Source organism: Saccharopolyspora spinosa NRRL 18395 (genome assembly GCF_000194155.1).
Taxonomy (GTDB): domain Bacteria; phylum Actinomycetota; class Actinomycetes; order Mycobacteriales; family Pseudonocardiaceae; genus Saccharopolyspora; species Saccharopolyspora spinosa.
In genome coordinates, this window is the sequence record NZ_GL877880.1 from 7030 (window position 1) to 61944 (window position 54915).

The 54915-nt window shown below is 68.1% G+C and carries 61 protein-coding genes, 1 tRNA gene and 3 pseudogenes (1 of these 65 only partly in view); 40 read left to right on the forward strand and 25 right to left on the reverse strand.

All coding sequences use genetic code 11. The annotated features are described in order from the left end of the window. The 6 genes from SSPN_RS55670 to SSPN_RS0130555 all read left to right on the forward strand — a co-directional run. Positions 1-440, forward strand: a 440-nt coding sequence (locus SSPN_RS55670) for a GGDEF domain-containing protein (protein ID WP_010312552.1), incomplete at its 5' end; no start/stop codon positions are given. A gap of 11 nt (positions 441-451) precedes the next feature. After that, entirely contained in the window at positions 452-637 is a 186-nt protein-coding gene (locus tag SSPN_RS46670; protein WP_010312554.1) for a hypothetical protein, read from the forward strand. Positions 638-651: 14 nt separating this feature from the next. Next, a complete protein-coding gene (locus SSPN_RS55675) occupies positions 652-1572 on the forward strand; it encodes a hypothetical protein (RefSeq protein ID WP_010312556.1) in 921 nt (306 codons plus the stop codon). A 119-nt stretch (positions 1573-1691) separates the two neighbouring features. Then, on the forward strand, positions 1692-3173 hold the full coding sequence (locus SSPN_RS0130545) for a replication initiator (RefSeq protein WP_044576165.1): 1482 nt from the start codon (positions 1692-1694) through the stop codon (positions 3171-3173). Between the two features lies 1 nt (position 3174). Further along, positions 3175-3354: a helix-turn-helix transcriptional regulator gene (locus SSPN_RS0130550; RefSeq protein WP_010312560.1), complete on the forward strand. Its 180-nt coding sequence runs from the start codon at positions 3175-3177 to the stop codon at positions 3352-3354. Further along, the gene (locus tag SSPN_RS0130555) at positions 3354-4532 is read left to right on the forward strand and encodes a tyrosine-type recombinase/integrase (RefSeq protein WP_010312562.1); all 1179 of its coding nucleotides are present in this window, start codon (positions 3354-3356) and stop codon (positions 4530-4532) included. Before SSPN_RS0130550 ends, SSPN_RS0130555 begins: the two co-directional genes overlap by 1 nt. Positions 4533-4605: 73 nt before the next feature. Here SSPN_RS0130555 and SSPN_RS0130560 read toward each other — a convergent pair. Next, a tRNA-Lys gene (locus SSPN_RS0130560) sits at positions 4606-4681 on the reverse strand. 246 nt (positions 4682-4927) lie between these two features. Between SSPN_RS0130560 and SSPN_RS49475 the strand changes: the two genes are divergently transcribed. After that, positions 4928-5668, forward strand: coding sequence for a DUF4232 domain-containing protein (locus SSPN_RS49475; RefSeq protein ID WP_010312564.1), 741 nt, complete (start codon positions 4928-4930; stop codon positions 5666-5668). Between the two features lie 167 nt (positions 5669-5835). Here SSPN_RS49475 and SSPN_RS0130570 read toward each other — a convergent pair whose 3' ends face one another. Then, entirely contained in the window at positions 5836-6027 is a 192-nt protein-coding gene (locus tag SSPN_RS0130570; RefSeq protein ID WP_010312566.1) for a DUF397 domain-containing protein, read from the reverse strand. Beyond that, on the reverse strand, positions 6002-6877 hold the full coding sequence (locus SSPN_RS0130575; RefSeq protein ID WP_063713974.1) for a helix-turn-helix domain-containing protein: 876 nt from the start codon (positions 6875-6877) through the stop codon (positions 6002-6004). Before SSPN_RS0130575 ends, SSPN_RS0130570 begins: the two co-directional genes overlap by 26 nt. A 149-nt stretch (positions 6878-7026) precedes the next feature. Here SSPN_RS0130575 and SSPN_RS46680 point away from each other — a divergent pair, with 149 nt between their 5' ends. After that, a complete protein-coding gene (locus tag SSPN_RS46680) occupies positions 7027-7263 on the forward strand; it encodes an HC3 family zinc finger protein (protein WP_237710849.1) in 237 nt (78 codons plus the stop codon). 658 nt (positions 7264-7921) lie between these two features. Then, on the forward strand, positions 7922-8575 hold the full coding sequence (locus SSPN_RS0130590) for a DUF4232 domain-containing protein (protein ID WP_010312572.1): 654 nt from the start codon (positions 7922-7924) through the stop codon (positions 8573-8575). 716 nt (positions 8576-9291) lie between these two features. Here SSPN_RS0130590 and SSPN_RS0130600 read toward each other — a convergent pair. Further along, the gene (locus SSPN_RS0130600) at positions 9292-10785 is read right to left on the reverse strand and encodes an MFS transporter (protein WP_010312574.1); all 1494 of its coding nucleotides are present in this window, start codon (positions 10783-10785) and stop codon (positions 9292-9294) included. Between the two features lie 66 nt (positions 10786-10851). Here SSPN_RS0130600 and SSPN_RS0130605 point away from each other — a divergent pair, with 66 nt between their 5' ends. From SSPN_RS0130605 to SSPN_RS46685, 3 genes and pseudogenes are all read left to right on the forward strand, one after another. Then, positions 10852-11406 carry a TetR/AcrR family transcriptional regulator gene (locus SSPN_RS0130605; RefSeq protein ID WP_010312575.1) on the forward strand — a complete coding sequence of 185 codons (555 nt, stop codon included), beginning with the start codon at positions 10852-10854 and terminating at the stop codon, positions 11404-11406. A gap of 385 nt (positions 11407-11791) precedes the next feature. After that, positions 11792-11962, forward strand: coding sequence for a hypothetical protein (locus tag SSPN_RS62310; RefSeq protein ID WP_010312576.1), 171 nt, complete (start codon positions 11792-11794; stop codon positions 11960-11962). 52 nt (positions 11963-12014) lie between these two features. Then, positions 12015-12314: pseudogene (locus SSPN_RS46685) on the forward strand (MerR family transcriptional regulator); the annotation flags it as partial. A 451-nt stretch (positions 12315-12765) separates the two neighbouring features. Here SSPN_RS46685 and SSPN_RS0130615 read toward each other — a convergent pair. The 6 genes from SSPN_RS0130615 to SSPN_RS0130640 form a co-directional block, all read right to left on the reverse strand. After that, positions 12766-13122, reverse strand: coding sequence for a hypothetical protein (locus SSPN_RS0130615; protein WP_010312578.1), 357 nt, complete (start codon positions 13120-13122; stop codon positions 12766-12768). 308 nt (positions 13123-13430) lie between these two features. Then, entirely contained in the window at positions 13431-14285 is an 855-nt protein-coding gene (locus tag SSPN_RS0130620) for an ABC transporter ATP-binding protein (RefSeq protein WP_010312579.1), read from the reverse strand. After that, complete coding sequence (locus tag SSPN_RS0130625) at positions 14282-14686, reverse strand: GntR family transcriptional regulator (RefSeq protein WP_101377153.1); 405 nt, start codon at positions 14684-14686, stop codon at positions 14282-14284. The genes SSPN_RS0130620 and SSPN_RS0130625 overlap by 4 nt, the downstream gene beginning before the upstream one ends. A gap of 52 nt (positions 14687-14738) precedes the next feature. Then, positions 14739-15716 (reverse strand): hypothetical protein, encoded by a 978-nt coding sequence (locus tag SSPN_RS0130630; RefSeq protein WP_010312582.1) that lies wholly within the window; start codon positions 15714-15716, stop codon positions 14739-14741. Continuing rightward, positions 15713-16597 carry an ATP-binding cassette domain-containing protein gene (locus tag SSPN_RS0130635; RefSeq protein WP_044576172.1) on the reverse strand — a complete coding sequence of 295 codons (885 nt, stop codon included), beginning with the start codon at positions 16595-16597 and terminating at the stop codon, positions 15713-15715. The genes SSPN_RS0130630 and SSPN_RS0130635 overlap by 4 nt, the downstream gene beginning before the upstream one ends. 157 nt (positions 16598-16754) lie before the next feature. Further along, positions 16755-17120 (reverse strand): hypothetical protein, encoded by a 366-nt coding sequence (locus SSPN_RS0130640; RefSeq protein ID WP_010312586.1) that lies wholly within the window; start codon positions 17118-17120, stop codon positions 16755-16757. Between the two features lie 131 nt (positions 17121-17251). On the opposite strand from SSPN_RS0130640, the gene SSPN_RS0130645 reads away from it, so the two are divergent. The 3 genes from SSPN_RS0130645 to SSPN_RS0130655 all read left to right on the forward strand — a co-directional run bounded on the left by SSPN_RS0130645 (position 17252) and on the right by SSPN_RS0130655 (position 19280). Continuing rightward, entirely contained in the window at positions 17252-17881 is a 630-nt protein-coding gene (locus SSPN_RS0130645; RefSeq protein ID WP_010312587.1) for a superoxide dismutase family protein, read from the forward strand. 98 nt (positions 17882-17979) lie between these two features. Continuing rightward, entirely contained in the window at positions 17980-18588 is a 609-nt protein-coding gene (locus tag SSPN_RS0130650) for a TetR/AcrR family transcriptional regulator (protein WP_010312588.1), read from the forward strand. Further along, the gene (locus tag SSPN_RS0130655; RefSeq protein WP_010312590.1) at positions 18585-19280 is read left to right on the forward strand and encodes a YqeB family protein; all 696 of its coding nucleotides are present in this window, start codon (positions 18585-18587) and stop codon (positions 19278-19280) included. The genes SSPN_RS0130650 and SSPN_RS0130655 overlap by 4 nt, the downstream gene beginning before the upstream one ends. Positions 19281-19294: 14 nt before the next feature. On the opposite strand, the gene SSPN_RS0130660 is transcribed toward SSPN_RS0130655, so the two are convergent. After that, entirely contained in the window at positions 19295-19510 is a 216-nt protein-coding gene (locus SSPN_RS0130660; protein ID WP_010312591.1) for a hypothetical protein, read from the reverse strand. 443 nt (positions 19511-19953) lie between these two features. On the opposite strand from SSPN_RS0130660, the gene dusB reads away from it, so the two are divergent. From dusB to SSPN_RS0130690, 6 genes are all read left to right on the forward strand, one after another. Beyond that, complete coding sequence (gene dusB / locus SSPN_RS0130665; protein ID WP_010312592.1) at positions 19954-21117, forward strand: tRNA dihydrouridine synthase DusB; 1164 nt, start codon at positions 19954-19956, stop codon at positions 21115-21117. Then, positions 21118-21582 carry a hypothetical protein gene (locus SSPN_RS0130670; RefSeq protein ID WP_010312593.1) on the forward strand — a complete coding sequence of 155 codons (465 nt, stop codon included), beginning with the start codon at positions 21118-21120 and terminating at the stop codon, positions 21580-21582. Positions 21583-21879: 297 nt separating this feature from the next. After that, entirely contained in the window at positions 21880-22752 is an 873-nt protein-coding gene (locus SSPN_RS0130675; protein ID WP_010312594.1) for a GGDEF domain-containing protein, read from the forward strand. Positions 22753-23782: 1030 nt separating this feature from the next. Continuing rightward, complete coding sequence (locus tag SSPN_RS46690; RefSeq protein ID WP_010312596.1) at positions 23783-25645, forward strand: LCP family protein; 1863 nt, start codon at positions 23783-23785, stop codon at positions 25643-25645. A gap of 96 nt (positions 25646-25741) precedes the next feature. Further along, positions 25742-26389 carry a phosphate signaling complex protein PhoU gene (gene phoU, locus SSPN_RS0130685; RefSeq protein ID WP_010312598.1) on the forward strand — a complete coding sequence of 216 codons (648 nt, stop codon included), beginning with the start codon at positions 25742-25744 and terminating at the stop codon, positions 26387-26389. 133 nt (positions 26390-26522) lie between these two features. Next, positions 26523-27380, forward strand: a complete 858-nt coding sequence (locus SSPN_RS0130690) for a helix-turn-helix domain-containing protein (protein ID WP_237710850.1) — start codon at positions 26523-26525, stop codon at positions 27378-27380. A gap of 240 nt (positions 27381-27620) precedes the next feature. Here SSPN_RS0130690 and pstB read toward each other — a convergent pair whose 3' ends face one another. From pstB to mshD, 5 genes and pseudogenes are all read right to left on the reverse strand, one after another. Further along, a complete protein-coding gene (gene pstB, locus SSPN_RS0130695) occupies positions 27621-28397 on the reverse strand; it encodes a phosphate ABC transporter ATP-binding protein PstB (RefSeq protein ID WP_010312602.1) in 777 nt (258 codons plus the stop codon). Positions 28398-28408: 11 nt separating this feature from the next. After that, positions 28409-29323, reverse strand: a complete 915-nt coding sequence (pstA, locus tag SSPN_RS0130700; RefSeq protein ID WP_010312604.1) for a phosphate ABC transporter permease PstA — start codon at positions 29321-29323, stop codon at positions 28409-28411. Continuing rightward, positions 29320-30283: pseudogene (gene pstC / locus SSPN_RS46695) on the reverse strand (phosphate ABC transporter permease subunit PstC). Before pstC ends, pstA begins: the two are co-directional and overlap by 4 nt. Positions 30284-30449: 166 nt before the next feature. Then, positions 30450-31565: a phosphate ABC transporter substrate-binding protein PstS gene (pstS, locus tag SSPN_RS0130710; protein WP_010312610.1), complete on the reverse strand. Its 1116-nt coding sequence runs from the start codon at positions 31563-31565 to the stop codon at positions 30450-30452. A 220-nt stretch (positions 31566-31785) separates the two neighbouring features. Further along, a complete protein-coding gene (gene mshD, locus SSPN_RS0130720) occupies positions 31786-32745 on the reverse strand; it encodes a mycothiol synthase (protein WP_010312612.1) in 960 nt (319 codons plus the stop codon). 129 nt (positions 32746-32874) lie between these two features. Here mshD and SSPN_RS0130725 point away from each other — a divergent pair, with 129 nt between their 5' ends. Continuing rightward, positions 32875-34104 carry an APC family permease gene (locus SSPN_RS0130725; RefSeq protein WP_010312613.1) on the forward strand — a complete coding sequence of 410 codons (1230 nt, stop codon included), beginning with the start codon at positions 32875-32877 and terminating at the stop codon, positions 34102-34104. Between the two features lie 233 nt (positions 34105-34337). Here SSPN_RS0130725 and SSPN_RS0130730 read toward each other — a convergent pair whose 3' ends face one another. Then, complete coding sequence (locus tag SSPN_RS0130730; protein WP_010312615.1) at positions 34338-35090, reverse strand: winged helix-turn-helix transcriptional regulator; 753 nt, start codon at positions 35088-35090, stop codon at positions 34338-34340. Positions 35091-35277: 187 nt separating this feature from the next. Here SSPN_RS0130730 and SSPN_RS0130735 point away from each other — a divergent pair, with 187 nt between their 5' ends. From SSPN_RS0130735 to SSPN_RS0130770, 10 genes and pseudogenes are all read left to right on the forward strand, one after another. Next, complete coding sequence (locus SSPN_RS0130735; RefSeq protein ID WP_029535886.1) at positions 35278-36036, forward strand: alpha/beta hydrolase; 759 nt, start codon at positions 35278-35280, stop codon at positions 36034-36036. A gap of 57 nt (positions 36037-36093) precedes the next feature. After that, positions 36094-36897, forward strand: coding sequence for an LmeA family phospholipid-binding protein (locus SSPN_RS0130740; RefSeq protein ID WP_010312619.1), 804 nt, complete (start codon positions 36094-36096; stop codon positions 36895-36897). Between the two features lie 7 nt (positions 36898-36904). Continuing rightward, complete coding sequence (locus tag SSPN_RS0130745; protein ID WP_010312620.1) at positions 36905-37345, forward strand: TlpA family protein disulfide reductase; 441 nt, start codon at positions 36905-36907, stop codon at positions 37343-37345. 209 nt (positions 37346-37554) lie between these two features. Further along, positions 37555-37629, forward strand: a complete 75-nt coding sequence (locus SSPN_RS63055; RefSeq protein WP_350945149.1) for a putative leader peptide — start codon at positions 37555-37557, stop codon at positions 37627-37629. A gap of 107 nt (positions 37630-37736) precedes the next feature. Further along, positions 37737-38186: a DUF4395 domain-containing protein gene (locus tag SSPN_RS0130750; protein ID WP_010312622.1), complete on the forward strand. Its 450-nt coding sequence runs from the start codon at positions 37737-37739 to the stop codon at positions 38184-38186. A 30-nt stretch (positions 38187-38216) separates the two neighbouring features. Further along, positions 38217-38930 (forward strand): annotated as a pseudogene (locus SSPN_RS46700) (sulfurtransferase); the annotation flags it as partial. Positions 38931-39062: 132 nt separating this feature from the next. Beyond that, positions 39063-39137: a putative leader peptide gene (locus tag SSPN_RS63060; RefSeq protein ID WP_350945149.1), complete on the forward strand. Its 75-nt coding sequence runs from the start codon at positions 39063-39065 to the stop codon at positions 39135-39137. Positions 39138-39244: 107 nt separating this feature from the next. Continuing rightward, positions 39245-39694 (forward strand): DUF4395 domain-containing protein, encoded by a 450-nt coding sequence (locus SSPN_RS0130760; protein ID WP_010312622.1) that lies wholly within the window; start codon positions 39245-39247, stop codon positions 39692-39694. Positions 39695-39724: 30 nt separating this feature from the next. Continuing rightward, positions 39725-40573, forward strand: a complete 849-nt coding sequence (locus SSPN_RS0130765) for a sulfurtransferase (protein ID WP_010312628.1) — start codon at positions 39725-39727, stop codon at positions 40571-40573. A 52-nt stretch (positions 40574-40625) separates the two neighbouring features. After that, entirely contained in the window at positions 40626-40925 is a 300-nt protein-coding gene (locus tag SSPN_RS0130770) for a DUF1416 domain-containing protein (RefSeq protein WP_010312629.1), read from the forward strand. A gap of 93 nt (positions 40926-41018) precedes the next feature. Here the strand turns inward: SSPN_RS0130770 and SSPN_RS0130775 are convergent, their stop codons facing one another. Continuing rightward, positions 41019-41825 (reverse strand): methyltransferase domain-containing protein, encoded by an 807-nt coding sequence (locus SSPN_RS0130775; RefSeq protein ID WP_010312631.1) that lies wholly within the window; start codon positions 41823-41825, stop codon positions 41019-41021. A gap of 186 nt (positions 41826-42011) precedes the next feature. Between SSPN_RS0130775 and SSPN_RS0130785 the strand changes: the two genes are divergently transcribed. Together SSPN_RS0130785 and SSPN_RS0130790 are read left to right on the forward strand one after the other, a co-directional pair. After that, on the forward strand, positions 42012-42653 hold the full coding sequence (locus SSPN_RS0130785) for a heme-binding beta-barrel domain-containing protein (RefSeq protein ID WP_010312635.1): 642 nt from the start codon (positions 42012-42014) through the stop codon (positions 42651-42653). A gap of 84 nt (positions 42654-42737) precedes the next feature. Then, positions 42738-43250, forward strand: a complete 513-nt coding sequence (locus SSPN_RS0130790; RefSeq protein WP_010312638.1) for a DinB family protein — start codon at positions 42738-42740, stop codon at positions 43248-43250. Positions 43251-43305: 55 nt separating this feature from the next. On the opposite strand, the gene SSPN_RS0130795 is transcribed toward SSPN_RS0130790, so the two are convergent. Continuing rightward, positions 43306-44154 carry an aminodeoxychorismate lyase gene (locus SSPN_RS0130795; protein WP_010312640.1) on the reverse strand — a complete coding sequence of 283 codons (849 nt, stop codon included), beginning with the start codon at positions 44152-44154 and terminating at the stop codon, positions 43306-43308. A gap of 123 nt (positions 44155-44277) precedes the next feature. Between SSPN_RS0130795 and SSPN_RS0130800 the strand changes: the two genes are divergently transcribed. The 3 genes from SSPN_RS0130800 to SSPN_RS0130810 all read left to right on the forward strand — a co-directional run bounded on the left by SSPN_RS0130800 (position 44278) and on the right by SSPN_RS0130810 (position 46574). Beyond that, positions 44278-44721: a Fur family transcriptional regulator gene (locus tag SSPN_RS0130800; RefSeq protein ID WP_010312641.1), complete on the forward strand. Its 444-nt coding sequence runs from the start codon at positions 44278-44280 to the stop codon at positions 44719-44721. Then, positions 44718-45860 carry a CAF17-like 4Fe-4S cluster assembly/insertion protein YgfZ gene (ygfZ, locus tag SSPN_RS0130805; protein ID WP_044576040.1) on the forward strand — a complete coding sequence of 381 codons (1143 nt, stop codon included), beginning with the start codon at positions 44718-44720 and terminating at the stop codon, positions 45858-45860. The genes SSPN_RS0130800 and ygfZ overlap by 4 nt, the downstream gene beginning before the upstream one ends. Positions 45861-46013: 153 nt before the next feature. Then, positions 46014-46574, forward strand: a complete 561-nt coding sequence (locus tag SSPN_RS0130810) for an RsiG family protein (RefSeq protein ID WP_010312645.1) — start codon at positions 46014-46016, stop codon at positions 46572-46574. Positions 46575-47121: 547 nt separating this feature from the next. On the opposite strand, the gene SSPN_RS0130815 is transcribed toward SSPN_RS0130810, so the two are convergent. After that, positions 47122-48009: a DUF8083 family protein gene (locus tag SSPN_RS0130815; protein WP_010312647.1), complete on the reverse strand. Its 888-nt coding sequence runs from the start codon at positions 48007-48009 to the stop codon at positions 47122-47124. Between the two features lie 237 nt (positions 48010-48246). On the opposite strand from SSPN_RS0130815, the gene SSPN_RS0130820 reads away from it, so the two are divergent. Beyond that, complete coding sequence (locus SSPN_RS0130820; protein ID WP_010312648.1) at positions 48247-48435, forward strand: DUF3073 domain-containing protein; 189 nt, start codon at positions 48247-48249, stop codon at positions 48433-48435. Positions 48436-49066: 631 nt separating this feature from the next. Here SSPN_RS0130820 and purM read toward each other — a convergent pair. From purM to SSPN_RS55690, 4 genes are all read right to left on the reverse strand, one after another. Continuing rightward, complete coding sequence (purM, locus tag SSPN_RS0130830) at positions 49067-50179, reverse strand: phosphoribosylformylglycinamidine cyclo-ligase (RefSeq protein WP_029535891.1); 1113 nt, start codon at positions 50177-50179, stop codon at positions 49067-49069. Positions 50180-50288: 109 nt separating this feature from the next. Then, on the reverse strand, positions 50289-51881 hold the full coding sequence (purF, locus tag SSPN_RS0130835; protein ID WP_010312652.1) for an amidophosphoribosyltransferase: 1593 nt from the start codon (positions 51879-51881) through the stop codon (positions 50289-50291). 392 nt (positions 51882-52273) lie between these two features. After that, entirely contained in the window at positions 52274-52660 is a 387-nt protein-coding gene (locus SSPN_RS0130840) for a VOC family protein (RefSeq protein WP_010312654.1), read from the reverse strand. 298 nt (positions 52661-52958) lie between these two features. After that, positions 52959-53234, reverse strand: a complete 276-nt coding sequence (locus SSPN_RS55690; RefSeq protein WP_143539430.1) for a hypothetical protein — start codon at positions 53232-53234, stop codon at positions 52959-52961. A 277-nt stretch (positions 53235-53511) separates the two neighbouring features. On the opposite strand from SSPN_RS55690, the gene SSPN_RS0130845 reads away from it, so the two are divergent. Both SSPN_RS0130845 and SSPN_RS0130850 read left to right on the forward strand, forming a co-directional pair. Beyond that, entirely contained in the window at positions 53512-54378 is an 867-nt protein-coding gene (locus tag SSPN_RS0130845) for a helix-turn-helix domain-containing protein (protein WP_010312656.1), read from the forward strand. 13 nt (positions 54379-54391) lie between these two features. After that, positions 54392-54595, forward strand: coding sequence for a DUF397 domain-containing protein (locus tag SSPN_RS0130850; protein WP_010312659.1), 204 nt, complete (start codon positions 54392-54394; stop codon positions 54593-54595). Positions 54596-54700: 105 nt separating this feature from the next. On the opposite strand, the gene SSPN_RS0130855 is transcribed toward SSPN_RS0130850, so the two are convergent. Then, positions 54701-54915 carry the final stretch of an enoyl-CoA hydratase/isomerase family protein gene (locus SSPN_RS0130855; RefSeq protein WP_010312661.1) on the reverse strand. 583 nt of this gene lie beyond the right edge of the window, so only the last 215 of its 798 coding nucleotides appear in the window; its start codon lies beyond the right edge, outside the window; its stop codon occupies positions 54701-54703.

Here is a 54915-nt window from a genome sequence, read left to right on the forward strand (position 1 = left end):
AACGGGCTCGACGGTCGCCAGGCCTGCTCGGGGTGGCGCTCGGTGACCTCAACGGGTTCAAAGTGCTCAATGACACCCACGGACACCGCTTTGGGGATCGGGTGCTGCTCGAAGTCGCGGCGGTACTGCGGCACTGGGCTCCTGAAGTGAACATGATCCCGTTCCGGCTGCACGGCGACGAGTTCGCGCTCCCGCTGCCGGATGTGGCCGGCCACCCCGAGGCCGACCGCGCCGTCCGCTGTGTACAGACCGCAGTGTCCCGGTTGACCGAAGTCGACGGCCAGCCGATCGAAGTCTCGATGGCACTGGGCGTGGTTACCGCACCGACCACCATCACAAACCCCCCCACCCCCCGGGCGATCGCCGATGACCGCATGTACGGCGACAAACACGCCACACGCACCCACCACACCAAGAACACGGTTTCCGTTTCACAGTAAGGAGTTTCGAAGTGCAGAGCATCAACATTCACCTCACCGGCCGCAGCGTCCTGACCGGGCTACTGCTGCTCGCGGTCGTCCTCGGCGTGCTGGCGCTGGTGTGGCTGCTGGTCACCCCGGCCTGGGCGATCGGGATCGGCGCGGGCCTGGTCCTGCTCATCCGGGGCCTGGTCTGGCTGTTCAAGCCCAGCGAGTAGGAAGGAAACGCATCGTGGGCCTGCTGCGCCGTAAACACGACAACAACGCCCCCGCCAAGACCGGGGACACCCGGCGGGTACGCAAGCTCGGATTCCGCATCTCCGAGGCTCGGAAGCTGCGGGGCCTGACCCGTGATCCGGACCTGTGCGCGGTGGAGATGGAACGGCGCGGGCGGCGGACACTGATCGGCCTGTGGTTCTTCCTCGCGCTGGGCCTGGTGTTCACCACCGCCGGGGTTCAGAAGTTCCTGGCCGGGGACACGGACAAGGCCGACCCGCTGTGGTGGGCCGCGTGGACGGTGGAGCCGATGTTCGCCGGGCTGCTGATCGTGATCCTCAACTTCGAAGCCGTGATCCTCTCCTACGGGATCGAACCCGATAGCGAGTGGTGGCACCGGTTGAAGCGGGTCCTGCTGTCGGCCACGCTCGCGATGAACGTCATCCCCCAACTCCTCCCGCTCGTGCGAGGTAACTGGGACGGGTTCAATCCCGGTTCGGCGGCCGTACACGCGATCATCCCGGTCATCGTCTACGGCATCGCCGAAGTCATTCCCGTCATCCAGGCCCGGCAACGTCAGGTCATGCTTCTGATCTACGAAACCACGGAGCACGCCGACGACACCGAAGAACCCGGACCCGAACCGGCGCGGCCGACCACCGAACCGGCCCCGGCTCCGACCCCGGCACCGGTTCCCGAACCAGCCCCGGCACCGGTTCCCGAACCTGTACCGGCTCCGGTGGTGCCTGCGATCCGGCGAGCTCCCCAGCTCCCGGCTCCGATCATCCAGATGATCAAGGATGCCCAGGCTCAAGCCCTGGCCAACGGACGAGAGTTCACCGCCGTCGACATCCAGCGCGTTGCGAAGCTGCCTGCGCCGATGGCTGAACAGGTCGCGGCCGAGTTCACCACCCACAACGGCCACGCGTTCAACTGAAACCCGTTGCGGGACAACTGAAAACAGATACAGCACAACCATGCTCGGCGGGCAGCACCGCGCGGGGGATGGACCTGGTGGTGATGCCCGCCGGGCTCTATCCCTCGAAAGGTCACCACATGGTGTTGCCCACGCTCCCGGACGTCGACCGCATCAAGCAACGCATCCAAGCCCCCGACTACCGAGACTGGCGCAAGAAGGTCGAAGACGTCTACGGCTGCCTCCACCCGGTCCGCCTCTCCGGCAGCTGGCAGATCACCGACAAAACCACCGGCCACGTACTCACCCGCCCAGACGGGCGCCCGGCCGAGACCAGCGGACACATCCTGTCCCCCTGCGGCAACCGCCGCGAGAGCGTCTGCCCGGCCTGCTCGGACCGCTACGCCGCCGACGCCTTCCAGCTCATGCGCGCGGGCCTCTCCGGCGGCTCCAAGGGCGTCCCGGTCACCGTGTCCGACAAACCCCGCCTGTTCGTGACCCTCACCGCCCCGAGCTTCGGGCCGGTGCACAACCGACGGACCAAAAACGGCAAGGTCCTGCCGTGCCGCTGCGGGCGCTACCACCACGAACACGACCCGCTGATCGGCCAACCGATCGACCCCGACGGCTACGACTACACCGGACACGTCCTGTGGCAGGCACACTCCGGCAAGCTCTGGAACCGCTTCACCCAGAAGCTGCGGCGGCACCTCGCCCGCGCGGCCGGGCTCACCGTCCGCGACTTCACCGACCACGCCCGGCTGTCCTACGCCAAGGTCGCCGAGTTCCAGCGGCGAGGCATCATCCACTTCCACGCCGTGATCCGCCTCGACGGCCCCGACGGCGCGATCGACGCCACCCCGGCCTGGGGCACGGTCGACCTGCTCTCCGACGCTGTGCGGGCCGCTCACGCCGACACCGCGGTCACCTCACCGAAGTTCAACGGCCAGGCGCTGACGTTCGCGTGGGGTGAACAAGTCGACATCCGGCCGATCCGCCCCGCCGAGGCGCGCCGGTTCGAGGACGAGCACGGCACGATCAGCGATGACCGGATCTCCTCCTACGTGGCCAAGTACGCCACCAAGGGCACCGGCAAGTCCGAAGCCGCTGACCGGCCGATCCGCTCCCGCACGGTGATCGAGCTCCTGCGCACCACCGAGCACCACAAACAGATCATGCGCACCGCCTGGGACCTCGGCGCACCCATCGTGTGCCCCGACTGCCACCCCCACGGCGAACACCAAACCGGGCCGGGTGGCTGCGCCTGCAAGACGATCGGCCACTGCGGCACCTGCGACAACGGCGGCTGGATCCCCGGGCCGCTCGACGAACTCAACCTCCGGCGCTGGACGCACATGCTCGCCTTCCGTGGGCACTTCCTGTCCAAATCGCGGGCCTACTCCACCACGTTCAAGCAGCTCCGCGAAGACCGGCAGATCTGGCGCTTTGAACAGAACCTCGCCGAACTCGGCGTCGAAGCCGACACCGTCGCCGTGGTCAACCACTGGGACATGACCAGCGTCGGCCACCGCACCGACGAAGAACGCGAACTCGCCGCCGCCATCGCCGAACGCACCCGCCAAGCACGCAAACACCGCTACGCCACCGAAAGGAAAGACTGACATGAGCAAGTTGTGGGGTATCGAAGAGGTCTCCGGCTACCTCGGCGTTCCCGTCGGAACGCTCTACCAGTGGCGTTCTCGGGGCTATGGTCCGGTCGGCCGCAAGATCGGCAAGTACATCCGGTTCAAGCCCGATGAAGTCGAGCGCTGGTTCGACTCCCAGGCTGGGGGGGCGGCCTGATGGCGGGTCGGCTGCCGCTGCCGCTGGGCAGCATGGGCGAGATCTCCGTAAAGCGGGTTGGCAAGTCATGGGCGGCCCGTGCCTGGTACCGGCGAGAGGATGGCACCTACGCCGATGTACGCCGCCGGGGAAGGACCAAGGAGTTAGCCAAGCAGGCGGTCCGCGACGCGATCAAGGACCTCGCGCCGTCTTCGTCTGCTGGTGCTGCGCTGACGGCTGCGTCTTCCTTCGGCGATGCCGCTGATCTGTGGTTGGCGCAGTTCCAGGCCGATGCTGAGGCCGGGGTCTACTCCCTGACTTCGCTGGACACCTACTACAACGTGTATGTGAACCACGTGAAGCCCGCCTTGGCGCGGCTCCGGCTTTTCGAGGTGAAGACCCCAGTGGTCAACAAGCTGTGCCAGGCGAAACTCAAAGCGCACAGCTTGACCCTCGCCAAGCTCGTCAAGGCCGTGATCAGCAACATCATGACTTTCGCGATCCAGGCCGGAGCGGTGGACGCGAACCCGACGAAGGGGATCGCCCCCTTGACCGAGCGGCGGGCCAAGATCAAGCGCAAGAAGCCACGTTCACTCACCAAGAACGAGTTGCACGATCTGTTGGCAAAGCTCGACGCTGATGAGGAAGCGAAGAAGCGGGACTTGCCCGACCTGGTGCGCTTCTTCGTTGCCACAGCGGAACGGGCGGGTGAGGCTCTGGGCGCTCACTGGGAGGACCTGGACGCTGAGGCGAAGATGCTGAAGATGAGCGGCAACCTGATCCGAGCACGTGGCAAGGGCGCACTCCGCAATGATGGCAAGACCGATGGTTCAGCACGCGATATCGCCTTGCCTGACTGGGCAGTGAAGATGCTCTTGGAGCGAGAATCCCAGCTCGGGGGCGTTGATCCGACCAAGCCCATCTTCACCAACACGAAGGGCGGTTACCTCAACGCATCGAACGTCGCTAATCGGACGTGGGTCCCCTTCCGTCAACGTGCAGGGTATGAGTGGGTGACCTTTCACACACTGCGGAAGACGGTCGCCACGCTGCTGGACGAGGCCGGTCTGACCGCTCGGCAGGTGGCGGACCTGCTGGGCCACTCGCGCGTGTCGATGACGCAGGATGTCTACTTCGGCCGAGGGCAGGAGTCCCGCGCGAGCGCCGAGGCGTTGGCGTTCGTGGTCCCCACCGAGTAGCTGGGAAAAGTTGGCAATTTGTTGGCAACCGGCTCGGCCAACAAGAAACCCCAGGCCGTGTGACCTGGGGTTTTGGTGGGTCGCCTGGGGATCGAACCCAGAACCCGCGGATTAAAAGTCCGCTGCTCTGCCAGTTGAGCTAACGACCCGCGTGCCCAAGGTTACAAGGTCCGGGCGATCTTGTGCGGTGATGGTCGCAGCTTCTTCGTCGATGAAGATCACACTGCGGGCGGATCACCCGTCGGCTAGTGAGGGGTTCCCCCCTCCTTCCGCCTAATCCGCAGGTCAGAACATGGGGGAATTTTTTTCACATCGCTCGGAGCAACCCCGGCACCAGACGCACGTCTTCAGGACAAAAGCGAGAAACGCTCAAGGGCAAGACGAAAGGGAACAGCATGTTGGTCAACCGGACTCGGACGTTGGGCGCGATCGCTGGACTGCTCGGCGGTGCTCTTCTGCTCGCCGGATGCGGTCAGCCGGCAGCGGCCCCGGCCGCGCAGGACGGCGCCACCCAGGCCGCCGGGGTCGCACCCGGTCGATCACCGATCCAGGCCAGCGGCTCCACCAGCACCCACAGCGATCAGCAGCACACCGACGGCGACGACAGCCGCCAGACCGCGAGCACCGACGCCAACCAGAAGTCCACCAGCACCAACGTCGCACGTCAGCCCACCGGCACCGAGTGCTCGGCCAAGGACTTCAAGGTGGACCTCAACGTTCAGCCCAGCCAGCCCGGCGTCCTCCTGATGGCCGTGTCGAACACGTCCCAGAAGGTCTGCAAGCTCAACGGCTGGGCGGACGTCGCGCCCGTGGACATGTCCGGCGCCCCGCACACCAACGTGCCGGTCCAGAAGGTCAAGATCCCGGGCGGTCCGACGGAGTTCAGCCTCGACCCGGGCGAGACCGGCTTCGCCGGGGTGCGCGTCGAGCGGGGCGACAAGGCGGACCCGGACACCGTGGTCGCGACCGGCTTCAACGTCACCCTGCCGGGCACCGGCGGGCCGGTGAACGCGAACATCATCGGCACCGACGGCACCCAGACCGGCAACGGCAGCCTCTACGCCGAGTTCCCGGTCAAGGCGATGAAGATCGGCACCCTCCAGCCCGTCTCCCAGGGCGTCACCGTCTTCGACTGATCCGAACGGTTCGAGACGCCCCCGGTCGAGTTGCTCGGCCGGGGGCGTCTCACTTCAGTAGGCGGCCGTGCAGGTGGCGCGGATCTGGGAGGCCGCGATGTGGGCGCCCTCGCCGCCGGCTCAGCCCGCCCAGTCCTCGCCGCGGCTGTGCAGCTTGACCGACAACCTTACTGCTGGAACCGGTCGGCCTTGACGGCAGCGACGAACGTCGACCACTGCGCGCGATCGGCGGTGAAGTGCCCGGCGGCGCGGTCCTTGCTGTCCCGGACCGCCGCTCCGTCGGCTAACGCACCGACCTCGACACATGCATTGCCCGTTGCGCTCCGGCTGGACTTACGCCAGTTCTGCGGAGTCGTCATGGGAGGAGCCTCCTTCTGCTGCAGCGGCTAGCTCGGCGATGAACTTCGCGGAGTCCGAAGCGTCCATCGCGACATCTCGAAGAGTAGTGACCGCGTCCTGAAACGCCTTCACTTCCTTCGGGCTATGCAGCAACGTCAGGGAGCTGAAGTGCTCGATGTAAACGATCGGCTCGCCCTTGGTGAACGCGAAATGGATGAAGCTGCCCGCGTGGCTCGGGTTCCACTCGGTTGCTCTGCTCGGCACGACAAGAATCTCGATGTTGTCGACTTCCACGGCAGCGACGAGGTGCCGAAGTTGTTCAGCGTGAACGGCGGGACCCCCGATGGGCTCCCGGAGCGCGTTCTCCGTGATGATCGCAGTGAAGGTAGGCGCGTTCTGCTTGGTGAGAACGTCTCGTCTGCCGACGCGCGTCGCGGTGCGGACGCCTGCGTCGTGCGGTGACCATCTGGAAATGATCTCGTGCGCGTAGTCGTAGGTCTGCAGCAACCCGGGGATGACCGTGGTGGCTACCTCGACGATTGCTCGCGCCGTCCGTTCGTACTCGATGAGCGTGGTCATGTCGCGGTGCGATGAGTCGCCCACCGCAACCCAGTTCGCATCTCCCGCGACGCGAGCAAGCTCGACGATTCGGGAACGTTCGCTGGGCGACGCATCGAGCGCTGTCATGATCGCAGCGACAGTCTCGGGTTCCGGACGCTTCTCGCCAGTCTCGTATCTCGCGAGCACGCTGTGGTGCTTCCCGAGCTTTGTCGCGAGCTTTCGCAAGGTGACCCCAGCGGCTTCGCGATGTTCCCGCAGTTCAGCACCCAATGCGCGAACCTTCGGAGTCCCTTTTCCGTCGCCAGCCACGCGACAAACCTAGCCGACGCAAGCAAAACGGCGTGGTCATCCGATGTGATGATCGGCGCTATGTCGCTAGCGACATACTCAATAGCTAGCGACACTTTTTTCACTGCGGTACTCGAAACAGCGACCGAGCGATTACCGAGGTGATGGCGATGTACCCCTTCCACTGGGTTCCGGCTGCTGGGCGGCGGCATGCGAGTACCGATCGGCGGCCGGAGGGCGCTTTGGCCTATCCGACCGGCACTTCCGTGTCGACGTTGTGCCGGCAGGAGCTGTCGGCGGACAACTGGGAATTGGCTTGGCTGTGGTCGGCATGCGGCGACTGTGACTCCGAGGCGCACCGGATCGCGCGAGATCTCCTCGCCACTGCTACCGAAAGAACCAAGTGACGTGTTGACCATGCTTCCCGGAATTGCCGGGATCACCGGTGCTGCCGCGCTCTGCCTGCTCCTCACCTGCTGGAAGTCCTACCGGCCGCAGCACGATGGCGGCGGCGAAGGCACCCTGACGGTTTTGGCAGCTCATCGCCCACGTCGAGGCCGAACGACAACAACAGGACCGAGGCGGCCGACACCGGCTCCGCGAACCGCAACCACCACCGTAATCCACATTGGACGTTGCGGAGCCGCGCTCTCAAGAACTCCAGCGGCGCATCCTGGAAGCTCTCCGCCACCTCTAGCGGCAACAGACCCGGGCCCGACCGCCGATGCCCCCGACCTGCGGCGGACGGCCCTGCGGGCCGGTCGGCGCGACTCCCCTCCCCACGCACCGACCGGCCACCCCATCCACCGACTCAGCGCCGGGACAGCACACACCACGCCTGCACGGGACTACGCTCCACCCAAGACACCCCACGTGTCCACAATGGACCACTCGTGGTCAGCGACCAACAGACCGCGAACCATGAACATCACAAACCGCCTTCCGCGTCCCGCACTTGCCCGAAAGGGCAAGTCCATATGTTGATTCGCAACCCCGCTATGGCATGCACGTCTTCAGGAGTGAGAGATTGCAAAGCGCTCGGTGCGTGCTACGAAGGGATTCACAATGATGCTCAACCAGACTCGGACGCTCGGTGCAATCGCCGGATTGTTCACCGGGGCGCTCCTGCTCGCCGGGTGTGGTCAGTCGACGCCGGCTCCCGTGCCTTCTTCGGGCGGCGTCAGCACGCCCGCTCCGGCTGCTGGAATCGCCGCCGGCGATTCCAGCAGCACGCCGGTGAACGAGCCGGCTCCCTGGACCCACGCGGGCGGCCAGCAGATCGACAACCCCGACTGCACGGCGTCGGACATAAAGGTCGACCTGCAGGCCCAGCCGGATCGCCCCGGCGTCCTTCTGATGGCCGCGACGAACAAGTCGGAGAAGACCTGCAACGTCAGCGGCTGGGCGGACATCACCGCCACCGACATGTCCGGCGCGGACTCCAAGATCCCGGTGGAGAAGGTCAAGATCCCGGGCGGCCCGACGAAGTTCGAGCTCGCCCCGGGCAAGACGGCGTTCGCCGGAGTGCGTCTCAACCTCGGCGACAAGGGCGGCGACGTGACCGTCACCGGCTTCCAGGTCAAGGTGCCGGGTGTCAACGGCCCGGTGAACGCCAACTTCCTCGACACCAAGGGCAAGAGCTCCGTGCCCCAGATCCCGCTGAAGTCGTTGAAGGTCGGCACCCTCCAGCCCGTCGCCCAGGGCGTCACCGTGTTCTGATTCGATGACACCAGCGAGAGGCACCCGCGACCGGGCGATCGGTCGCGGGTGCCTCGTTATGTCCGTCGGATCAGGCGGCTGAGGGTGCGGGCGACGCAGGGCGAAATGCGCGGCCGCACCGCACACTCTGGGCGCAGAAAGGAGTGCGCGGTGCAGCGCGGTTCCCGGTCAGGGGGTGAAACCGGGAAATCTGGTTACCGGTGGCGGTCGGCGCGGGTGCTGCGGGGCCGGATAACCGACGGCAGGGCGGTCTGCCCTTGCTCCCGAACGAACACGGTCTTCCTCCTGAACTCGGACCGACCCAGCGCCGAAGACTGCCAACGCCAATACTGGCGGTAACTCATCGAATACATGGACAACCGACGGGGCTGCGAGTCCTTCGGGAAGTCATAGCTACCCGAAGGACTCACGGCTGCGTGCCCTCACCAGCCCAGGACGCAGTCCCCGGCTGGGCGCGCGCCCTCTGGCTCAGCGCTCGAAGCAGTCCCGGAACTAGCGTGATCGCCAGTGGCGATCCGTGAGCGTCGAAGTCCACATCGGACACTACGGAACCGCCTTCCCAAGAACTCCAGGGCCGCATCCTCGAAGCCGTCCGCCACCTCTAGCGGCACCAGACCCGGGCCCGAACGCCGATGCCCCCGACCTGCGGCGGACGAGCCCTGCGGGCCGGTCGGTGCGCCCCCTCCCCACGCACCGACCGGCGACCCGACACGGCGTCAGCGCCGGGACAGCACCCACCACGCCTGCACGGCGGCGAAGACCAGGATCGCGGCTCCGACCACGCTGGTGACGTGCACGCCGAAGGTGAAGGCATGCGCCGCCGACTCCCGCAGCGCGACACCCTGCTCCACCGGCAGCTCGTTCGCCACCGAGAACGCTCCGCCCAAGGTGTCCCGCACGGTGTCCACTATGGATTCCGGGATCCCGGCGAGATCCACATTCCTGCGGTAGGCGGCGGTCAGTACGCTCCCGAGGATCGCGATGCCCATCGCGGCGCCCAGCTCGTAGCCGGTCTCCGAGATCGCCGACGCCGCGCCCGCGTTCTCGGGGGCGACGCTGTTCATGATCGTGTCGTTGGTCGCCGTCTCGGTGACACCCGCACCCAGGCCGACGACCATGAACGCCACGACCACCAGCCAGGCGCCGTCCTGCGCCGGGAGCAGCACCATCAGCAGGTAGCCAAGCGACGTCGCGAGGATCGCCGCACCCAGCAGCTCGGCCAGCCGGACGCGGCGGATCAGCCGGACGGCCAGCAGCGACCCGACCACCGACAGTGCGATGCCCGGCAGCAGCGCGAGCCCCGCGCGCAGCGGGCTCATGCCCAGCACGAGCTGCAGGTACTGGGTCATGAAGAACAGTCCGCCGACCATCACGAACACCGCCAGCAGGTTGCTGGCGACCGCGACGCTGAACCGCGCGTTGCGGAACAGGCTCAGGTCCAGCATCGGCGCGTCCAGCCTGCGCTGCCTGCGCACGAACGCGTAGCCGGCGATCATTGCGACCGCCACCGCAGGCAGCGCCAGCGCACCGCCGCCGGCGAACTCCTTGATGCCGAGGACCAACGCCAGCATCGCCAGCAGCGACAGACCAGCGCTGGGCAGGTCGTAGCGGCCGGGCGCCGGGTTGCGCGACTCCGGGATCAGCAGCGGGCCGACGATCAGCAGCAGGACCATCACCGGCAGGTTGATCAGGAACACCGAACCCCACCAGAAGTGCTCCAGCAGCACCCCGCCGAGCAGCGGGCCGAAGGCGGAGCCGCCAGCGAAGGTCGCCGTCCAGGCCGCGATCGCGGTGGTCCGGGCGCGGGAGTCTGTGAAGATGTTGCGGATCAGCGACAGCGTCGAGGGCATCAGCGTCGCCCCGGCCACGCCCAGCAGCGCGCGGGCCGCGATGAGCAGCTCGGCACTGGGCGCGAAGGCCGCCAGCGCGGAGGCGAGGCCGAAGCCGGTCGCGCCGATCAGCAGCAGTTGACGGCGGCCGATCCGGTCGCCGAGCGTGCCCACCGTCACCAGCAGCCCGGCCAGCATCACGGAGTAGATGTCGACGATCCACAGCAGTTGCCCGCCGGTTGGCCGCAGCTCCTCGCTGATGTGCGGCAGGGCGAAGCTCAGCACCGTGTTGTCGACCGAGATCAGCAGCACGGGGAGCAGGAGGGCACCGAGCGCCGCCCATTGCTTGCGGGTAATCAGAGGCGAATTCAGCTTGATCATTTTCTACTCGAGTTTTCTGTACCGTCCAGACGGTATAGTAACCGTCCGGACGGTACAGTGCCACCCATGTCAGCCACCAACACCCGCGACCGCATCCTCGACGCGCTCCAGCGGATCCTGGTCCGGCAGGGCACGGCGGCGGTGACACTCGAATCGGTCGCCGCCGAGGCAGGCGTGTCCAAGGGCGGCCTGCTCTACCACTTCCGCTCCAAGCAGACGATGCTGCAGGGGCTCGTGCAGCGGCTCGGCGAATCCGCCGAAGCCGAATTCGAGCAGGCCGACAGGGCCGGCGTGGACGTCGTCCGGTACTTCCTGGAGACCTCGCAGCCCGCCTCGGACGAGGAGATGGCGCTGTACTGGTCGGTCATCGCGGCTCTGCGCAGCACCGAAGAGCTCAGCGAGGCGGACACCGAGGTGCTGGCCAGGGTCTTCGCCCACTGGTCGAAGCTGCTCACGGACTACATCGGCGACCCGGTGCTCGCCGAGACCATCCGCCTGGTCGGCGACGGCCTGTACCTGAGCGCGCTGTCCGGCCTGCCAAGCCCTGAGCCGAAACTGCTGCAACAGGTCTTCGACCGCCTGCTGGAACAAGCAGCCGAAACCCGCCGAACCCGAGCCTGAACCGAGGTGAGGGGCACCCTTGAGCGGCTGAGCCGCTCAAGGGTGCCCCTCACCTCGGAAGGTTCACCGGGATTTGGCGGGGAAGGCGTTGGTGCGAGCCGCGATCGTGGTTGCCAGGACCGGCAGTAGGAGGAGCAGGAGCGCCAAGGGGAAGGCTGTCGGGCCCGGCCCGGCCCGGCCAGGATGAGGCCGCCGATCACGCCGCCTGCTGCCCTGGCCGCGTTCCAGAAGGTCACCAGCATCGCTTGGGCCGTGTCCGCCGCTTCCCCGCCCGCGTTTCCCACCGCCGTTTGGAGCAGGGTCGGGACGCCTCCCCAGCCCAGGCCCCACAGCGTCACCGCGACGTAGACCAGGGGTTGGGTTTTCCGCCAGGAGCGCCAGGAACGTGGCCGCGAGCGCAACCAAGATCGTGCTGGCGATCGTCAGCGTTCGCAGCCGGCGGTCGATGTGGGCGCCCACGATCCAGATGCTCACCATCGATGCGATGCCGAAGAACAGCAGGACCAGGTCGACGGAGCCGCCCATTCCCAGCCCTGCGAGGAAAGCGGCGATGTAGGTGTAGAGGATCGTGTGGGCCTGGTCGCGGAAAGCGGGATCGCCGCGACGGCCGCGACTACGACGAGTACAACGTGGACCGCGTGCTGCAGATCCGCGGGCTGCTCGACGCCGGGCTGCCGACCCGCATCATCAAGCAGATCCTGCCGTGCCTGGACAAACCCCGCGTCATCTACTTCCCAGACGCGACACCGGAGATGATCGCCATCCTGGAACTCGAACGTGACAGAATGACCGACCGAATCAGGTGCCTGACCCGGAACAGGGACGCCGTAACGGAATACCTCGACGCGGTCCTGAAATATCGCCACACCGGCGAAATCCCGCCCCCAGCCCGGTCGGGTCAAGGGTGAGGGGCGCCTGTGAGGCAGTCAGGGATATGGTGAGGCCGGGATGTGTTTGGGGCGAGCCGATCCTGTCGAGGCGGCGAAACGGCGTGACGGTCGTATGGCTGGGGCGATTTCCCGCGAAATCGTCACCTTGCCGACGTGGCGAGCGGCGATTTCGCGCCAAATCGCCGCCACTGCCGTAGGGCCGCCGTCTTGCTGGCACGCGGAACGAGTTCTCAAACAGCCTCTACAGCTACCCAAGCACTCACGAGGCACCCGTACACAGCGTCGTCCGCCGCCTTCAGCCTCACACGCGGTGGCAATCCAAAAGAGACGGTTGCTCGCGAAAGCGGTTAAGCCGCGCGAGAAAAGTGCTCCGCATCGAACTGCCAACGACCGCTGCTGGCGGAGTCCGGGTGGCAGTCACCTCTTGGACTCCGCCAGCGATACTGCACGGCCTGCGCGCATTTCCGTGTCAGGCGAAGGCGCAGTTCACGGTAGGCGCGGCCACGGTGCCTCCCGCGTTGCAGACCAGCGTGCGGTCAGCCTCGAGCGGGCCGAATGCGTTCACGGGCTTGCCGTTCACGGAGAACTGCACCGTCGTGAAGGCCTCGGCCTGCACCTCGCGGGAGGAGTTCGGCTCCAGGACAGCGGAGAAGCCGTCGCCGTTGCCGTTTACCACGGAGTACTCCAGTGCGTAGTCGGCCGAGCTGATCCGCAGTTCCGGCGCATTCGCGGCGGGCGCGGCGGCGGCGAATGCGCCCGTGCCGACCAGCGCTCCCGCAGCCAGCAGTCCAGCGATCACTCCGCGCTTGCCGAAGGTGAAGTCCATGTCCGCTACTCCTTAAGGTCTTTCACTAGTTATCTAGTGGAATACCTAAAAGGTAGCAGTGATGCGGATCGCTCGCAAGGCCGGGGGTCTAGGAAAACGGCAACGAAAGATGCATCGACGGGACGGTCACGCCGGCAGACGCCTCACCAAGAGCAGAACGAGCCGATTCGCGCCAGCAGCGCGGAAGGGCTCCCGCGCGGGGCGACGCGGCAACACACGTGCGAAGCTGCCGCCGGATGCCGGAAAACAGCAAAACCCCGCTAACCGCCGGTTTGTCGACGGGGATCAGCGGGGTTGGCGAGTGGTAATCAGGCTCCCGCGCGCACGCGATCGGCGCGCAGGTATCCGGTCACGAGCGATTCCAGGTCGAGCTGTTGCGACTCCCATCCCGGGGCGAGCGCCCCGGGGTCGCGCACCAGCAACCGCTGCTGCCGACCGGATTTCCTCACATGCACGACCGTCCCGGCCTCCGGGGGCCCCGCATCGGCGGGCCCCACCAGGTCGCGGTGCTCCTCGAGAAGTTCGTCGACGTCGCCGTCCAGTTCCACGCCTCCGCCCTGCAGCAGCAGGAGGTGGTCGCACACCTCGCGCAATTCGCCGAGCAGGTGCGAGGAGATCACCACGGTCATCCCGCGGTCCGCGACGTCGGCCATCACCAGCCTGATGGTCTCGTCCCGGGCCAGCGGATCGAGGTCCGCGAGCGGTTCGTCCAGCATCAGCAACCGCGGCAACCGCCCCAGGCACAGCGCCAGTGCGAGCTTGGAGCGCATGCCCGGGGACAGCGAGTCGACCCGGGTGCCGACGTCCAGCCCGCCGAATGCGGCCAGCGCCTCCTCGACGCGCTCCTGCGACCAGCGGCGGTTCATCTTCGCCGCCGCGCGGACCATCTCCGCGACCGTGAAGGTGCCGTACAACGGGCGACGCTGCGACAGGTAGGCCGCGTCAGGGTGGATGCGGCCGCGCACCTTGTCGCCGAACACGCGCACGGCACCCGACGACGGCTCAACCAGGCCCGCCGCCAACGCCAAGAACGTGCTCTTGCCCGCACCGTTGGCACCGACCAGCGCGACCACCTTGCCTTCGGGGAGCTTGACCGTGCAGTCCTCGATCCCCCGACGGTCTCCGTAGCGCTTGGACAAACCGATGGTGCTCAGGGCGCTCATGATTGGCGTTCCAGTCCTCCGGTCGGGAAGTGCTCGTCACGGACGGCAACGAAGAGCGCATCGACCTCTTCGACCGTGAGCCCGCCGCTCCTCGCGCGGCTCATCCAGTCCGCCAGGTCGCGCCGCATCGGGGCCTCGACCGAAGTGCGGTCGCTGGCCAGCGAGCGAGTCACGAAAGTACCCACTCCGCGCCGAGCCTCCACCAGGCCGTCCCGCTCCAACTCGCGATACGCCTTCAACACCGTGTTCGGATTGACCGCCGTGGCCTCCACCACCTCGCGCGCGGTGGGCAACCGGTCACCGGGCCCCAGCAGCCCCAACCGCATGGCCTGCGTGACCTGCTGGACGATCTGCATGTACGTGGAGACCCCGGAGCGACGGTCGATCCGGAACTCGATCATACCGCCCAGCATAAGGGCCGCCATCACCGAAGTCGCAAGCTACGCAGCGTTATCAATGCTGCCTGCGGAGCGTCCACGCGGTTCCTGCGAGTAGCAGGACCGCGACCGCACCAAGAACGCCGAACTCGATCAGCTGCAGCATCGGGGCGTACGAGGCCGGAACGACTTCAGCGTATTTGCCGATCACCCCGTGTTGCGCATAGCACTGAGCCAGGTCGGAGGTCGAGCCTGAACCGCCGCCCCGCACACCGCACACCGCGGGATCGAAGCCGCCTTCCGGTATTGCCCGCCCGTCGGCACCCAGGTAACCCACCTGGACAACTTCGTCCAAACCGGACGCGGGAGCATTCATCGGGTCGTCCGAGGTCCGCAGCTGCGACGGCACCAGCGACGGTCCCACCACTGCGACGACCCCGCGCACCGCCACCAGCCCGGCCAGGGTGCTGATCATCGCCGGCAGCGACCGCCCCACTACCGCCCCCAGCAGGGCGCCCGCCGCGTAGCTGAGAAGCAGGTGTGCGGTCGGAATCCAGCCCGTGCTCTCGAAGTTCAGGAACGCGAACGGGCCGTTAACCAGGGGCCCCATCAGCCCGGCATCCGCGACCCAGGAACTCACCAGCAGCTGCAGGACCACCAGTACGACCAACGAGGGCACCAGAAGCATCACCAGCTTGACCGCCATCCAGCGGACCCGGCTGACCGACTGCGTGAACGCGAGCACGTGGGTGCCGTGCTCGATCTCGCGGGCGAACAGCGGCGCAGCGCTGAACACACCCAGCAGCACCGGGAGGACCACGATCACGAGTTGGCCGGCTTTGAGCAGGTCAAACCACTCGTCGCGGAAATCACTCGCCTCGGTCGCGCAGCCCGCACCGCGGACTCCCATCGCGAGGCACCGCTGCAGGCCCTGTTCCTGGATCTGCTGCGACATGCTCGTGTGCAGCACAAATACCGCGACCGCGCCTAGCAGCAACACCGCTGCCATCAGCAACACCTGCACGCGGTGCTGTCGCCATGCCAGCCAGGTCATACCTCTACCTCCATGTCATCCCTGCGCATGTATGCAAGCGCGATGTCTTTGAGCTGCGGTTCCTGCTCGTGCCACCCCGGCGCCCGCACGGGTTCGCGGTGCCTGGCGACCACAGCCCGGCCCTGCGGAAGTGCGACGTCGTCGATGACGTCCTCCGCGCGCACCGGAACGGTTGCATGCACCGGCCCGCGCAAGATCCGGTGTCCCGCCTTGAGAGCGCCGATATCGCCGGCCACCCGGACCTTGCCGCGCCCGAGCAGCAGCAGGTGATCGCAGACCTCGTCCAGTTCGCCCAAGACGTGGGAGGACAGCAGGACCGTGATGCCGTTCTGCCGGGACTCTTCGCGCAGCGTGCGCAACGTCGCCTGCCTGGCCACCGGATCCAGGTCTGCGAGGGGTTCGTCGAGCATGAGCAGGCCGGGGCGCTTCCCGAGTACCAGGGCGAGCGCAACCCTGGTGCGCTGACCACCAGAGAGGTGCCGGATCTTGGCCTCCAGCGGCACTGCGGCCTCGCGCACGAGCCGCTCCGCGTAGCCCTGGTCCCAGCGGGGGTTCGTCCGCGCCCCCAACCGCAGCGTCTCGGCGACCGTCAGGCCCGGATAAAGAGGCTTCCCCTGCGCCAAATATGAGACGCCTACTGGGACACCTGCACCGGTCGGACGCTGCCCCAACACCTCTACCGCACCTTCGCTGGGCGCGAGCAGCCCGGCCAGCAGCCCCATCAGGGTGCTCTTGCCCGCACCGTTGTGCCCCACCAGCGCAACCATCCGCGCCCCGGGCAGCTGCACCGAACAGTGCCGCAGTGCCCAGCCCCGCCGGTACCGCTTGCCGAGCTCACGTGCGTTGACCGCGACGTGCCCCGGCGGATCAGTGGACGGCATCAGGCCTCCCATCGAATGCAGAATGTTTCACTAGTTATATAGTGTTTTGCGGTAGAAGTCCAGCCCAGGAGGGCTCCCGCCCCTGGAAATCCGAGGCACCGCACCGCCCGACGGCGCACGGGCAGGATGCACCAACGGGCATGGCTCGCCTACGTGGTCAACAAGAGCCGTGCCCGTCTGCACCCAGGGTGAAGAACTTTGGGCTGGCAGATTTCCAGCTCGCCGATACGACGTCATCGGGGATGGTGATGCCTGCTGCACGGGCACGGGCACGGCCGCCCGAGGGCACAACGTGGAACTCCAGGGAACGGATGCCCTTGATGTCCTTCGGACGCACGCCGTCCCGCAGGGCAGCCGCCTCCCAGTTCACACCCCGGTGTTCCTCGACCTGGAACTGGATGGCCTCGTCGTCGGCGATGTCCAAGTCGTCCCCGTCGTGCGGGACGAGGCCGGTGTGCTGCACGTTTGCGGAGCCGACCGACTCGGCCGGATTGCCGGCCACGTCGGCCGGATTGCCGGCCACGTCGTAGCCGGCGAGGTTCCAGGAATTCGCCGTGCCGCGCGAGCCACCGCCGAACGCCGGTTTCGACGAATCGTCGAAACCGGGCAGAATCAGCGCCGAAACAGACAGTCGTTCACGAAGGACAGATAACCATGCTTCACCAGCGCACCCGACTGACCGGTTCGATGTTCGGCCTGTGCACGGCCGCAGCTCTGCTCGCCGGTTGTGGTGGTGGCCAGGCCCCAGCCCCCGGCCAGCAGAGCCCGCAGCCGCCGGCTTCCCAGGAGCACGGCCAGCACGCCGCAGCCAAGCAGACGTCGGCGACCTTCGAGCCCTACAAGGAGGGTGCCACGGCGATCACCTACGACCCCGCGCAGGTGCCGCCCGGGGCTCACATCGACCTATCCTCGGAGCGTGCCAACGGCCACACCAAGATCACCGTCAAGGTCGAGGGCCTGCAGCCGAACCGCGACTACGGCGCCCACGTGCACACCAAGCCCTGCGGCCCCAAGGGCGACGACGCGGGCCCGCACTTCCAGGAGAAGGCCGACCCGGTCAAGCCGTCGGTCGACCCGGCCTACGCGAACCCGCAGAACGAGGTGTGGCTGGACTTCCACACCGACGCCGCGGGCAACGGCATGGCCACCGCCGAGGGCACCTGGTCGTTCGACTCCCGGCAGGACGCGAAGTCCTTCGTGATCCATGCGAGCCACACGCACACCGAGCCCGGCAAGGCGGGCACGGCGGGTGACCGCCTCGCCTGCACCAACGCCACGTTCTGACCAAGCCGAAGGGCGCCTCCGACCGCACGGGCCGGGGACGCCCTTCGTGCTCCCGATTTTTTAACTGACCAGTCAATTAATTTGCTAGGCTGATCGTCATGGCACGAAAGGCCGACCCGGAACGGTCAGCAGCGCGACGCGAGGCGATCACGCAAGCGGCCGCGAAGCTGTTCGCGGAACGCGGCTTCGAGAACACCTCCGCGGCGGAGATCGCGAAAGCCGCGGGCCTCAGCTCGGGCAGCGTTTTCTACTACTTCACCGACAAGCGAGCGCTGTTCCGCTCAGTCTTCGAGCGCGACCTGCCGATGTCCCGCGAGCTGGTGCAGCGCTGCACCGCCGGCGAAGACCCGGTGGCATCGATTCTGGCGATGGTGGACGAGCTGGCGGTCGAGGCGATGGACCCGATCGCCCCGGGAATCCTCGTCGAGGTCCTGCGGCAAGCGGGCAAGGATCCCGACTTGATGCGGGTGATCGCCGAGAACACCGCGATCCTGCACGAGGGATTCGCGACGCTGGTCGAGCGCGGCATTCGCACCGGAGCCATCGACCCGGCACTGGACCCACGCGAAACAGCGGAGTGGATCCAGGTCGTCATCGACGGCGCCTTCCTCAGCGCCGACCCCGACCGGGATCCGCGTCCGATGCTGCGCCGGCTCATCACAAGGTTCCTCTCCCGACCGTGCGACCCCGCTGGAAAACCCGCATGACAACCACCGAAACGTCCGTGACCCTCCGCATGCCCAACGTCATCCTGTGGCTGCTGGGGATCGGCGGCGGCGCAGCGGGCTTCGGCCTGGGATTCCTGGCCAAGCCGCTGGTGCAGTGGATCCTCGACGCCGTGGGCGACGCCCCCGGCCCGCTGCGGGTGGCAGCTGCCCTGCCAACGGTCTGGGCGGTGCCCGCGCTCACCGTCGTCGGCCTTCTGGCGGGTGTTTGGCTGGCGGCCACCGCGCGGCAGGAAAGCCTGGTGCTGACGGTCGGCACCGGGGGCATCGGGCTGCGCCAGGACGGGGCCGACCGCTACGCGCCGCGCGATTCGATCGCGGCGGTGTTCCTGGACGGCAAGGAACTCGTCCTCCTCGACGGGGAAACTAAGCAGATCACCCGGAACAAGGCATCCGACCTCTCGAAAAGGGAACTGCAAGCGGCGTTCGAAAGCTACGGCTACCCGTGGACGGGCTTCGGCGACCCCCGCGAGCCGGAGTTCCAGCGCTGGACGGACAGCCACCCGAACCTCGACGAAGAAGCCAACCAACTGCTGCGAACCAGAGCCCGAGCGCTGCAGGACAAACAACCAGGTGCGGCTGCGGACCTGGCCGACCGGCTCCAATCCATCGGGGTGGTCCTCCGGGACAGGGACGGAACCCAGCAATACCGCCGAATCCCGCCCACCGGCTGACTGGGCGATCGCGATCACACGCGGGACGAGCCCCCAACGCCCCGCCGCGGCGTGGCAGCCCGCAACAACCGGAGGACCGCGAGAGCCCGTTCGCCTCGCTTCCCCGGAATCAGCACCGCGACGACCCCGGCGAGCAGGAAAACCAGCGCCGACGGCCCATACCGGAGCAGCAGGGCCACTGTCGCGATGGGTAGCGGAGCGCTGAGAAGCGCTTGGATGAGTGGTGACATGGCGCGTTCTCCCTCGAAGGACGAGGAGAAACGCCCGCAGCATGTGACACGCGCCCTCCTTCGCCACGTAGAAGAAGGAACGCCTGCACCTCCACGGCCAGCCGACCCCCGTTTCCGGCCACCGAGTCAGGGACAGACGATCTCGGACGACGACAGTCTGGCACCCGGACACCAACCACGCCTATACGCCGTCCGGAGCACCGCAGCGAGAAAGTCTGCGACGCGGGGTAGCCGTCGCTCCGCCAGTGCCGCCGGACTCAGTTCTGTTCACCGGTGCCATCAAAATTGAACTCGCCCCTGTTCGCCGCAGGGCGAGCAGCCGAGCGGTCGAGCGGCCGACGATGATCGTATGCGATGGGGGTCACAGTTCTTCGGCACCCGGATCGTGCCCGCTACGCAGGTCACGGCAGATCGGAACCCGGCGTCGGGGACAATGGGCGGCGATGACCGCGCTCGATTCGCCTCCCGCCGCGGCCCCCGAGGCCGGGCCCGCCCTGAAGATCGGTCCCTACGCCGTCGATCCGCCGGTGGTGCTCGCGCCGATGGCCGGGATCACCAACGTCGCCTTCCGGCGGCTCTGCCGGGAGTACGGCGCCGGGTTGTACGTCTGCGAGATGATCACCAGCCGGGCCCTGGTCGAGCGGCACCCGAAGACGCTGGAGATGATCACCTTCGACGCGGACGAGCACCCGCGCTCGATGCAGCTCTACGGCGTCGACCCCGTGACTATGGGCAAAGCCGTGCAAATGATCGTCGACGAGAACCTCGCCGACCACGTCGACATGAACTTCGGCTGCCCCGTCCCCAAGGTGACCCGCAAGGGCGGTGGCTCCGCGCTGCCGTACAAGCGGCGGCTGTTCGCCGACATCGTCTCGGCCGCCGTCCGCGCCGCCGAGCCGGCGGGCATCCCGGTCACGGTGAAGTTCCGCATCGGCATCGACGACGACCACATCACCTACCTCGACGCGGGCCGCCTCGCCGAGGAGAACGGCGCCGCCGCGGTCGCGCTGCACGGCCGCACCGCCGCCCAGCGCTACTCGGGTACCGCGGACTGGTCCGCCATCGCCCGGCTCAAGGAGCACGTCCGCACCATCCCGGTGCTCGGCAACGGCGACATCTTCAGCGCCGACGACGCACTGCGGATGATGGCCGAGACGGGCTGCGACGGCGTCGTCGTCGGCCGCGGCTGCCTCGGCCGTCCGTGGCTGTTCCGCGACCTGCAGGCCGCCTTCGCCGGTGAGCCCATCCCGGCCGGTCCGGCGCTGGGCGAGGTCGCCGCGGTGCTGCGGCGGCACGCCGAGCTGCTGGCCGACCACATGGGCGAGGAGAAGGGGCTGCGCGACCTGCGCAAGCACATGGCGCAGTACCTGCGCGGCTTCCCCGCCGGCTCCGACCTGCGCCACCAGTTCGGCCTGGTGTCCAGCCTGGCCCAGCTCGACGACCTGCTGGCCCAGCTCGACCCCGACGTGCCGTTCCCGGCGGACGGCGAGGGCCCGCGCGGACGCCAGGGCTCGGCCGGTCGGGTCGTGCTGCCGGAGGGCTGGCTGGACGACCCGGACGACGTCACGGTGCCCGCCGGCGCGGAGATCGACAGCAGCGGCGGCTGAGTGGCCGCGGGACCGCAATCCGCTGCGACGGGCCGAATTCGCCACCGCTGGGCCGTCCTCGTCGGCGTGTCGACGGTGCTGTTCGCTGCCGGATGTGCCGCGCAGGCAACCGAATCCGAACCGCTGCGACTGTCCAGGCAGTACTTCGCGGACAACAACATCGCTGCTGCACAAGGACCTCAGGCGCAACAGGAGTTCTTCCGCCGCACGCAACATCCCGATTTCCTCGGCCAGAACTGCGAACTCGGGGAGACGACCGTCGAAATCGATCCGGCATCGTCGACGCTGCGGCCGGATCCGGAATTCGCCCCGGACGGCATCCGACCGCGCGGCGATATATGGGCCATCGGAGTGGAGGTGACCACCCGAATGGCGGACAGCATCACAGGACATCAGATCGGTTCGCTACATCTGGTGCTGCTGGACGGTCGAATGCACGGGTTCGCGCCTTGCCCGGCCAGATAATTGGTTGCGCGATCAAAGGCTCGTAACGCGAAGCGCGGGGGAACCGATGAAGTTGTCATGCAGTGATGCGGAACACACCCTGGTTTGCTCGTCCGTGCGGGTGGGTCCGATCCGTTTCGCTTCCACACCCGCCCCTCCGCCCGGTACACATCCTAGGCAGCTGAAGATTCGAGCGGCGCTCGTCAATTTCAGGCCAGGCCAGGGTCAGCCGGTTGAGCGAATTAGGGCGGCGCGCGAGTCAGACCAGCTCAAGCGATCCGTCCCACCCGACGACACCACGGACGGGAGGTGAGTGCGATGACCGGACTGCGCAACGGTTTCGCCGGGCCGGAGCCACTTCGTGACGACGACCCGCCAACCGTGCTGCCTCCTGGCCGCCGCACCCGCCAGGACCTGGCCAACGGGACCGGGATGGCGGAGCTGCACGAGTCGATCGCGAGCCTGCTGGCGTCGCAGGGCCAGTGGCGGCAGGCGTACCACCACCTGCGGTCGGCCTTGAACCTGATGTCCACAACGGACACCCCGCGAGTGCCGGAGCAGTTGCGGCACGAGGTCAACCGGCTGCGCCGCGAACACGCCGAGGCCCGCGAGCAAAGCCTGCGGGACACGCTGACCGCCAGCTACAACCGCCGCTACCTCGACGAACGACTGGCCGACCTGCTGGCCGAGCACGCCGGGACGAACGACGGGCTGGCCGTGGCGCTGGTCGACCTGGACTGGTTCAAGCAGGTCAACGACACCTACGGGCACCTGCTCGGCGATCGGGTGCTACAGCGCGTCGTCGACCTGCTGCAGGAGGCGCTGCCGACCGGCGCGTTCTGCGCCCGCTACGGCGGGGAGGAGTTCGTCCTGGTCCTGCCGAACATCAAGCCAGCGGCCGCGGTTGCGGTGTGCGAGACGGCCCGCTCCCGGGTGGAGCGGTTCCCGTGGGCGCAGATGGCACCGGGGCTGCTGGTGACGATCAGCGCCGGGGTCGCGCATGAGCACACCACGGCCGATTCCGCGCCGGTTTCGGCCGAGCAGCAGTTGATCAGCGCGGATGCGCTGCTCTACGCCGCGAAGCAGTCGGGGCGCAACGCGGTCGCGTACCGATCGGGGTCCGAAGTCCGATTGGCCGGAATTGCGGCCGGGCGGCGCGACACTATCCCGCGGAGGGTCGCCGGTTACTGATCGCGATCACCTAGGAGCACTGGGTGTATTTAAGTTCGTTTATGCCGGTCATCCGGCTTAGCACAGATGGTCGTATTGGACGAGACATCGGGTAGGATCGTGCACTGATTGTGAAGAAATTGTCGCCCACTATCGTCAATTCGGGCGATCGGCCGTACTATCTCGGAGGCGCCGACCGATACACGTCGGGGGGTATCGAACGCGTCGGCTTCTTGTAGACCGTTGGCTTTCGCAGGTGGGAGGGAAAACGCGTGCCGCAAGACCCCCGGCATGGTGAATTCGGGCACCGGCGTTCCCGCCCAGACGAGGACGCCGCCGACAGCGGCACCACCGCATCGACCGGTCGGCGTCGGCGCGCGTTGGGCGACGACGGCACCGGCGGCACCCGCGTCATAGACCTGCTCTCCAAGCACGGCAAGGCCCCGAGCCGCGGCACCAGCCGCCGACGCGCCGCCGAACCGGAACCACCGCAGGCCCCGCAGCCCCCCCAGCCCCCGCAAGCCTCTCCAGCACCGCAGCCGCCGCAGGCGTCGCAAGCCTCTCCGGCCCCAGCCGCCGCAGGCGTCGAAACCCCGCCCCGCCGCGCCGCCGAACCGCCCAAGCACCCCGCCAGCCCGGCCACCCGCCCCGAGCCGCTGGCTTCGCCGCCGGGCTGGACCGCGCCGGAGGGCGCTCCGCGCCGCTCTCGCTCCGCACCACCGAATCACCCAAGCACCCCGCCGGCTACGCCGCCGGGCTGGGCGCCGCCTGTGGCGGGCCCTCCCTCCGCTCAAGCGCCGAACGGCGGGCCGCGGCAGGGCCGCCGCCCCGCTCGCCCCAACGGGCCTGCACTGCCCGCCGACACCCCCGCTGGCCGCGCTCGACCGAATCCCGGCGGTGCCGCCGCAGCCTTCGCCGGTGGCACCGCCGCGCGCAACGGCGCCCCCACCGAGCCGCCCGCGCGCAACGGCGCTCCGGCTGTGAACCGCCCGTACGCAACGGCGCTCCAGCGGAACCGCCCGTACGCAACGGCGCTCCGGCTGAGCCGCCGATGCGCAACGGCGCTCCCGCCCAGCCGCCCCGCAACGGCGTCCCGGGCGAGCTGCCCGTGCGCAACGGCGCTGAACCGCCCGCTGCCGAGCCGACCAGGATCACGCAGGCGCTGACCGGCGAGCCCGCCCCGGCGAAGCCGCCGCGACCGCCAGTGGCGCGCCCGGTGCCACCGGCCGTCGACCAGGACCTGGAAGCCACCACCCAGCACCCGGCCGTCCCCGCCGAGCCGCCGAAGGCCGAGCAGACGGCGATGGTCGCGCGGCCGAAGCAGGCCGAGCAGACGGCGATGGTGGCGCGGCCCAAGCGCAATCCCGCCGGCGACGAGAAGACCACCTTGGCCAAGCCGGTGGCTCCGCCGGTCGCGGACGCCGAAGAGACCGCCATCGTCGCGCCCGCGGTCTCCGCCGACGCCTACGACGAGTTCGACGAGTTCGACGAGTTCGAGGACGGCGCCGAAGACGCCGAGGTCGACGTCGAGGAGCGCAAGAACGACATCAAGGAGATCGACGCCACCCTGGCGCGGTTCTCCGCCGTGCACGACGAGATTGCCGCCGAGGAGGCGGCCCGGCGCAAGAAGTACGCCTGGCTGCTGGGCAAGCGCCGGGAGCCGGAGCTCGGCACCGACATCCCGTTCGACTTCGTCGAGGGCCGGGACGGCCAGTCCCGGATGGAGTGGAAGAAGAAGCAGCGCAAGCGCCGCACGAACCTGATCGTGATGGCCGTGGCGATGGCTGCGTCGCTGACCGTGTTCCTGACCCTCGGCATCGCCTGGGGCGCGACCACGATCTGGGGCCCGCCGTCCGTCCAGGCGCTGGATCCGAACTCGGACTCCATCAAGGACATCGCCAAGCAGACCGGTGACCAGAACTTCCTGCTGGTCGGCTCGGACACCCGGGCCGGGGCCAGCGCGGACGACGGCGTCGGCAGCGAGCAGGACGAGCCCGGGGCCCGCGCGGACACCACGATCATCGCGCACATCCCGGCCGACCGCAGCCGCGTGGTCCTGGTGTCGTTCCCGCGCGACCTCAAGGTCGACATGCCCGCCTGCGAGCGCTGGGACTCGACCACCGGCAAGTACACGGGCGAGCAGGTTCCGGCGCGCAAGGACGTGCGGCTGAACTCGGCCTACGCCGTCGGCGGCCCGCTGTGCACGACGAAGGTCGTCCAGCAGATCTCCGGGTTGCGCGTGAACAGCTTCCTGGGCATCGACTTCCAGGGCTTCAAGTCGATGGTGGACGCGGTGCAGGGCGTCGAGATCTGCACCGAGAAGCCGATCGTCGACGCCACCCTCGGCACCGTGCTGCCCCAGGCGGGTCGGCAGACCCTCACCGGCGAGCAGGCGCTGAACTACGTGCGCGCCCGGCACGTCAAGGGCGACCCCACCTCGGACTACGGCCGGATGCAGCGCCAGCAGCTGTTCCTCTCGGCGCTGCTGCGCAAGGCGATGTCCAGTCAGGTGCTGCTCGACCCGGGCAAGCTGGGCGACTTCGTCAACGCGGTCAGCGCGAACACCTTCGGCGAGAACATCGGCGTGGACCGGCTGATGGACCTGGGCCAGCAGATGCAGGGCCTGGACGCCAGCCGCGTCACCTTCATCACCGTGCCGACCACCGGCTACGCCGACCAGAACGGCATGGAGATCCTGCGGGACGCCGACACCAAGGCGCTGTTCCAGGCGATCCTCGACGACGCCCCGATCATGTCGGGCAGCGGCGGACCCGCAGCCCTCACCACGCCCAGCGGCGGGGGTGCCGCGGCGACGGTGAACGACGTTCGGCAGCAGCCTGCGGACCCGAACCAGCCGCCTGCCGTCCCGGACGGTCTGTCCACGGTGAACGCGGGAACCGACATCTGCGGCTGACCGTGGGGCAGCCGAACAAGTTTCATAAGGGGCCGTTCACCCTTGATTCACCAAGGGTCATTCTGTCCGATTCCGGCTCGAAGTACCCTGGACGGCATGCGTGAGGTCTACCAGGAACAGCTCGGCGAGCTCGCCGATGAACTCGCTTCGATGTCGACCATGGTCGGCACAGCTATGGAGCGCGCCACGAAGGCTCTCCTGGAGACCGACCTAGAGCTCGCAGAGCAGGTCATCGAGGACGACGTCCAGGTCGACGAGGCGCGCGCCCGGGCCGAGGAGCACGCCTTCGGGCTGCTGGCCCTGCAGGCGCCGGTGGCCGGCGACCTGCGCACGGTGATCTCCACCATCCACGCCGCCGAGGACCTGGAGCGGATGGGCGACCTGGCGCTGCACGTGGCCAAGACCGCGCGCCGCCGCCACCCGAACGCGGTGCTGCCGCAGGACGTGCAGCCGTACTTCGCCGAGATGGGCCGGGTCGCCGTCAAGCTGGCCGGGCGGGCTGGCATCGTGATCCGCACGCAGGACGTCGAGGCCGCGCGCGGGCTCGAAGAGGACGACGACGAGATGGACGACCTGCACCGGCACCTGTTCACCGTGCTGATGAGCCCGGAGTGGTCGTACGGGGTGGCGGCCGCGGTGGACGTGACGCTGCTTGGCCGGTTCTACGAGCGGTTCGCCGACCACGCGGTCTCGGTGGCCCGCCGGGTCGTGTTCATCGTGACCGGAAAGATGCCGACCGGCTGAGCCGTTTTCGCAGGTGACGGGCGGTTCGACCGGCGAAGTATTAATACTCGGTCTCAGTACTCGATGTTGCGATCATCGTGTGCGATCCTCGTTCGGGTGAGAAGGTTCCGAACCGCGTCCGGCGGGGTGTGCGGTGCGTAAGAGTCCTACCGTGCATCGACGGCGACTGGGCAGCGAGTTGCGGCGGCTGCGCGAATCCGCGGGCCGCACGCATCGCGAAGTCGCCGCCCACCTGGACTGCTCCCAAGGCAAGATCAGCCAGATCGAACTCGGCCGGGTGCCGGTGCGCACCTCCGACGTGCGATTGATGGCCGAGTTCTACGGCGCCACCAGCGACCAGCTCTCGGCACTGGTGGACCTCGCGCAGGATTCCAAGCAGCGCGGCTGGTGGCAGCAGTACCCGAGCACCGCCCAGCGGCCCGGCCTGCAGACCTACCTCGGCCTGGAGACCTCGGCGAAGGCGGTGAGCTGCTACGGCGCGGATCCGCTGCCGGAGCTGCTGCAGACCGCCGAGTACAGCCGGGCGCTGTTGACCGCGGGCGCGCAGGTCTACGACCCGGACGAGCTGCAGGAGCGGCTGGCGGTGATCTCAACGCGTCAGCAGCGGCTGCTAGGGGAGAACCCGCTGGAGCTGTGGGCGGTGCTCGACGAGTCCGCACTTCGGCGCGCGGTCGGCGGCCCGGGGGTGATGCGCCAGCAGCTGGAGCACCTGGTGCTGCTGGGCTACCGGCGCAACGTGACCATCCAGGTGCTGCCGTTCCGCAGCGGCGGGCACCCGCTGATGGGCGACCGGATCGCGGTGTTCTCGTTCCCGGACGACGCCGACCCGCAGGTCGTGCACCTGGGCGACTCGGTGAACTCCCGGTTCCTGGACAAGGCCGAGGACACGGCGGACTACCTCAAGTCCTTCGAACAGGTCTGCACCCAGGCCCTAAACCCTAAGGACTCCAGCGCCTTCATCTCGGCCATCGCCGACGAATCCCTGGCGTAACACCGCAATTTCAATTTGAAACTGCACACCCACCAACGCCCAGAACGCCGTGCGCTGAGTCGGACCCAGTTTCAATGGAAATCAGAGGTCCGATTTCCATTGAAATTGAAGTTCGAGAAGACCGCTGAGGTTTCGCCACCCGCACCGCCACGCAACACGAGCCTGGAAACCGCCTCCAACTTCCGAAACGATGAAGGGTACCTCTTGCCGACCAAGAGGTACCCTTCACGCTTCGAACGATCAGCCGAAGCGGCCGGAGATGTAATCCTCCGTCGCCTTCTGGGTCGGGTTGGAGAAGATCTTGCCCGTCTCGTCGATCTCCACCAGCTGGCCCGGCTCGCCGACCGCGCGCAGGTTGAAGAACGCCGTCTGGTCACTCACCCGCGCCGCCTGCTGCATGTTGTGGGTGACGATGACGATCGTGTAGTCCTGCTTCAGCTGCGAGATCAGGTCCTCGATCGCCAGCGTCGAGATCGGGTCCAGCGCCGAGCACGGCTCGTCCATCAGCAGCACGTCCGGGCGCACCGCGATAGCCCGGGCGATGCACAGGCGCTGCTGCTGACCACCGGAGAGCCCGCCGCCTGGTTTGCCGAGCCGGTCCTTGACCTCGTCCCACAGGTTCGCGCCGCGCAGCGCCCGCTCGGCGATGTCGTCGAGGCTCTTCTTGTTCTTCTCACCCGCCAGCTTCAGCCCGGCCACCACGTTGTCCCGGATGGACATCGTCGGGAACGGGTTGGCCCGCTGGAAGACCATGCCGATGGTCTTGCGGACCTGCACCGGGTCCACGTCGCTGGCGTAGATGTCCTCGCCGTCGAGCAGCACCTTGCCCTCGACCCGCGAGCCCGGGATGACCTCGTGCATGCGGTTCAGCGAGCGCAGCACGGTCGACTTGCCGCAACCGGACGGGCCGATGAACGCGGTGACGCTTCGGGCTGGGACCTGCAGGGTCACGTCCTGCACGGCGTGGAACTTGCCGTAGAACAGGTTCAGGTCCTTGATGTCGAGACGCTTGGCCATTAGTTCGGTCCCTACTTGGTCTTGATCGCGAACAGCTTGGACAGCAGCGACGCGACAAGGTTGATCAGCATGATGACGAGCACGAGGGTCAGCGCGGCGCCCCACATCCGGTAGTCACCGGCCACGGTTCCGGTGCTGCGCTCCATGTAGATCGTCAGCGGCAGCGACGCCATCTCGCCGCCGAAGAGGTTGAAGCTGATGGAACTGGAGTAACCCACCAGGATCAGCAGCGGCGCGGTCTCGCCCAGCACGCGGGCGAGACCGAGCATCACGCCGGTGAGGATGCCGGACAGCGCGGTCGGCAGCACGATGCGCACGATGGTCTTCCACTTGGGCACCCCGAGCGCGTAGGACGCCTCGCGCAGCTCGTCCGGCACGATCAGCAGCATCGTCTCGGTGACCCGCACGACCACCGGCAGCATCAGCAGCATCAGCGCCAACGCCACCGCGAAGCCGCTGCGGCTGAAGCCGAAGGTGGTGATCCACAGCGCGTAGATGAACAGACCAGCCACGATCGACGGCAACCCGCTGAGGATGTCGACCATGAAGGTGGCGATCCGGGCGAACCGGGACTCCCGGCCGTACTCGATCAGGTAGACGCCGACCATGATGCCCAGCGGCACCGCGATGACCGCGCACACCAGTCCCTGCAGCAGGGTGCCCATCAGTGCGTGGTAGATGCCGCCGCCGAAGTCGTTGGGCAGCAGGCCGTTGAAGGAGTGCGTCCACCAGCCGACGTCGAGCAGCGGCTTGAGTCCGCGCTCCAGCAGCGTCCACAGCACCCACAGCAGCGGGACCACCGCGATCACGAACGCCGCGGCGAACAGCGTGGTGGCCAGGTTGTTCTTGAACTTCCGCCCGAAGCTGATCCGCTGGAACGCCGGTGGGGTGGCGAGCTGCTCCACGTCAGCGGTGTCGGTCCTCATGCTTTCCCCTTACCGCTGGTGCTCTCGATCCAGCGGGCGATCGCGTTCACCGCGAAGGTGATGACGAACAGCACCAGCCCGGCCGAGATGTAGGCGCCGACCTGCAGGTTGTTGTTGAACTCCCCGGAACCGAGCGCGATCTTGGAGGCGAAGGTGGCACCGGCGTCGAAGACGCTGTAGTTCGGCGGGGCGGTGCTCATGCTCAGGATGATCGTCAGCGCGACGGTTTCGCCGAGCGCGCGCCCCAGACCGAGCATGGAACCGCCGATGAAGCCGTTGCGGCCGAACGGGAACACAGTCGTGCGCACCACTTCCCACTGCGTGGCGCCGAGCGCCAGGGCGCCCTCGATCTGCGTGGTGGGGGTGCGCGAGAAGACTTCGCGGCTCACCCCGGTGATGGTCGGCAGGATCATCACGGCCAGCACGATGCCGGCGGTTAAGACGTTGGCGCCGGAGTCGGTTGGCGCGTTGCCGTTGGCGAAGATCGGGATCCAGCCGAGGTTCTCGTTCAGCCACACCGCGACCGGCTTGAGCACCGGCCCCAGCACCAGGTAGCCCCACAGGCCGTAGATCACCGACGGCACGGCGGCCAGCAGGTCGACGATGTAGGCGAACGGGCGGGCCAGGGTGCGCGGCGCGTACTGGGTGAGGAACAGCGCAATGCCGCAGGCCACCGGCATCGCGATGGCCAGTGCGACGATCGAGCTGGCCACCGTGATCCAGGCCAGGTCGATGATGCCGAAGCTCAGGTGGCTCGGGTTCGCGGTGTTCCACTCCCGGCTGAACAGGAAGTTCACCTGGTTGACCTGCAGCGCCGGGACGGCACGGATCAGTCAGCAGGAACACGCCGATGGCGGCGATGAGTGCGACCACGAAGGCGCCGGAGGCGGTCGCGACCGAGGAGAAGACCCGGTCGCCGATGCGGACCTTCTTGCCTGCGAAGGTGTCGGGAGCGGAAATGGGAGCCTCCGGTCCGGAACTGGGCGCCGAAGCGCCCCGCGGGGCACCGGGTTCGGTGTCCGCGGGGCGCAGATCGGCTCTCGTCGAGTCGGTCACTGCTATTTGCAGCCTCTCACTTCGTCCGTTCGACTCTTGGCTCGCCTTGGGTAGGTGCGACCCGGCTTACTCACGAGATGGCGTTGACGGCAGTCAGGACCTTGCCCTTGAAGGATTCCGGCAGCGGGACGTAACCGGCCTTCTCCAGCTCCTGCGGGTTGGCGTTGGCGGCGACGGTCAGAAACGCCTTGACGGCCTTCGCGGTCTCCGCGTCGTAGCCCTTGGAGCAGACGATCTCGTAGGTGTTCAGGACGATCGGGTAGACGCCCGCGGCCTTGTTGCCGTAGATCGAGTCGAGGTTGACGCGCAGGTCGTTGCCCTCGCCCTTGATCTCGGCGTCCTCAATGGCCTTGCCGACGTTGGCGGTGGTCAGCTCGACCGGGCCGGCGCCGCTGTCGATCTTGGCGATGCCCAGGCCGAGGTTCTTCGGGAAGGACCACTCGACGTAGGTGACGCTGCCCTCGGTGGCCTTCACCGACTGCGCGACCTGGTCGCTGCCGTCGCGGCCCTGGCCGATGCCCGGCCCGCCCTGGAACTGCTTGCCCTTGCCGGTCCAGGCGCCGCCGGTGGCGGTGGCCAGGTACTTCTGGAAGTTCTCGGTGGTGCCCGACTCGTCGGAGCGGAAGAACGGCACGATGTCCTTGGCGGGCAGCTGCGCGTTCGGGTTCAGCGCCTTGATAGCCGGGTCGTCCCACTTCTTGATCTTGCCCTGGTAGATCTTGCCGATCACGTCGGCGTTGAGGGTCAGGTCGGTGACGCCGGGCAGGTTGTAGGAAATCGCGACCGGGCCGAAGACCATCGGCAGGTTCCAGGCCGGGTTGCCCTGGCAGCGCTCGGCGGCCTTGGCGACCTCGCCCTTCTCCTCGCTCAGCGGCGAGTCAGAACCGCCGAAGTCGATCTGGCCAGCGGTGAAAGCGGCAACGCCCTTGCCAGAGCCGGACTTCGTGTAGTTGAGCTGCTGGCCCTGGCACTTCTGGCCGTAGTCCCGGGCGAAGACGTCCATCGCGTTCTTCTGCGCCGAGGAGCCTTCCGCAGAAACCGGCTTGGTGCCGCATTCGACCTGGACACCGCCGAGGGCGGGGTTGCCGCCGCCCTGCGGTGCGTTCTGGTCGGAGCCGCAGCCGGCGAGCACGAGCGAGCCCGCGGCGAGAACGGCGAATGCAGCGCTGTGCCGCTTGATCTTCACTTCGTTCCTCCAGTTGGAAACCCTGCGGTTGCGCGGCCGAGCCTCGCGCAGGCTCGTGCTTTGGCCGCTCGACACGGACGCTAAGGAGTCGGAGTGGACGATCGCCGCCATCGAAGTGAACGAGAGGTGAACAAGGCACGCTAAGTAAGCAGGCACACATTCCGGCAGGGGAAAAGTGACCCGATTCCTAGGTGATCCAATAACTTACGGCTGCATTCAGTCAGCGCCCAAATTGCACATCCGTGTCCCATTTCTCGAATCCCAACCGCTGGTAGACCCTGATGGCGGGCGCGTTGTCACCCTCGACATAGAGCATCACCTGGCGGCAACCAGTATCGCGGAGATGGCGCAATCCGGCCACCGTGAGTGACCGGCCCAATCCGCCGCCCTGCGCGTCCGGGTCGACACCGACGACGTAGACCTCGCCCACGCCGCCCGGGTGGACCTTGGTCCAGTGGAAGCCCAGCAGTTCGTCGGCGCGGGTCACGGCGAGAAAGAACCCGGCGGGGTCGAACCACTCCTCACGTTCCTTGGCACGCAACTCCTGCTCGGTCATGCCGCCCTGCTCCGGGTGCCAGGAGAAGGCCCGGTGGTTGACCTCGACCACGGCGGCCTCGTCGCGGCTCGGCCGGAAGGCGCGGATCCGCACGCCCTCGGCGGTCGCCACCTCGGGCAGCTCCGGCTCGGCGAGCGCCCGCCCCATCCGCCACAGCTCGCGGGGGCGGCTGAAGCCGTAGCGCTCGGCCAGCCGCACCGCGCCCACGTGCTCGCCGTGCGACCAGATCCGCAGGCGGCCCAGGTCGGACGCGGGTTCCGGGGAGAGCTCGGCGCGGTCCAGCAGCGCCTCGACCAAGCGGGCGCCGGCGCCCTTGCGGCGGTGGTCGGGGTGCACCGCCAGCTCGGCGACGAGCTGCCCGGCGTCCTTCTCATGCTCGGTGTCGAGGTGCGCGTACCCGATGAGGACGCTGCCGGCGTCGCGCACCACGAAGTGCTCGGAGCGCACGTCGGCCTGCACCGGCTCGATCTGGTGGATGACGTCCCGATGCGCCTTCAGCCGCAAGATCACGTGCTCACCGACCGGGGCCACCCCATCGGCCTGCTCGGTCTTTTCGAGCAGGGCCATGACCTCGGCCGCTTCACTGCTGTCCAGTCCATTTCGCCAAGTCAGCTGCACGTCCACGACGTTACCCACGAACCTTGCGGTTGACGCGATCGGAACGCTAAGACTTGTCCTCGAACTCCGTCCTTGGAACCGGCAGTACCGGTTGCACACGTGGGCTTCGACAGCGGACACCTCCAGGAGCAACGTGTGACTGAACTCCGCCGGCGGCTCACCACCGCCGACGCCGTGGTGATCGGCCTCTCCGCCATGATCGGCGCAGGCCTGTTCAGCGCCTTCGCCCCGGCCGCCGCAGCGGCCGGATCGGCCCTGATCATCGGCCTGGGCGTCGCAGCGATCATCGCCTTCTGCAACGCAAGCAGCTCTGCGGCGCTCGCGGCGAAATACCCGGCGGCGGGCGGCACCTACGTCTACGGCCGCGAACGCCTCGGTCCGTTCTGGGGCTACCTCGCGGGCTGGGGCTTCGTGCTCGGAAAAACGGCCTCGTGCGCGGCGATGGCCCTGACCGCCGCCGAGTACCTCGCCCCCGCCGCCCCCAAGCCCGTCGCCGCGGCGTTCGCCGCGGCTCTGGGCGCGGTGAACTACGTCGGGGTCACCCGCACCGCCAAGCTCGCTCGCATCCTGCTCGCGCTGACGCTCGCGGCGCTCGCGTGCACGCTGCTCGCGGTGTGGCTCGGTGGCGCCTCGGCTGCCGCCTCAGCGTCCTCGCCGCCTGCGCCGCTGGGCGTCCTGCAGTCCGCCGGGCTGCTGTTCTTCGCGTTCGCGGGCTACGCCCGCATCGCGACGCTCGGCGAAGAGGTCCGCGACCCGCAGCGCACCATCCCCCGCGCGATCCCGATCGCGCTCGGGATCGTGGTGTGCCTCTACGTCGTGGTGGCCGTCTCGCTGCTGGTGGCGCTCGGCCCGGCGGGCCTCGCGGCGTCGTCTGCTCCGCTGGCCGATGCGGTGCGGGCCGGCGGGTTGTCTCAGCTGGCACCGGTTGCGGTGTTCGGTGCCGGCATTGCTGCGCTGGGCGCGTTGCTCGCGCTGCTCGCAGGTGTGGGCCGGACGGCGTTGGCGATGGCCCGGGAGCGCGATCTACCGGCCCCGTTGGCGGCGGTGCATCCGCGCTTCGCGACTCCGCACCGCGCGGAGCTGGTGGTCATCGTGGCGGTCGTGGTGCTGGTGCTCGTCACGGATCTGCGGGGTGCGATCGGGTTCTCGTCGTTCGGGGTGCTGGTGTACTACGCGATCGCCAACGCCTCGGCGTTCACCCTGTCCCGCGACCAGCGCTGGTTCCCGCGCGCGCTGCCGGTGCTCGGGTTCGTCGGCTGCGTGGTCCTCGCGTTCGCGCTGCCCTGGGCCTCGGTGCTCAGCGGCATCGCGTGCTTCGCCATCGGCGCCGCCGTCTGGGCCTGGCGCCACCGCTCCAGGTCTTGACGCGGCGACCAGTACCCGGGGTTTAGTACCCGGGGTTCGGCACGAATGATCCCAGATGAGTCTCGAATTCACCCGAATCGGGAATAGGACCACACGAAGATCGTTCGCTAGTTTTTCCGGGCAAGATCGGAAAAGCTCTCACCTCAGACGAAGATCAACAATTCGCCGCGGAATCTCCCGGAATGCGCAAAGGCACCCCGCCACGTGGTGGCCGGAGGTGCCTCGCAAGTGGATCAGTACGCGTCGGCCGTCTCGTATTCGGCGGCCTCGAACTCCGCCCCCTCCAGCTCGGCCGGCTCCGCGGCCAGCCGACCGGCGTTGCGGTTCGGGCGGACGAACTTGTAGCCGACGTTGCGGACCGTGCCGATCATCGAGTCGTGCTCCGGGCCGAGCTTCGCGCGCAGCCGCCGCACGTGAACGTCGACGGTGCGGGTGCCGCCGAAGAAGTCGTAACCCCACACCTCCTGGAGCAGCTGGGCCCGGGTGAACACCCGGCCCGCGTGCTGGGCGAGGTACTTGAGCAGCTCGAACTCCTTGTAAGTGAGCTCCAGCGCCCGCCCCTTCAGCCGCGCGGTGTAGGTCGCTTCCTCGATCACCAGGCCACCAACGCTCAGCGAACCGTCGCCGCTGGTACCGGCACTGCTGCGGCGCGAGACCAGCAGCCGCAGGCGGGCGTCGATCTCGGCCGGGCCGGTGGTCGGCAGCAGGATGTCGTCGACCCCCCACTCGGCACTGATCGTGACCAGCCCGCCCTCGTTCACCAGCGCCACCACCGGCGCGTCCCCGGCCGCCAGCAAGCGGCACAGGTCGCGCGCACCAGCCAGGTCGTTGCGGGCATCGACGACGATCACGTCGTGCGCGCCGCCGGAGAGGATCGCGCCGGGGTCGGCGGGCAGGATGCGGACCCGGTGCGGCAGCAGGGCCAGCGAGGGCAACACCGCCTCGCAGCCTTCTTCGCTGGTCAGCAGCAGCAGCTCGGAGCTCATCTGAAGGGCCTCCGTCCCAAGGCGAGAAACACCGACGACCGGTGGGAGAGTGGCATCCGCGCGGATGCGGATGACTCGGCGTCGTTGCCTGTGGATGGCAAGGAGAATAACCGAAATGCGGCGGAAAAACCCAGTTCTAACCGGCGGCATCACATTTGTGAACGGCAGGCGACCATTTGTTACGGGCATGTGTCACGTGCGCCGGGTCACTCTTGCCGCCGCCGACGGCACGCCGTTGCGCGGGCTGCTCTACCCCGGCCCCGGGCTCCCAGCGGACCTCGGTTTCGTTGTGGGCCACGGCTTCACCAGCCACGTTCGCAAACCCTACGTGCGGCGGGTGCTGGAGCGGCTGGCCGCTCACGCCCCGGTGCTCGCGGTCGACTTCCGCGGCCACGGCCGTTCCGGTGGCCGCACCACCGTCGGCCCGGCGGAGGCGCTGGACATCGCCGCAGCCGTCGCGCGCCTCCGCGAGCTCGGCTGCCACAAGGTCGTCACCGTCGGGTTCTCGCTGGGCGGCTCGGTGGCGCTCCGCCACGCAGCGCTGTCCGCACCGCCGGACGCGGTGATCTCGGTAAGCAGCCCGGCGCGTTGGTGGGTCCGCGACACGCCCGCGATGCGCAGGGTGCACTGGCTGCTCGAGCAGCCGCACGGCCGGTGGAGCGCCCGGCTGCTCGGCGTCCGCCTCGCCCCGCCGTGGCCGGACGTGCCGGTCTCGCCGATCGAGCTGGTTCCGCGCATCCAGGTTCCGCTGCTGATCGTGCACGGTGACGAGGACCACTACTTCCCGGTGGCCGACGCCGTCGCGCTCAGCGAGGCAGGCGGGGGCGAGTTGTGGCTGGAACCGGGCATGCGACACGCCGAGAGCGCGACCAGCCCCGAACTGGTTGACCGCATCGCCGGGTGGGCGGCCGATACAGTGGGACCACCCGATCGTGGTGGTCGCTAGCGTTCTGCGGACAACCGCCGGCCATCCTGCCCTGCCCCGACCAGAACGGACCGCTCGGTGAAAAAGCTCGCCATCGCCCTCGTGATCATCGTCGGCCTCCTGGTGGGTGCCGACTTCGGCGCCGCAGCGATCGCCGAGTACCAGGTGTCGAAGAAGGTCGCCGAGCAGCTCAAGCTGCGCGAGAACCCCGACGTGCGGATCAACGGCTTTCCGTTCCTCACCCAGGCCATCGCCGGGAACTACCGCGATGTGCAGCTGGCGGCCAACGCCGTGCAGGTCGGGAAGCTCAACGAGGTCGGCGTCGAAGCGGACCTGCACGGCGCCCGGGTGTCCACCGCCGACGTGCTGTCCGGGACCGCCGACCACTTCACCGTCGACCAGCTGGTCGCCCGGGTGAAGCTGAAGGCCTCCGACATCGCCCGGCTGATCGGCATCCAGGACCTGACGATCGAGCCGGCGCAGAAGGACGCGCTGGCCGACGACGACGGCAACGTCAGCAGCGCGGACGAGCAGCTCACCGCGGGCACCGACGACACGAAGGCCGTGGTCCAGCTGGACGGCACCGTGAACATCGCCGGCTCCGACAACAAGGTGCGGGTGATCGCGGTGTTGTCGCTGGTCAACGGCAAGATGCAGATCGAGCCGCGCAAGCTGGACCTGAACAACAGCGCGCTGGGCCGGATCGAGCTGCCGAAGCTGTTCGAGCAGTCGGTGCTCAAGCAGTTCAGCACCACCCTCGACCCCGGCGTGCTGCCGTTCGAGATCAACCCGACCGCGGTGCGCGTCGAGCGGGGCGCGCTGGTCCTCGAGGGCACCGCTGAAAACGTGACCATCAGCGCCAGCGGGGTGAGCACGGGGTGAATACGGGGTGAATACGGGCACCTGGGCACTGCTGATCGCCGTCGTCGTCGCGTTGGTCTTCGGCGTGGTGTGGCAGGCCCGGGACGGCAAGGTCCACGCGAAGACCGGGAAGGGGAACGTGTTGGACAAGCTTCCCGAGGGCCTGCGGCAGCGGCTCGCCGACGCCCCGGGCGACGACGCAAAGGTGACGCTGCTGCAGCTGTCGACGACCTTCTGCGCGCCGTGCCGGCACACCCGCATCCTGTTGGCCGACTTCGTCCAGCGCACGGACGGCGTACGCCACGTGGATGTCGACCTCACAGATCACCCGGAGTGGTCGACACCGCTGCGGGTGCACCGCACCCCGACGACGCTCGTGCTGGACGGCGCGGGCCACGAGCTGTTCCGCATCGGCGGCGTCCCGCGCCGCGACGAACTCGCCACCGCCCTCCTACCGCACCTGGCATGAGGGTTCGGGGCGAACGGACCGTTCACGCCAATAGAAGAAGCAAACAGGCCGTTCACACCACACACCCCCACCCCACCGACATGAAGCGAACGGACCGTTCGCGCCAATAGGGGAGGTGAACAGGCCGTTCGCTCCGCCTGCACCCCGACCGGCGTCTCACCTAGTGAACGACCTTCCCGCCGATCGGTCTAGCCGGTAACCTCCGACCCGTGCATGTACTGCTGACCCGGAGGCGCGCGGTGGATCTTTGCCGCGTGGGTAGCAGCCTGTGTTGCGGGCACTGACCAGGCGGTAGTACGTCTTGCACCTTGCGCGGCTCATGCCCCGGTCTGGGTGCGTCCGAACCCGCCTGACGGACTCGGCAGTCGAAGTCCACTTGTCAGGAGGCCCCATGTCTGCCGCAACGCTCGACCCGCGCGGCGTCCGCTTCACCGCCGCTATGACCAGCGCGATCCTCGCGCTCGGGCTGGTCACCGCCAGCTGGCGGGTGCTCGCCGCGCAGATGGTGTTGTTCGGGATGTGCGCATTCATCGGAATGCGGCTCAACCCGTGGGGTTTCGTGTACCGGCAGGCAGTGCAACCGCGCCTCGCGCCGATCGACCCGGCCGAGCGGGAAGATCCGGCGCCGGTCCGGTTCTCGCAGGGCGTCGGCTTCGCCTTCGCCCTGCTGGCCACCATCGGCTACGCCGCCGAGTGGACCGCCCTGGGCATCGTCGCGAACGGTTTCGCCCTGGTGGCGGCGCTGCTCAACGCGGTGTTCGGATACTGCCTCGGCTGCCAGATGTACCTGTTGCTCCGGCGCGCCGCCCCTGTCGGAGCGTCCACATCAGACACCCGCTGAACCACCGAAGATCAACAAAGGAGTCGCTCGATGAGCCGCGCAGAGGTCCTGGTTTCCACCGAGTGGGCCGAACAGAACCTGAACACCGCGGGCGTGGTGTTCGCCGAGGTGGACGAGGACACCACCGCCTACGACGGCGGGCACATCCCGGGCGCCATCAAGCTGGACTGGAAGAACGAGCTCCAGGACCACGTCCGCCGCGACTTCGTCAACCGCGAGGGCTTCGAGAAGCTGCTGTCCGCCAAGGGGATCAGCAACGACGACACGGTGATCCTGTACGGCGGCAACAACAACTGGTTCGCCGCGTACGCCTACTGGTACTTCAAGCTGTACGGGCACGGCGACGTCAAGCTGCTCGACGGCGGCCGCAAGAAGTGGGAGCTCGACGGCCGCGAGCTCACCAAGGACGAGCCGAACAAGACCGCCACCACCTACCAGGCTTCGGAGCCGGACACCTCGATCCGGGCGTTCCGGGACGAGGTCCTGGACGCGATCGGCAACAAGAACCTGGTCGACGTCCGCTCGCCCGACGAGTTCGCGGGCAAGCTGCTGGCCCCGGCGCACCTGCCGCAGGAGTCGGCGCAGCGCGCCGGCCACATCCCGTCGGCGATCAACGTGCCGTGGAGCAAGGCCGCGAACGAGGACGGCACCTTCAAGTCCGACGACGAACTCGCGGAGATTTACGGGGCAGCCGGGCTCGACACGGCGAAGGACACCATCGCCTACTGCCGCATCGGCGAGCGTGACATGAAGCGAACGGACCGTTCGCGCCAATAGGGGAGGTGAACAGGCCGTTCGCTCCGCCTGCACCCCGACCGGCGTCTCACCTAGTGAACGACCTTCCCGCCGATCGGTCTAGCCGGTAACCTCCGACCCGTGCATGTACTGCTGACCCGGAGGCGCGCGGTGGATCTTTGCCGCGTGGGTAGCAGCCTGTGTTGCGGGCACTGACCAGGCGGTAGTACGTCTTGCACCTTGCGCGGCTCATGCCCCGGTCTGGGTGCGTCCGAACCCGCCTGACGGACTCGGCAGTCGAAGTCCACTTGTCAGGAGGCCCCATGTCTGCCGCAACGCTCGACCCGCGCGGCGTCCGCTTCACCGCCGCTATGACCAGCGCGATCCTCGCGCTCGGGCTGGTCACCGCCAGCTGGCGGGTGCTCGCCGCGCAGATGGTGTTGTTCGGGATGTGCGCATTCATCGGAATGCGGCTCAACCCGTGGGGTTTCGTGTACCGGCAGGCAGTGCAACCGCGCCTCGCGCCGATCGACCCGGCCGAGCGGGAAGATCCGGCGCCGGTCCGGTTCTCGCAGGGCGTCGGCTTCGCCTTCGCCCTGCTGGCCACCATCGGCTACGCCGCCGAGTGGACCGCCCTGGGCATCGTCGCGAACGGTTTCGCCCTGGTGGCGGCGCTGCTCAACGCGGTGTTCGGATACTGCCTCGGCTGCCAGATGTACCTGTTGCTCCGGCGCGCCGCCCCTGTCGGAGCGTCCACATCAGACACCCGCTGAACCACCGAAGATCAACAAAGGAGTCGCTCGATGAGCCGCGCAGAGGTCCTGGTTTCCACCGAGTGGGCCGAACAGAACCTGAACACCGCGGGCGTGGTGTTCGCCGAGGTGGACGAGGACACCACCGCCTACGACGGCGGGCACATCCCGGGCGCCATCAAGCTGGACTGGAAGAACGAGCTCCAGGACCACGTCCGCCGCGACTTCGTCAACCGCGAGGGCTTCGAGAAGCTGCTGTCCGCCAAGGGGATCAGCAACGACGACACGGTGATCCTGTACGGCGGCAACAACAACTGGTTCGCCGCGTACGCCTACTGGTACTTCAAGCTGTACGGGCACGGCGACGTCAAGCTGCTCGACGGCGGCCGCAAGAAGTGGGAGCTCGACGGCCGCGAGCTCACCAAGGACGAGCCGAACAAGACCGCCACCACCTACCAGGCTTCGGAGCCGGACACCTCGATCCGGGCGTTCCGGGACGAGGTCCTGGACGCGATCGGCAACAAGAACCTGGTCGACGTCCGCTCGCCCGACGAGTTCGCGGGCAAGCTGCTGGCCCCGGCGCACCTGCCGCAGGAGTCGGCGCAGCGCGCCGGCCACATCCCGTCGGCGATCAACGTGCCGTGGAGCAAGGCCGCGAACGAGGACGGCACCTTCAAGTCCGACGACGAACTCGCGGAGATTTACGGGGCAGCCGGGCTCGACACGGCGAAGGACACCATCGCCTACTGCCGCATCGGCGAGCGTTCCTCGCACACCTGGTTCGTGCTTCGCGAACTGCTGGGCAACACCAACGTCAAGAACTACGACGGATCGTGGACCGAGTACGGCTCGCTGGTCGGCGTCCCGATCGAGAACCCGGCCGAAGAGGCCAAGAACTGACGAATCTGCAGCTGGCAAGGACCGAAGAACGAGAGATCGAGGAGCGTTGAGCATGAGCGGATGCGGAGCGCCGCAGCAGTCGGGCACGGCGGTCGCCGAGGAAACCGACCAGGTCGTCGTGACGGGCAAGGTACGTGCCGGAGACCAGCCGGTCGGCGGGGCGTTCGTCCGCCTGCTGGACTCCTCCGGCGAGTTCACCGCGGAGGTCGTGTCCTCCCCGGAGGGTGACTTCACCTTCTACGCGGCCCCCGGCGCCTGGACGGTCCGAGCCCTCCACCGCGACGGCAAGGGCCAGGCAGACGTCACCACTTCCGGCCCGGGCGTCCACGCGGTGGACATCGCGGTCGCCTGATCAAACCGGATTTTTCGAGCTGAAGGGCACCTCTGGGCGACTTGCTCGCTCAGCGGTGCCCTTCGCGCTTCCGCGTGATCGGGACCGCTTCGGTCAGTTGGTGGTCTTGGCGCGGAGGAGGGCGAAGGCCCGCTCGTCGCGGTCCTGGGAGCGCGGGTCGGAATCCTCCCGGCAGCCGACCGTCGTGAAGTCCACGACCTCCCAGCCGGTGCGGTCGAACAGCCGCCGCAGGCCCGTCTCGCTGAAGATCCAGAAGTTCGTCGCGTCGTTGTTGGCCTCCGCCGGGTCCAGCAGGTACGCCACCGGCTGCTGCTGGATCCGGGTGCCGTCCGGCGCTACCTGCGCGATCCGGGTCGACACGAAGCACAGGTCGGCATGCTTGGCCAGCTGCTCCAGCACGAAGAACGGGTTCTTCAGGTGGTAGAGCAGCCCGAGGAAGAACACCGCGCCGTAGCGCTCGGCGGGCATCCGGAACTGCGAGTCCAGGTCGATCTCGTGCACCTGCACGCCGGAGTCCAGTTCCTCGACGAGCCGCCGCGCGCCGCGCAGCCCGTTGAAGTTCGTCGGACCGTTGTCGATCACGTCCACCTGGCAGCCCAGCTCGGCCTCCAGGAAGAACCCGAAGTCGCCGTCGGCCGCGCCGATGTCCGCGACGCGGGTGCCGGCGATCCGGTCGAACACCGACCGCTGCTCGCTGGTCAGCAGCGCGTCCAGGTGGAAGATGTTCGCCATCGTGTCGTACGGGTACCAACCGAAGCCGGCCGGCGCGATCTTGTCCTTGCGCGCCAGCAGGTCCTCGCGGAAGGTCAGCGCGCGCTCGCGCAACGTCTCGAAGTCCATGTGATCCCCGTCCCTGCTGTCGGTTCGGCGCAGTTCGGCGCGGTACCCGCCGCAGATCATGCCCGACGCCACACTCCGCGCGGGCGTCGCGGTGGTTATCCTTTGCGCGTGGAACTTATCGACTTCCTGCACTACGGCCTCGTCACCCTCGTCGGGCTCGCCGCGGTCGCCACCGTCTGGTTCGCCTGCTACGTGATGTACCGCCTGTACAGCGACTGATCCGGGGCGACCGGTAATCTCGGCCTGATGACTGCTACGCCGAACGAACCACAGCGCGGCAGCGGCGATGCCGCGGTCGCCGCGGCTGCGGAGCGCGCCAAGCACACCAAGCACCGCAATGTGCCGGAGTTCGACGACCTGCCCGGGACCGGCGACACCGCCAACCTGCGAATGGGCCCGTCGCTGAACGACGGCTGTCTCGCACTGCTGCCGCTGGTCGGCGTGTGGCGCGGCGAGGGCGAGGCATCGCACCCTTCGCTCGACGAGCCGTACCGCTTCATCCAGCAGGTCACCATCGCGCACGACGGCCGCCCGTTCCTGACCTACGAGAGCCGCGCGTGGCGGCTGGACGGCGAGGGCGGCAAGGTCGTCGCGGCCGCGTTCCGCGAGGTCGGCTTCTGGCGTCCGCAGGCGGACGAGACGATCGAACTGCTGATCCTGCACGAGACCGGCGTCGCCGAGATGTTCTTCGGCAAGCCGCAGGGCCAGACGACCTGGCAGTTCGGCACCGACGCGGTGCTGCGCACGCCGACCAGCGAGGATGTCGCCGCGGCCAGTCGGCTGTACGGCGTCGTCGAAGGCTCGCTGGCTTACGTCGAAGAGCGCGCCACCTCGGAGCACGAGCTACAGCCTCGCCTTTCCGCGAAGCTCGACCGCATCGTTGGCTGAGCCAGGCGCCGATCCGCCGTTCCTGTCAGGCCCCCCGGCTAAGTTTCTACGTAATCGAGCTACGGAACCTGAGGTGGGCGAATCATGACTAGCACCCTGACCGGCGAGCGCGCCGACATCCTGGAACTCCTGCAAGCGCACCGCGGCTTCCTGCGGCACACGGTGAAGGACCTGACCGACGAGCAGGCCCGCCTGCGGCCCACCAAGAGCGAGCTGTGCCTCGGTGGGCTGATCAAGCATGTGACCTCGGTCGAGCGGAGCTGGGCCGACTTCATCCGCAACGGCCGCGCGTTCGACGCCTACGACGAGGCGGCGTTCGCCGAGCAGGCGGCGACCTTCCACCCGACCGACGAGGAAACGCTGGACGTGCTGCTGGCGGAGTACAAGAAGGTGGCGACGCGGACCGACGAGCTCGTCGCGTCCGTGCCGGACCTGGACCTCTCCCACCAGCTGCCGGACGCCCCGTGGCAGGAGGAGAAGGGCAAGCGCTGGACGGTGCGGCGGGTGCTGCTGCACATCGCGGCGGAGACCGCGCAGCACGCGGGCCACGCCGACATCATCCGCGAGACCATCGACGGCCAGAAGACGATGGGCTGATCAGGGGCCGGGTCCGATTTCAATGGAAATTGCGGCCGGAGGCAGTAACGGGTGATCAGTAGTTGGACTCGTAGAGGTGGTTGATCTCGGCGTGCAGGTCGGCGTCCGCCTTGATCTCGGTGCCGTCGATGGTGTGCACCTGGCTGACCAGCCGGACGCTCGAAGCCAGCCACACGCCGTCGCTCTCGAACAGCGCCGACGCCGGGAACTTCGTGACCTCGGTCTCCCAGCTCGCCTTCTCCGCGGCCCGGAACAGCGCCCCCTGGGTGGTGCCCTTGAGGATGCCCGAGCTGGGCGGCGTGGTCAGCAGCTTGCGCCCCTGCGCGATCACGACCGTCGAGGTCGGCCCCTCCAGCACCGAACCGTCGGTGGCGGTGAAGATGACCTCGTCGGCACCGCGCGCCTCGGCCTCCCGCATCGCGGCCATGTTCACCGCGTACGACAGGGTCTTCGCGGAAAGCAGCAGCCAGGGCGCCCGCTCCATCAGGTCCGGGGCGTAGCCCCGCTCCAGCGTCACGGCCGCAACGCCCTCGGCGCGCTTGCGCAGGGTGTCGGCGCCGATCTGCATGCCCATCGCGAAGCCGTTCGGCGTGCCGTCGCCGCCGTCGACGCCGCGGGTGCAGACGAGCTTCAGCGCCATCTGCGGGACGGTGTCCCACGACCAGTTGTCGATGACTGCCTGCGCGGCCCGCTCCCATGCGTCGCGCTCGGGCAACCGCATCTGCATCAGGTCGGCGGATCGCTCCAGCCGATCGAGGTGCGGCCCGAGTTCCCGCGGCTTCCGGTCGACGACCAGGATCGTCTCGAAGATGCCATCTCCCCGCATCACACCGAGGTCGTCCGCGCGGAACAGCGGCGCCTGCGGATCAACGATCGTCCCGTCCAAGAGTGCCAGTACGCGCATGCCGGAAGCCTAGAACCTCGACCCCCGCAACCGCTGGTGGGCCGCGCGCATGACCGGCGCGTTCTCGCTCGGAGTTACGATCGGAGTACCGACCTTCAAGCGCGCCGAGCACAGGAGCGGGCATTGAGCGACCAGGGATCGCTGCGCAGCACCTTGCACCAACGGGGCATGCGGATGACACCGCAGCGCCAACTGGTGCTGGACGCGGTGCGCGAGCTGGGGCATGCGACGCCCGAGCAGGTCTGCCGCAAGGTGCAGGGCACCGCCTCGACGGTCAACATCACGACGGTTTACCGCGCCCTCGACCTGCTCGAAGAGCTGGGCCTGGTGCGGCACACGCACCTGGGGCACGGCGCGCCGACCTACTCGGTCGAGGAGCACGAGCACGTCCACCTGGCGTGCCACCGCTGCGGCACGATCGACGAGGTCTCGACCGAACTGCTGGACGACCTGTCCCGCGAGCTGCTCACGCGGTTCGGGTTCGCCCTGGACGCCACCCACCTGGCCCTGTCCGGCCTGTGCCGGAACTGCTGCAGCAACGCCGACGCCGCCGAGGAGCGCCGATGAGTTCACCCCTGTTGGACCTGCCGGGTGCGGTACCCGCACCGGAGGATGCAGTGGATGCGGGCGTGCCCTGGCACTTCGGCGACCCGTTCGCCGAGCAACGGTCGGCGACCCGCTCGGCGGTGCTGGTGGACCGCTCGCACCGGGAGGTCATCGCGGTGACCGGCGAGGAGCGGCTGAGCTGGTTGCACCTGGTGCTCTCGCAGCACATGACGGAGCTGCCGGACGGGCAGGGCACCGAGGCGCTCGTGCTGGACAGCCAGGGCCGCGTCGACTGCCACATGCTGGTCGCGCACCACGAGGGCGTCGTCTACCTGGACACCGACGCGGGCGCGCAAGCCACCAGCGCGCTGCCGACGATGGGCGTGGACGGCAGGCAGTCGCTGCTGGAGTACCTCGACGCCATGCGGTTCTGGTCCAAAGTGGAGACTCGGGACGCCACCTCGGAGTTCGCGGTGCTGACCGCGGTCGGCCCGGACGCGGGCGGCATCCTCGCCCAGTTCGCGCCGGTGCCGTCGAAGCCGTACGGGGTGAAGGCCCTGCCCGGCGGGGGATTCAGCCGGTTCGTACCGTTCCGCGCGCTGCCCACCATCGACCTCGTGGTGCCGCGGGCGGCGCTGGTGGAGTGGTGGACGAAGCTGACCGACGCGGGCATCCGCCCCTCCGGCACCCTCGCGTTCGAGGCGCTGCGGGTGGAGGCGCTGCGGCCCCGAGTCGGGTTGGAGACCGACGAGCGCGCGATCCCGCACGAGCTCGGCTGGGTGCACGTGGCGGCGCACGTGGCCAAGGGCTGCTACCGCGGCCAGGAGACCGTCGCCAAGGTGCACAACGTGGGCAAGCCGCCGCGGCGCATGGTGCTGCTGCACCTGGACGGCTCGGCGGAGATCCTGCCGGAGACCGGCGATCCGGTTTGGCTTGGCGAGCGAAAGATCGGCCGGGTGGGCAGCGTGGTGCAGCACCACGAACTCGGGCCGGTGGCGCTCGCGCTGCTCAAGCGGTCGGCACCGGTGGACGGCGAGCTGGTCGCCGGCGACCCGGAGCAGGACCGCGCGGTGGCCGCGGCGGTGGACCCGGACTCGGTGCCGCCGGACACCGGCGAGCCGCCGGGGCGGGTCGCGGCCCAGGGCCTGCGCGGCCGGTAGTTGACGAGGCGGGTATGCCTGTAGGCGTGCGCATCCGCCCCGTTGGCCGCGCGTGCCGCAACACGCCGGGAATACGAGCGGTCTCGCACCGTTGTTGAAAAAACATCACCCGAACTGTTGGCGAGTTGTACCTGATTGCCGGAGGATGGCCACGTGATCGAAGTCCGCCCGGGTGGACGACGCCGCATCGACAGGGTCCTGTCCCCGGGCTACACCAGTGGCATCGAAGACCGCACCCTCGGCGAGGTGCGGGAGTTGCGCGACGAGGCGGCGCAGGAGGAAACGGACCTCTCGTACCTGCGCCGCGTGCTGCACGCGCGGATCGACATCGTGCGAGCCGAGCAGCGGCGACGCCGGGAGGGCGGGTCCGCGTCGGTCGTCGAGCAGCTGGTGAACATCCTGTCGGACAACGCCGTCGGTCCGGCGACCGGTTCCGGCCGGCACCAGACGACCGAGCCGTCGCGGGCCGAGGCGCACCGCAGGCACGTCGAGGCGCTGGTCTCCGACGTCGACCTGTCGGACGTGATGTCGCTGTCGGAGGCCAAGCTCGACCAGGCCCTCGCCGCCTACACCGAGGAAGAGGACTCGGTGTCGCAGCGCCGCCACGAGGTCCAGGACGTGGTGGACCGGCTGAACGCGGAGATCGCCCGCCGCTACCGCGAGGGCGCCGCATCGGTGGACGACCGCCTCGCGGAGGAACGCGACCGGCGCTGACCGGTTTCGCCCCGCGCGCCCGAACCATCCGAAGTGGACTCGGGCAGTGCGCGGCACGGCTCGTCGCCGCGCCAACGAGCCCGCAATCGCCGCTGAAACCCGCTCAGGCGACCGGAAAGCTGCGGGCCAACCCTTGGAACCGCCAACGCCCGATCTCGCCCGCACAGCGGCGAGGGCGTAGCGCGTCCTGTCGCGGTGCGGGCCGACCACAGAGGCGCCGCGGTGCCAATTCCATCCCCAGTGGACATTTTCATTGCGATCCGGCCACCCGCGACCACCTCCCCCTGCTCGAACGCAAGGTGCCAGGTCCACAGTTTCGATTGAAACTGCGCTTTCCCCGACGGCGGCTGGCACCTGAAGACCTGGAAGAACTCGCGACGGCCTGGCACCGCTGGATCGAAGCCGAAGGCGGCTGGTTCGCCGTCCACAACGGCGAGATCACCTACCGCCCCCGAAGCCCACCAAGACCGGCATCCGTCCAGGTCCGGGGCCAACGCGGGCAAAACCGGCTTCCTCGTCCCGCCGGACGAGGCTGGAAAGCTTCCGCTCAGTTGTGGCGTTCTCGAGCGGCGAATTCCGACCAGAAGTCGCGCAGGGTCTCATAGCGGGTCGCGACCTCTTCCGCATCGTCGGCTTCCATCGCATCGACGATCGCGTGCACGTCCTCGGCCGAGGTGTCCGCGTCCAGGTCGCTGGACGTCATCAGCTGCACCAGGCCGCCGTAGTCCAACTCCACCGCCGAATGCGGGTGGAAGCGCTCCAGCCAGCGGCCGGTCTCCCGCAGGATCCGCGTCGGCCCTTCCTCGCCGATGGACTTGCGCCCGATCGCGTGCGCCCGGGCGACCCGGCGCCGCGCGTCGGCCATCGCCATCCGCCAGCACACCCGGCGCCGGCCCGGCTCGGTGAACACGCACCGCTCCTCCGGGTCGACCAGCACGAACCAGGGCAGCGGGACGGTCCAGGTGGACGAGAGCACGTGCACCGCGCCGCCCGCTAGCTCGCTGACTACCGCGCTCGCCCGCATCTTGGCCTTCTCCACCGGCACCTGCAGGGCCGCGGTCCGCAGCGGGATCTCCGCGTCCCCTAAGAAGCCGACCAGCGCAGCGGCGGACCGCCCGCGCAGGTCCAGCGGGCACACCAGTGGGCCAGGCCCGACCGTGGCCGCCGGAGCGCTGGGCACGTCCGCCGGGTCGAGCACCAGCACGTCACCAACGCCCGTGACGGCGCCGTCAACGGTCTCGCCGGGCAGCAGCCGGGGCGGCGCGGCGAGCTGGCTGCGCAACCAGACGTCCTGCTCCCGCGATCCGGCGTCGAACGGGTCGACTGGCCCGCGGTCGACGGCCGCCGCCAGTTCCTCGCGCAGCGGTGGGTCGAACGACGACAAGGGCTCGTACACCCTCAGGTAGGCGACGAACGGCTCTGGCACAGCCAGCATGGTGTCATGCGGCCCGCGGGGGCCTGCGGCTGCCTCGCTTAGCACCGAAAACAGCTGCCAGACGGGCCTTCGGCGGGGGAGAGTTCGACGTCACCCAAGACACGGCCACTCAGTCATGGCACCACGTCGCGTTCAACCGCCTCGACACGGTACGGTAGTTACAGGAAAAGTTGTCGAGATCATGCGGGGCCGACATTCCCCTGTCCGCCCCGCAACCCTGTGCGAGGGGGTCGAGCCATGGGGCGCGGCCGGGCTAAGGCCAAGCAGACGAAGGTGGCCCGCGAGCTTAAATACAGTTCCCCCGCCATGGACATCGAGGCGTTGCAGCGCGAGCTGTCCGTCTCGGAGTCCGGCGAGTGGTCCAGTGAGGACCGCGATGACTCGCGCGACGACGGGTACGACGACTACGACTACGACCGACGTTGAAGCACATCTCCACGAGGACGGCGGATGAACGCTGTTCGCTCGATGGCGAGGTGCGTCGGAGTCGTTCGTCTGACCCGATGTGCATGAGCGGGTGGGGTTGACGAGTTTCGCAAGTCCCACATAGGAGGAGCACCGTGAGTGGCGTTGTCGGTGGACCGGCGACGCCACTCGCGTCTGTCTGCTGCCTCCGAAAACATGCGCTGACCGAAGAAGTGTCCGGCGCGATAGCGCCCGACCCGGGATAGCCGACGGGCGGATGCGGCCCGGGGTTGAAGAGCGCTGGCGCGCGCGGGCCGCCTCTCGGCGGGTGGCACTGCAGGGCTCCAGCCGGACGGTATTCCCAGCAGGCGGTAGTTGGAGCCCGGGGGCACGCGCGCACGCCAGCTATTGGTTCAACGACCGGGAACCCATCAGGATTCCCGGTCGCGATCAGAGATTTCACCTGCGCGGTTCGATCTTCGCCTTCGACGCGGGGCAGCCGCTCGGCCAACCCGCGACCGGCACCGCCGCAGGTTCTCGGGCTGTGCCCGCCCGGCGGCGCCCGGCGACGCGTGTCCGACGTGGTGAATTGGCATTCATGACGTCGGGGATCCCGCAGCGAGACGGCGCCTGTGAGGTTCCGCTACCCGGATCAGAAGCGCGGATGGTTGCCCCGGAGGACCACGCGGTCTTCCTCGCTGGCGCCTTCGACGGAGGGCTGCTTGGCAATCTCGCCGAGCACCCAGGCCGGCACGTGGCGGGCCGTGAGCACCGCGAGGGCGCGGTCCACGTCTTCGGCGGTAACCACGGCGACCATGCCGATGCCCATGTTGAAGGTGCGCTCCATCTCGTCGACCTCGACCCGGCCGCGCTGGGCGATCAACCCGAACACCGGCGCTGGCGTCCAGCTGCCCCGGTCCAGCACCGCCGTCAGCCCCGACGGGATCACCCGCGCCAGGTTCTGCGCCAGGCCACCGCCGGTGACGTGCGCGAACGTCCGCACGCCTGCCTCTGCGGCCAGCGCCAGGCAGTCCTTGGCGTAGACCCGGGTAGGCTCCAGCAGCTCCTCGCCGAGGGTGCGGCCGAACTCCTCGACGTGGCCCTCCAGCGGCATCCGGGCGATGTCCAGCAGCACGTGCCGGGCCAGCGAGTAACCGTTGGAGTGCAGGCCGGAGGAGCCCATCGCGATCACCACGTCGCCCGGGCGGACCTTGTCCGGGCCGAGCATCGCGTCCGCCTCGACGACCCCTACGCCGGTGGCCGAGATGTCGTACTCGCCGGGCGCCATCATGCCGGGGTGCTCGGCGGTCTCCCCGCCAAGCAGCGCGCAGCCGGCCTGCACGCAGCCCTCCGAGATGCCCTTGACCAGGTCGGCGATCCGGTCCGGCACGACCTTGCCGACTGCGATGTAGTCCTGCAGGAACAGCGGCTCGGCACCGCAGACCACCAGGTCGTCGACCACCATCGCGACCAGGTCGATGCCGACGGTGTCGTGCACGTCCAGCGCCTGCGCGACGGCGAGCTTGGTGCCGACCCCGTCCGTCGAGGACGCCAGCACCGGCTCCTTCCAGCGGTCGAGCTTAAGCTGGAACAGCCCGGCGAACCCGCCCAGGGAGCCGATCACCTCGGGCCGGGTCGCTCGCTGCGCCCACGGGCGCATCTTCTCGACCGCCTCGTCACCGGCCTCGATGCTCACGCCCGCTGCGGCGTAGGTGGCTTTCGGACTCGCGGTCTGGGCAGACCCTGCGAGCAGGTCTTCGGACACGACTGGCTCCACATCTTGGTGCGAGTTTGCGATTCGCCGGACGCGCATGAGTAGCAGCTTCAACGCTACGCGCCGACGGCGAACCTCGGGGGCAGGAACGGTGCGGTCGTCAGGGCCGCTGCAGCGCGTCGGCCGCGCCGTAGCTGCTCGGCAGCACCGGTTCGGCCGGTCCCGCGACACCGCGTTCTGCCTGGTTGAGACCCTCCAGCAGGTATTTGCCGATACGGGAGTCCTCCGGCAGCGGGATCGGGTAGTCGCCGTCGAAGCAGGCCGCGCACAGCCTGGTGCGGGGCTGCTCGGTCGCGGCGACCAGGCTGTCCAGCGACACGTGGCCGAGGCTGTCCGCGCCAATCGAGCGGCGTACCCCGTCCGTGTCCAAGCCGTTGGCGATCAGCTCGGCGCGGGAGGCGAAGTCGATGCCGTAGAAGCACGGCCACTTCACCGGCGGCGAGGCGATCCGGACGTGCACCTCGATCGCGCCGGCCTCGCGCAGCATCCGGACCAGGGCGCGCTGGGTGTTGCCACGGACGATCGAGTCGTCCACCACGACCAGGCGCTTGCCGCGGATCACCTCGCGCAGCGGGTTCAGCTTCAGCCGGATGCCGAGCTGGCGGATCGTCTGCGACGGCTGGATGAAGGTCCGGCCGACGTAGGAGTTCTTGACCAGGCCGTTGCCGTAAGGGATGCCGGAGGCCTGGGCGTAGCCGATCGCGGCGGGCGTGCCCGATTCCGGAACGGGGATCACCAGGTCGGCGTCCACCGGGTGTTCCTTGGCGAGCCGGCGGCCGATCTCCACGCGGGTGCCGTGCACCGAGCGGCCCGAGATCGTGGTGTCCGGGCGGGCCAGGTAGACGTACTCGAAGACGCAGCCCTTGGGCTTCGGGCTGGCGAAGTGCTGGGAGCGCAGTCCGTCGCCGTCGATGGCCAGCAGCTCGCCGGGCTCGACCTCGCGGACGAACGACGCGCCGACGATGTCCAGCGCGGCCGTCTCGCTGGCCACCACCCAGCCGCGTTCCAGCCGGCCGAGCACCAGTGGGCGCACGCCGTGCGGATCGCGCACCGCGTAGAGGGTCTGCTCGTCGCAGAAGACCATCGAGAAAGCGCCGCGCACCGTGGGGAAGAGTTCCATCGCGGCCTGTTCGAGGCCCTTGTCGGCGGCGTGCGCCGCAAGCAGGCCGGTCACCAGGTCGGAGTCGCTGGTGGCGCGCTCGCAGCCGTTGGCAGGCGAAGACGCGTTGGCCGTGGTGTCGGCGCCCTCCGCGGCGAGGCGGTCCAGCAGTTCCGCCGTGTTGACCAGGTTGCCGTTGTGGCCCAGGGCCACCACGCTGCCGGTGGCCGTGGTGCGGAATGTCGGCTGGGCGTTCTCCCAACTGCCGCCGCCAGTGGTCGAGTACCGGGCGTGCCCGACGGCGACGTGGCCGCGCAGCGACGCCAGGGTCTGCTCGGTGAACACCTGGCTGACCAGGCCTAGATCCTTGTATACGAGCACCTGCGAGCCGTCGCCGACAGCGATGCCGGCGGCTTCCTGGCCGCGGTGCTGGAGGGCGAAGATGCCGTAGAAGCTCAGCTTCGCGACTTCCTCGCCGGGAGCCCAAACACCGAAGACGCCGCATTCCTCGCGGGGTATGTCGCGTTCGAGAGCAGAGCCGGAGAGGTCTGTAGGGGAACTTGCGTTAGCCGGTTCAGGCCGGTCGGTGACCACCGAGAACTCCCTGAAGGACGGAGCCGGAGTTACACCTCAGTGTAAGGCTCCCGTGTCCAAGATTTTTCTTCCGGTCAGTTGAGCCTGGTCACAGCATCTCTGTTTGTCCAGCTGGTCCACACGGTCCCCGCATTCGACGCAGGTAACGACCACCAGATTCAGGAGCGCAGCTCACGGCGTCGCGCGTCGGCTGACCGGCGTACCAAGCAGGCCATGCGGGCTGTCAGGCGGCGCACCGAACGCGCCAGGCGGCGGGCCCACCAGCTGGTCGATCATTGGACGCAGACCGGCTACCGGAAGTTGATCTTGCTCGGGATTCTCCGGCTTGGGAGGGGCTCGGTGAGCGTGGGTGGGCTACCGGGAGTAGGTCTGGCGCGGTGTGCGGCCGCCGATCAGGGGCAGCGGCTCGCGAGGACGCAGAACTCGTTCCCCTCCGGGTCGGCAAGTACGACCCAGCTCACATCGCCCTGGCCGACGTCGGCGTGTCGAGCACCTAGGTCGAGCAGGCGACGGACCTCTTCGTCCTGCTCCCTGTCGGTTGGATTGACGTCGATGTGGAGCCTGTTCTTGATGGTCTTGCCCTCGGGCACGCGCGCGAATGTCAACGTCGGTGGCACTGGGCCAAGGCGGTTCTTGCCCTCAGGCACCATAGGGGAGCCAATTGTGACAATTCCGTCGTCTTCGTCTTGCACCTCGTAGCCAAGGACGGCGCACCAGAACCGGGCGAGACCGTTGGGATCGGCACAGGCGATCGCAAGCTCGGTGAACTTACTGGCCATGTCAGGACCTCCCAGTCCAGTAGCGCGTCCGCCAAGGGCCACACGCTAGTCGCAGTGTTCGACGGCGAGGCCGTTGCCGTCGCCGATGGCGGCGACGCGGTAGCGATGTTCGTAAGGGGGAGGAGGACCACGAGCACGAGCGTCCCGGCTGGTTGATGGAGAACGAGGACGTCTTCACCAACGACATGGAAAAGACCGCACCCCCGGTCTTCGGAGACTGGTCCAACGACGGATGCCGAACAGAGGCTCCCAAATTTGCCCAAATTTGCGAGCCTCCACCACACCCCGCCTGGCGCGCCTAACTCGAAGCTAGGCGGTGGCGGCCAACGTATTCCTCGGTCGGCCACTCGATGGGCTCCGGCGGTTGACGGGCAGGCGGCTCGGGATGCGGGGTTGCGACCGATATCGCATCGACGAGTTGCCACACCATCACCGCCCCTGGACCGGGGTGGGCATGCTGACCATTCCCGCTGCGCAACGGCAGTAGTGCGGATATTGCGAATACCGCTGCAACGAAGCCCAGAAAAACCAGCAGGTTGCCCGGCTCGTGCACGATGGCAAGGACGGTTGTCATCACTGCGCACCTGCCTCTCGTGCCGCCGCATCGCGGCGAGCCCGGGCCTCGTCCCAGCAAGCAGCGCAGGTCGGGGAGAGCCATGTCATGCATCGCTTCTCCTTGCTACTGAAGGGGAACGCGGTGGCCCCGGGTCGGGGGAAGGGGAAGCGCCGGGGCCACCGCCACGCGGTGACGCAATGTGCTGATAACGTCACCGACAGCAGCGACGCTAGCGAAACTTGCGGTTATATAGCCAGCTCGTAAACCCAAAGGTGTGATCAGAAGGAGTCCGAGCATGCCGCCAATCTCCCCGACAGTCGCCAACTGGGCGCTGGGGCGTCGCCTTCGGGAAATTCGCGAGGAAGCCGGGCTGACCAGCGGCGCAGCATCCAAGTTCATCGGCGTGACCTCTGCATACCTGTCCGAGGCCGAGCACGGCAAGAAGACGCTCGTCCCAGAGAAGCTGGACACTCTCATGGCGGAGTACAACGTCGAGGACGCTGAGGCTCAGGAACTTCGAACTCTGCGGGAGCAAGCGGTCCAGCGTGGCTGGTGGGCCAAGTACTCCGGCATCTTCGGCAATGACCTGCTGCGCTTCTTCGGCTTCGAGCACGGCGCTGAAGCGGTGCACGCCTACGACAGTGGCCTCATGAACGGTCTGCTGCAGACCGAGGACTACGCACGAGCGATCAGCGACACAAGCACCGGAAATCTCCGGATGGCAGAAGTTGATCGCCGAATCGCCTGCCGGATGAACAGACAGCTGAGGCTTACCCGGGACGACCCGCTCCGATTCAACGCCGTCATGTCAGAAGCCGTGCTGCACCAGGAAATCGGCGGGCCGAAGGTGCTCAAGGCTCAACTTGAGCACCTCCTTGCCCTCATCGACGGTCTGCCCGACACCCTGGATTTGCGCATCGTCCCGTTCTCGTCGAGAGGACACGAGGCGTTGGGCGGCTCCGCGTTCTATCTCATGACCTTCCCGAACGGCCGGTTGCCCACCGTGCTCTGGCAGGAGACTGTGACGTCAACCCACCTGATCATCGATCCCATGACCGTCCGGGAATACTCCATCGCCCACACGGCCGCTACCCAGGCAGCGCTCAACCGCGAGGATTCCCGTGCACTCATCAAGAAGATCTCGACAGAGCTGCCACGATAGCTACAGTTAGAAGATGAGCATTTTCCACGCCTACCAGCGCTTGAGCGACGCACGCTGGCGAAAGTCCCGTCGTAGCGCCAGCAACGCCCACTGTGTGGAGGTCGCGGTGATGACGCGAGCGGTCGGCGTGCGAGACACGAAGGACCGCGACGGGGGCATGCTCCTGTTCACCCCCGAGCAGTGGACATCGTTCACCGCACGCCTGAAGCAGGGCTGAGGGGTCATGTCCTTCGCACGGTCAACGCCGGTTAAGGCAGGACCTAGCGGCCGAGGCGGCCTTGATAGTTCGATCACTAACACCAACTTCACGGAATCAGTCATCTCAGTTGGAGTGGGGCTTGGTGCCGTGGCGGGACGGGAAGTCCGGTGGGCGGCGTTCGGCGAAGGCGCTGAGGCCTTCGCGGGCGTCGGGTGAGGTGAAGGCCTTCTGGCCGTAGCGGGCTTCGCTGTGGAATGCCTGGTCCTGCGGGAGGTCGCCGAGGCGAAGGACGGCCTCCTTGATCGTCGCGAGCGCGGTACCGCTCTTGCCCACCAGCC

Coding starts and splice junctions, on each gene's coding strand:
- SSPN_RS0130545 (WP_044576165.1), top strand. CDS start 1,692: ATGGTGTTGCCCACGCTCCCGGACGTCGACCGCATCAAGCAACGCATC.
- SSPN_RS0130550 (WP_010312560.1), top strand. CDS start 3,175: ATGAGCAAGTTGTGGGGTATCGAAGAGGTCTCCGGCTACCTCGGCGTT.
- SSPN_RS0130555 (WP_010312562.1), top strand. CDS start 3,354: ATGGCGGGTCGGCTGCCGCTGCCGCTGGGCAGCATGGGCGAGATCTCC.
- SSPN_RS49475 (WP_010312564.1), top strand. CDS start 4,928: ATGTTGGTCAACCGGACTCGGACGTTGGGCGCGATCGCTGGACTGCTC.
- SSPN_RS0130570 (WP_010312566.1), bottom strand. CDS start 6,027: ATGACGACTCCGCAGAACTGGCGTAAGTCCAGCCGGAGCGCAACGGGC.
- SSPN_RS46680 (WP_237710849.1), top strand. CDS start 7,027: ATGTACCCCTTCCACTGGGTTCCGGCTGCTGGGCGGCGGCATGCGAGT.
- SSPN_RS0130590 (WP_010312572.1), top strand. CDS start 7,922: ATGATGCTCAACCAGACTCGGACGCTCGGTGCAATCGCCGGATTGTTC.
- SSPN_RS0130600 (WP_010312574.1), bottom strand. CDS start 10,785: ATGATCAAGCTGAATTCGCCTCTGATTACCCGCAAGCAATGGGCGGCG.
- SSPN_RS0130605 (WP_010312575.1), top strand. CDS start 10,852: ATGTCAGCCACCAACACCCGCGACCGCATCCTCGACGCGCTCCAGCGG.
- SSPN_RS0130615 (WP_010312578.1), bottom strand. CDS start 13,122: ATGGACTTCACCTTCGGCAAGCGCGGAGTGATCGCTGGACTGCTGGCT.
- SSPN_RS0130620 (WP_010312579.1), bottom strand. CDS start 14,285: ATGAGCGCCCTGAGCACCATCGGTTTGTCCAAGCGCTACGGAGACCGT.
- SSPN_RS0130625 (WP_101377153.1), bottom strand. CDS start 14,686: ATGATCGAGTTCCGGATCGACCGTCGCTCCGGGGTCTCCACGTACATG.
- SSPN_RS0130630 (WP_010312582.1), bottom strand. CDS start 15,716: ATGACCTGGCTGGCATGGCGACAGCACCGCGTGCAGGTGTTGCTGATG.
- SSPN_RS0130635 (WP_044576172.1), bottom strand. CDS start 16,597: ATGCCGTCCACTGATCCGCCGGGGCACGTCGCGGTCAACGCACGTGAG.
- SSPN_RS0130645 (WP_010312587.1), top strand. CDS start 17,252: ATGCTTCACCAGCGCACCCGACTGACCGGTTCGATGTTCGGCCTGTGC.
- SSPN_RS0130650 (WP_010312588.1), top strand. CDS start 17,980: ATGGCACGAAAGGCCGACCCGGAACGGTCAGCAGCGCGACGCGAGGCG.
- SSPN_RS0130655 (WP_010312590.1), top strand. CDS start 18,585: ATGACAACCACCGAAACGTCCGTGACCCTCCGCATGCCCAACGTCATC.
- SSPN_RS0130660 (WP_010312591.1), bottom strand. CDS start 19,510: ATGTCACCACTCATCCAAGCGCTTCTCAGCGCTCCGCTACCCATCGCG.
- dusB (WP_010312592.1), top strand. CDS start 19,954: ATGACCGCGCTCGATTCGCCTCCCGCCGCGGCCCCCGAGGCCGGGCCC.
- SSPN_RS0130675 (WP_010312594.1), top strand. CDS start 21,880: ATGACCGGACTGCGCAACGGTTTCGCCGGGCCGGAGCCACTTCGTGAC.
- SSPN_RS46690 (WP_010312596.1), top strand. CDS start 23,783: ATGCGCAACGGCGCTCCCGCCCAGCCGCCCCGCAACGGCGTCCCGGGC.
- phoU (WP_010312598.1), top strand. CDS start 25,742: ATGCGTGAGGTCTACCAGGAACAGCTCGGCGAGCTCGCCGATGAACTC.
- pstB (WP_010312602.1), bottom strand. CDS start 28,397: ATGGCCAAGCGTCTCGACATCAAGGACCTGAACCTGTTCTACGGCAAG.
- pstA (WP_010312604.1), bottom strand. CDS start 29,323: ATGAGGACCGACACCGCTGACGTGGAGCAGCTCGCCACCCCACCGGCG.
- SSPN_RS0130730 (WP_010312615.1), bottom strand. CDS start 35,090: ATGAGCTCCGAGCTGCTGCTGCTGACCAGCGAAGAAGGCTGCGAGGCG.
- SSPN_RS0130735 (WP_029535886.1), top strand. CDS start 35,278: ATGTGTCACGTGCGCCGGGTCACTCTTGCCGCCGCCGACGGCACGCCG.
- SSPN_RS0130750 (WP_010312622.1), top strand. CDS start 37,737: ATGTCTGCCGCAACGCTCGACCCGCGCGGCGTCCGCTTCACCGCCGCT.
- SSPN_RS0130760 (WP_010312622.1), top strand. CDS start 39,245: ATGTCTGCCGCAACGCTCGACCCGCGCGGCGTCCGCTTCACCGCCGCT.
- SSPN_RS0130765 (WP_010312628.1), top strand. CDS start 39,725: ATGAGCCGCGCAGAGGTCCTGGTTTCCACCGAGTGGGCCGAACAGAAC.
- SSPN_RS0130770 (WP_010312629.1), top strand. CDS start 40,626: ATGAGCGGATGCGGAGCGCCGCAGCAGTCGGGCACGGCGGTCGCCGAG.
- SSPN_RS0130775 (WP_010312631.1), bottom strand. CDS start 41,825: ATGATCTGCGGCGGGTACCGCGCCGAACTGCGCCGAACCGACAGCAGG.
- SSPN_RS0130785 (WP_010312635.1), top strand. CDS start 42,012: ATGACTGCTACGCCGAACGAACCACAGCGCGGCAGCGGCGATGCCGCG.
- SSPN_RS0130790 (WP_010312638.1), top strand. CDS start 42,738: ATGACTAGCACCCTGACCGGCGAGCGCGCCGACATCCTGGAACTCCTG.
- SSPN_RS0130795 (WP_010312640.1), bottom strand. CDS start 44,154: ATGCGCGTACTGGCACTCTTGGACGGGACGATCGTTGATCCGCAGGCG.
- ygfZ (WP_044576040.1), top strand. CDS start 44,718: ATGAGTTCACCCCTGTTGGACCTGCCGGGTGCGGTACCCGCACCGGAG.
- SSPN_RS0130815 (WP_010312647.1), bottom strand. CDS start 48,009: ATGCTGGCTGTGCCAGAGCCGTTCGTCGCCTACCTGAGGGTGTACGAG.
- SSPN_RS0130820 (WP_010312648.1), top strand. CDS start 48,247: ATGGGGCGCGGCCGGGCTAAGGCCAAGCAGACGAAGGTGGCCCGCGAG.
- SSPN_RS0130840 (WP_010312654.1), bottom strand. CDS start 52,660: ATGGCCAGTAAGTTCACCGAGCTTGCGATCGCCTGTGCCGATCCCAAC.
- SSPN_RS55690 (WP_143539430.1), bottom strand. CDS start 53,234: ATGACAACCGTCCTTGCCATCGTGCACGAGCCGGGCAACCTGCTGGTT.
- SSPN_RS0130845 (WP_010312656.1), top strand. CDS start 53,512: ATGCCGCCAATCTCCCCGACAGTCGCCAACTGGGCGCTGGGGCGTCGC.
- SSPN_RS0130850 (WP_010312659.1), top strand. CDS start 54,392: ATGAGCATTTTCCACGCCTACCAGCGCTTGAGCGACGCACGCTGGCGA.